Annotated in this window: 50 protein-coding genes and 2 pseudogenes; 20 read left to right on the top strand and 32 right to left on the bottom strand. The window is 40.2% G+C overall.

Translation table 11 applies throughout. The features are described from left to right. Positions 1-348 precede the first annotated feature (348 nt). On the top strand, positions 349-1,464 hold the full coding sequence (locus tag A9Y75_RS03650) for a radical SAM protein (RefSeq protein WP_083389482.1): 1,116 nt from the start codon (positions 349-351) through the stop codon (positions 1,462-1,464). A gap of 70 nt (positions 1,465-1,534) precedes the next feature. On the opposite strand, the gene hpnI is transcribed toward A9Y75_RS03650, so the two are convergent. Beyond that, positions 1,535-2,674 (bottom strand): bacteriohopanetetrol glucosamine biosynthesis glycosyltransferase HpnI, encoded by a 1,140-nt coding sequence (gene hpnI, locus A9Y75_RS03655; protein ID WP_236721319.1) that lies wholly within the window; start codon positions 2,672-2,674, stop codon positions 1,535-1,537. Between the two features lie 21 nt (positions 2,675-2,695). Here hpnI and A9Y75_RS03660 point away from each other — a divergent pair, with 21 nt between their 5' ends. After that, positions 2,696-4,324 carry a cyclic peptide export ABC transporter gene (locus A9Y75_RS03660; RefSeq protein WP_071188201.1) on the top strand — a complete coding sequence of 543 codons (1,629 nt, stop codon included), beginning with the start codon at positions 2,696-2,698 and terminating at the stop codon, positions 4,322-4,324. Between the two features lie 248 nt (positions 4,325-4,572). Further along, on the top strand, positions 4,573-4,944 hold the full coding sequence (locus A9Y75_RS03665) for a DUF2237 domain-containing protein (RefSeq protein ID WP_071188811.1): 372 nt from the start codon (positions 4,573-4,575) through the stop codon (positions 4,942-4,944). Positions 4,945-4,949: 5 nt separating this feature from the next. On the opposite strand, the gene hpnK is transcribed toward A9Y75_RS03665, so the two are convergent. The 7 genes from hpnK to A9Y75_RS26105 form a co-directional block, all read right to left on the bottom strand. After that, complete coding sequence (gene hpnK, locus A9Y75_RS03670) at positions 4,950-5,855, bottom strand: hopanoid biosynthesis-associated protein HpnK (RefSeq protein WP_071188202.1); 906 nt, start codon at positions 5,853-5,855, stop codon at positions 4,950-4,952. A gap of 180 nt (positions 5,856-6,035) precedes the next feature. After that, the gene (gene hpnJ, locus A9Y75_RS03675) at positions 6,036-7,496 is read right to left on the bottom strand and encodes a hopanoid biosynthesis associated radical SAM protein HpnJ (RefSeq protein WP_071188203.1); all 1,461 of its coding nucleotides are present in this window, start codon (positions 7,494-7,496) and stop codon (positions 6,036-6,038) included. A 117-nt stretch (positions 7,497-7,613) separates the two neighbouring features. Further along, the gene (locus tag A9Y75_RS03680; RefSeq protein WP_071188204.1) at positions 7,614-8,177 is read right to left on the bottom strand and encodes a Uma2 family endonuclease; all 564 of its coding nucleotides are present in this window, start codon (positions 8,175-8,177) and stop codon (positions 7,614-7,616) included. Between the two features lie 1,126 nt (positions 8,178-9,303). Beyond that, complete coding sequence (locus A9Y75_RS03685) at positions 9,304-9,642, bottom strand: type II toxin-antitoxin system PemK/MazF family toxin (protein ID WP_071188205.1); 339 nt, start codon at positions 9,640-9,642, stop codon at positions 9,304-9,306. Next, positions 9,629-9,853 carry a CopG family transcriptional regulator gene (locus A9Y75_RS03690; RefSeq protein WP_071188206.1) on the bottom strand — a complete coding sequence of 75 codons (225 nt, stop codon included), beginning with the start codon at positions 9,851-9,853 and terminating at the stop codon, positions 9,629-9,631. The genes A9Y75_RS03685 and A9Y75_RS03690 overlap by 14 nt, the downstream gene beginning before the upstream one ends. Before the next feature lie 385 nt (positions 9,854-10,238). Next, on the bottom strand, positions 10,239-11,951 hold the full coding sequence (locus A9Y75_RS03695; protein WP_071188207.1) for a diflavin flavoprotein: 1,713 nt from the start codon (positions 11,949-11,951) through the stop codon (positions 10,239-10,241). 144 nt (positions 11,952-12,095) lie between these two features. After that, entirely contained in the window at positions 12,096-12,857 is a 762-nt protein-coding gene (locus tag A9Y75_RS26105; RefSeq protein WP_083389483.1) for an endonuclease domain-containing protein, read from the bottom strand. 277 nt (positions 12,858-13,134) lie between these two features. Here A9Y75_RS26105 and A9Y75_RS03705 point away from each other — a divergent pair, with 277 nt between their 5' ends. After that, positions 13,135-13,626: a hypothetical protein gene (locus A9Y75_RS03705; protein WP_071188208.1), complete on the top strand. Its 492-nt coding sequence runs from the start codon at positions 13,135-13,137 to the stop codon at positions 13,624-13,626. Between the two features lie 441 nt (positions 13,627-14,067). Here A9Y75_RS03705 and A9Y75_RS03710 read toward each other — a convergent pair whose 3' ends face one another. Then, positions 14,068-15,816 carry a diflavin flavoprotein gene (locus A9Y75_RS03710; RefSeq protein WP_071188209.1) on the bottom strand — a complete coding sequence of 583 codons (1,749 nt, stop codon included), beginning with the start codon at positions 15,814-15,816 and terminating at the stop codon, positions 14,068-14,070. 110 nt (positions 15,817-15,926) lie between these two features. On the opposite strand from A9Y75_RS03710, the gene A9Y75_RS03715 reads away from it, so the two are divergent. Further along, positions 15,927-16,742: a pantothenate kinase gene (locus tag A9Y75_RS03715; protein ID WP_083389484.1), complete on the top strand. Its 816-nt coding sequence runs from the start codon at positions 15,927-15,929 to the stop codon at positions 16,740-16,742. 236 nt (positions 16,743-16,978) lie between these two features. Here the strand turns inward: A9Y75_RS03715 and A9Y75_RS03720 are convergent, their stop codons facing one another. Continuing rightward, positions 16,979-17,794 carry an alpha/beta hydrolase gene (locus A9Y75_RS03720; RefSeq protein WP_071188210.1) on the bottom strand — a complete coding sequence of 272 codons (816 nt, stop codon included), beginning with the start codon at positions 17,792-17,794 and terminating at the stop codon, positions 16,979-16,981. Between the two features lie 68 nt (positions 17,795-17,862). Then, the gene (locus tag A9Y75_RS03725) at positions 17,863-18,357 is read right to left on the bottom strand and encodes an NUDIX hydrolase (RefSeq protein ID WP_071188211.1); all 495 of its coding nucleotides are present in this window, start codon (positions 18,355-18,357) and stop codon (positions 17,863-17,865) included. A 619-nt stretch (positions 18,358-18,976) separates the two neighbouring features. On the opposite strand from A9Y75_RS03725, the gene A9Y75_RS28205 reads away from it, so the two are divergent. Continuing rightward, positions 18,977-19,141, top strand: a complete 165-nt coding sequence (locus A9Y75_RS28205; protein WP_016860072.1) for a hypothetical protein — start codon at positions 18,977-18,979, stop codon at positions 19,139-19,141. Between the two features lie 121 nt (positions 19,142-19,262). On the opposite strand, the gene argH is transcribed toward A9Y75_RS28205, so the two are convergent. The 9 genes and pseudogenes from argH to trmD form a co-directional block, all read right to left on the bottom strand. Next, positions 19,263-20,657 (bottom strand): argininosuccinate lyase, encoded by a 1,395-nt coding sequence (gene argH / locus A9Y75_RS03730; RefSeq protein WP_071188212.1) that lies wholly within the window; start codon positions 20,655-20,657, stop codon positions 19,263-19,265. Between the two features lie 77 nt (positions 20,658-20,734). After that, positions 20,735-20,941, bottom strand: coding sequence for a hypothetical protein (locus A9Y75_RS03735; RefSeq protein WP_071188213.1), 207 nt, complete (start codon positions 20,939-20,941; stop codon positions 20,735-20,737). A gap of 101 nt (positions 20,942-21,042) precedes the next feature. After that, positions 21,043-21,831: a nickel pincer cofactor biosynthesis protein LarB gene (larB, locus tag A9Y75_RS03740; RefSeq protein ID WP_071188214.1), complete on the bottom strand. Its 789-nt coding sequence runs from the start codon at positions 21,829-21,831 to the stop codon at positions 21,043-21,045. A 132-nt stretch (positions 21,832-21,963) separates the two neighbouring features. Beyond that, complete coding sequence (locus A9Y75_RS03745) at positions 21,964-23,748, bottom strand: ABC transporter substrate-binding protein (protein WP_071188215.1); 1,785 nt, start codon at positions 23,746-23,748, stop codon at positions 21,964-21,966. 25 nt (positions 23,749-23,773) lie between these two features. Further along, positions 23,774-24,367, bottom strand: a complete 594-nt coding sequence (locus tag A9Y75_RS03750) for a PIN domain-containing protein (protein WP_071188814.1) — start codon at positions 24,365-24,367, stop codon at positions 23,774-23,776. Positions 24,368-24,380: 13 nt separating this feature from the next. After that, positions 24,381-24,872, bottom strand: a complete 492-nt coding sequence (locus A9Y75_RS03755) for a type I restriction enzyme HsdR N-terminal domain-containing protein (protein WP_071188216.1) — start codon at positions 24,870-24,872, stop codon at positions 24,381-24,383. 30 nt (positions 24,873-24,902) lie between these two features. Continuing rightward, a complete protein-coding gene (gene ispF / locus A9Y75_RS03760) occupies positions 24,903-25,391 on the bottom strand; it encodes a 2-C-methyl-D-erythritol 2,4-cyclodiphosphate synthase (protein ID WP_071188217.1) in 489 nt (162 codons plus the stop codon). Between the two features lie 315 nt (positions 25,392-25,706). Next, positions 25,707-25,892: pseudogene (locus A9Y75_RS28960) on the bottom strand (DUF269 domain-containing protein); the annotation flags it as partial. Positions 25,893-26,051: 159 nt separating this feature from the next. After that, a pseudogene (gene trmD / locus A9Y75_RS03765) lies at positions 26,052-26,747 on the bottom strand (tRNA (guanosine(37)-N1)-methyltransferase TrmD); the annotation flags it as partial. Between the two features lie 591 nt (positions 26,748-27,338). Here trmD and A9Y75_RS03770 point away from each other — a divergent pair. The 3 genes from A9Y75_RS03770 to A9Y75_RS03780 all read left to right on the top strand — a co-directional run bounded on the left by A9Y75_RS03770 (position 27,339) and on the right by A9Y75_RS03780 (position 31,509). Continuing rightward, positions 27,339-28,202: a cyanophycinase gene (locus A9Y75_RS03770; RefSeq protein WP_016950702.1), complete on the top strand. Its 864-nt coding sequence runs from the start codon at positions 27,339-27,341 to the stop codon at positions 28,200-28,202. 172 nt (positions 28,203-28,374) lie between these two features. Next, positions 28,375-31,077: a cyanophycin synthetase gene (gene cphA / locus A9Y75_RS03775; protein ID WP_071188218.1), complete on the top strand. Its 2,703-nt coding sequence runs from the start codon at positions 28,375-28,377 to the stop codon at positions 31,075-31,077. An 84-nt stretch (positions 31,078-31,161) separates the two neighbouring features. Then, positions 31,162-31,509, top strand: coding sequence for a hypothetical protein (locus A9Y75_RS03780; protein WP_071188219.1), 348 nt, complete (start codon positions 31,162-31,164; stop codon positions 31,507-31,509). Here A9Y75_RS03780 and A9Y75_RS03785 read toward each other — a convergent pair. Beyond that, positions 31,490-32,131 carry a VWA domain-containing protein gene (locus A9Y75_RS03785; RefSeq protein ID WP_071188220.1) on the bottom strand — a complete coding sequence of 214 codons (642 nt, stop codon included), beginning with the start codon at positions 32,129-32,131 and terminating at the stop codon, positions 31,490-31,492. The two genes, A9Y75_RS03780 and A9Y75_RS03785, sit on opposite strands and share 20 nt — an antisense overlap. Positions 32,132-32,221: 90 nt before the next feature. On the opposite strand from A9Y75_RS03785, the gene A9Y75_RS28210 reads away from it, so the two are divergent. Next, on the top strand, positions 32,222-32,425 hold the full coding sequence (locus A9Y75_RS28210; protein ID WP_269086274.1) for a glycine zipper domain-containing protein: 204 nt from the start codon (positions 32,222-32,224) through the stop codon (positions 32,423-32,425). Positions 32,426-32,686: 261 nt separating this feature from the next. Here A9Y75_RS28210 and A9Y75_RS28215 read toward each other — a convergent pair whose 3' ends face one another. The 4 genes from A9Y75_RS28215 to A9Y75_RS03800 form a co-directional block, all read right to left on the bottom strand. Beyond that, positions 32,687-32,830 (bottom strand): hypothetical protein, encoded by a 144-nt coding sequence (locus A9Y75_RS28215; protein ID WP_177176094.1) that lies wholly within the window; start codon positions 32,828-32,830, stop codon positions 32,687-32,689. A 116-nt stretch (positions 32,831-32,946) separates the two neighbouring features. Continuing rightward, complete coding sequence (gene tatA, locus A9Y75_RS03790) at positions 32,947-33,111, bottom strand: twin-arginine translocase TatA/TatE family subunit (RefSeq protein WP_071188221.1); 165 nt, start codon at positions 33,109-33,111, stop codon at positions 32,947-32,949. Between the two features lie 39 nt (positions 33,112-33,150). Beyond that, positions 33,151-34,542 carry a serine/threonine-protein kinase gene (locus tag A9Y75_RS03795; protein WP_071188222.1) on the bottom strand — a complete coding sequence of 464 codons (1,392 nt, stop codon included), beginning with the start codon at positions 34,540-34,542 and terminating at the stop codon, positions 33,151-33,153. Between the two features lie 102 nt (positions 34,543-34,644). Further along, a complete protein-coding gene (locus A9Y75_RS03800; RefSeq protein ID WP_071188223.1) occupies positions 34,645-36,042 on the bottom strand; it encodes a serine/threonine-protein kinase in 1,398 nt (465 codons plus the stop codon). 177 nt (positions 36,043-36,219) lie between these two features. Here A9Y75_RS03800 and cbiT point away from each other — a divergent pair, with 177 nt between their 5' ends. The 3 genes from cbiT to A9Y75_RS26115 all read left to right on the top strand — a co-directional run bounded on the left by cbiT (position 36,220) and on the right by A9Y75_RS26115 (position 38,622). Beyond that, a complete protein-coding gene (cbiT, locus tag A9Y75_RS03805) occupies positions 36,220-36,822 on the top strand; it encodes a precorrin-6Y C5,15-methyltransferase subunit CbiT (protein WP_071188224.1) in 603 nt (200 codons plus the stop codon). Positions 36,823-37,195: 373 nt separating this feature from the next. Next, on the top strand, positions 37,196-38,071 hold the full coding sequence (locus A9Y75_RS03810) for a phosphatidate cytidylyltransferase (RefSeq protein WP_071188225.1): 876 nt from the start codon (positions 37,196-37,198) through the stop codon (positions 38,069-38,071). A gap of 20 nt (positions 38,072-38,091) precedes the next feature. Further along, the gene (locus tag A9Y75_RS26115) at positions 38,092-38,622 is read left to right on the top strand and encodes a hypothetical protein (protein WP_177176095.1); all 531 of its coding nucleotides are present in this window, start codon (positions 38,092-38,094) and stop codon (positions 38,620-38,622) included. On the opposite strand, the gene A9Y75_RS03820 is transcribed toward A9Y75_RS26115, so the two are convergent. Continuing rightward, a complete protein-coding gene (locus tag A9Y75_RS03820) occupies positions 38,587-39,300 on the bottom strand; it encodes a DUF2993 domain-containing protein (protein WP_071188226.1) in 714 nt (237 codons plus the stop codon). The two genes, A9Y75_RS26115 and A9Y75_RS03820, sit on opposite strands and share 36 nt — an antisense overlap. A gap of 103 nt (positions 39,301-39,403) precedes the next feature. On the opposite strand from A9Y75_RS03820, the gene A9Y75_RS03825 reads away from it, so the two are divergent. Further along, positions 39,404-40,192 carry a pseudouridine synthase gene (locus A9Y75_RS03825; protein ID WP_236721320.1) on the top strand — a complete coding sequence of 263 codons (789 nt, stop codon included), beginning with the start codon at positions 39,404-39,406 and terminating at the stop codon, positions 40,190-40,192. Positions 40,193-40,225: 33 nt separating this feature from the next. Next, the gene (locus tag A9Y75_RS03830; protein ID WP_071188228.1) at positions 40,226-41,038 is read left to right on the top strand and encodes a RodZ domain-containing protein; all 813 of its coding nucleotides are present in this window, start codon (positions 40,226-40,228) and stop codon (positions 41,036-41,038) included. A gap of 202 nt (positions 41,039-41,240) precedes the next feature. Here A9Y75_RS03830 and malQ read toward each other — a convergent pair whose 3' ends face one another. After that, a complete protein-coding gene (gene malQ, locus A9Y75_RS03835) occupies positions 41,241-42,749 on the bottom strand; it encodes a 4-alpha-glucanotransferase (RefSeq protein WP_071188229.1) in 1,509 nt (502 codons plus the stop codon). 319 nt (positions 42,750-43,068) lie between these two features. Here malQ and A9Y75_RS03840 point away from each other — a divergent pair, with 319 nt between their 5' ends. Beyond that, the gene (locus A9Y75_RS03840; protein ID WP_071188230.1) at positions 43,069-43,500 is read left to right on the top strand and encodes an NUDIX hydrolase; all 432 of its coding nucleotides are present in this window, start codon (positions 43,069-43,071) and stop codon (positions 43,498-43,500) included. An 87-nt stretch (positions 43,501-43,587) separates the two neighbouring features. Here A9Y75_RS03840 and A9Y75_RS03845 read toward each other — a convergent pair whose 3' ends face one another. Both A9Y75_RS03845 and A9Y75_RS03850 read right to left on the bottom strand, forming a co-directional pair. After that, positions 43,588-43,977 carry a hypothetical protein gene (locus A9Y75_RS03845; RefSeq protein ID WP_071188231.1) on the bottom strand — a complete coding sequence of 130 codons (390 nt, stop codon included), beginning with the start codon at positions 43,975-43,977 and terminating at the stop codon, positions 43,588-43,590. After that, entirely contained in the window at positions 43,974-44,672 is a 699-nt protein-coding gene (locus A9Y75_RS03850; protein ID WP_236721321.1) for a DUF433 domain-containing protein, read from the bottom strand. Before A9Y75_RS03850 ends, A9Y75_RS03845 begins: the two co-directional genes overlap by 4 nt. Before the next feature lie 160 nt (positions 44,673-44,832). Between A9Y75_RS03850 and A9Y75_RS30330 the strand changes: the two genes are divergently transcribed. Next, positions 44,833-46,080: a Rid family detoxifying hydrolase gene (locus A9Y75_RS30330; RefSeq protein ID WP_071188233.1), complete on the top strand. Its 1,248-nt coding sequence runs from the start codon at positions 44,833-44,835 to the stop codon at positions 46,078-46,080. A 137-nt stretch (positions 46,081-46,217) separates the two neighbouring features. Here the strand turns inward: A9Y75_RS30330 and A9Y75_RS03860 are convergent, their stop codons facing one another. Both A9Y75_RS03860 and A9Y75_RS03865 read right to left on the bottom strand, forming a co-directional pair. Next, positions 46,218-46,835, bottom strand: coding sequence for a (2Fe-2S) ferredoxin domain-containing protein (locus tag A9Y75_RS03860; RefSeq protein ID WP_071188234.1), 618 nt, complete (start codon positions 46,833-46,835; stop codon positions 46,218-46,220). A gap of 40 nt (positions 46,836-46,875) precedes the next feature. After that, positions 46,876-47,133: an Asr1405/Asl0597 family protein gene (locus tag A9Y75_RS03865; RefSeq protein ID WP_026104096.1), complete on the bottom strand. Its 258-nt coding sequence runs from the start codon at positions 47,131-47,133 to the stop codon at positions 46,876-46,878. 389 nt (positions 47,134-47,522) lie between these two features. Between A9Y75_RS03865 and A9Y75_RS03870 the strand changes: the two genes are divergently transcribed. Both A9Y75_RS03870 and carB read left to right on the top strand, forming a co-directional pair. After that, positions 47,523-48,077 (top strand): Dps family protein, encoded by a 555-nt coding sequence (locus tag A9Y75_RS03870; protein WP_071188235.1) that lies wholly within the window; start codon positions 47,523-47,525, stop codon positions 48,075-48,077. 975 nt (positions 48,078-49,052) lie between these two features. Next, complete coding sequence (carB, locus tag A9Y75_RS03880) at positions 49,053-52,322, top strand: carbamoyl-phosphate synthase large subunit (protein WP_071188237.1); 3,270 nt, start codon at positions 49,053-49,055, stop codon at positions 52,320-52,322. On the opposite strand, the gene A9Y75_RS28220 is transcribed toward carB, so the two are convergent. After that, on the bottom strand, positions 52,312-52,473 hold the full coding sequence (locus A9Y75_RS28220) for a hypothetical protein (protein ID WP_177176096.1): 162 nt from the start codon (positions 52,471-52,473) through the stop codon (positions 52,312-52,314). The two genes, carB and A9Y75_RS28220, sit on opposite strands and share 11 nt — an antisense overlap. 481 nt (positions 52,474-52,954) lie before the next feature. Between A9Y75_RS28220 and A9Y75_RS03890 the strand changes: the two genes are divergently transcribed. Continuing rightward, a complete protein-coding gene (locus tag A9Y75_RS03890; protein WP_071188239.1) occupies positions 52,955-53,911 on the top strand; it encodes an RNA polymerase sigma factor, RpoD/SigA family in 957 nt (318 codons plus the stop codon). Positions 53,912-53,986: the final 75 nt, after the last annotated feature.

Here is a 53,986-nt window from a genome sequence, read left to right on the forward strand (position 1 = left end):
CTAAGTAGCCTCTACTCAGCTAAATCGGCTAACCCCTTAAATTGCAAAAGATAAAAGTAACTCATTCCGGCTGCGGGGTGGGTTACTTTTTTATGGTAAGGGCATTTAAACTCTTGATAGCAGCTGCTGGTTAGGACATGAAGAGATGATAAAACTTAGACACATAGGACTTACGTAAAATGTGACTAAAAACCTGATTCCTGTGTAGCGGTAATTCATGTAGCTTGCTTCCCGAAGGGTATTACCGCTACTTTGGTTCTGTTTTGCGTAAGTCCTCACACAAACAGACTTTCAACTCTGTCACCTGCTATAACGATAAATTATAAAATCAGTAGAAAGAAAAATTGTATGTCAAAAAATAGCCAGGTTTTAGGAACAAAAAGGCGCTCATTTTGGGAACTTGCTCGACAAGGAGTGCTAGATGGAGGGCCTTCGACTTGTCAATTTGCTATTACCAGTGTATGTAACGCTCGTTGTGGGTTCTGTAGCTTTGCTGTAGATAAGATGCCAATGGATGAGCGGCATTCTGTAACATTGGAACAGGCAAAACAAGCAGCGGAAATTCTCTACCGGAACGGGGTATATTTTCTCATATATGTGGGTGGTGAGCCAATGGCACATCCAGATTTAAATGAGATGATTGCTCATGCTTCTAGCATTGGGATGGCAACGATGTTGGTGACAAATGGCTCACTGCTGACACCAAAACGAATTGATGAATTAGCCGATGCTGGATTGATGAGTGTGATTATTTCTATTGATGCGGCTGAAGCCCAGAAACATGAGCAAAACCGGGGACTTAGAGGAGTATGCGATCGCATTCAAGAAGCCAATACCCATTTCCAACGTCGCAATATCAGCAGTACAGCCTCTGTCACCATGAGTAGATTGATAGAAGATTACAATCAACTACCACCATTTTTGAAGTCTTTAGGATTTGACAGTGTAACTTTCTCCTATCCTCTAACCACCCTTGGCTCATCCTATCTTGGTTATGCCGAATCTGACTTAGTAAACTACACTGCTGAGGAATTAAATCAACGTTTTGAAACTGTCAAAGCCCTGAAACGCGACTTTGCGGTTGTCAATCCTACCGCATCCATTGAAGATATGCAGCGTCATTTACGGGGAGAACCAGAGCAATTTGGGTGTCTGGGTGGCTGGAAATTGTTTTATCTAGACTGGCATCTTAACCTTTATCGTTGCCACAACTGGGAGAAACCCATGTGTCATATCACAGAGTTTGATGGTTCCCAACGGGTGCGTGATGGTTGTACGGCTTGTATGATTGATTGCTACCGGGACTCTAGCGTCATGCAACATATTGGTGTGGCTGTTAGTGATGGAGTGCAAGCAGCAGCCAAGGGAAATCTTAAAGCTGCTTGGAAACATTGGTTTAATCGCCAAAATCTTGTTTCCCTGCAAGCTGTTTGGGAACAATCTACTTGGTTACGTCGGTTGTAAAAGCCTTGACGATGAAAATCGTGGTTCATATTCTAGCTCTGTAGGGGCGAGTTTTCCTTGCCCTTTGTGGCTAGATAGAAATTACCACCAACTTACCCTCGTGAGTCAACTTCATTCGCTGTCCGCGCCATTCAATGGTGTTACCAAAAAAGCCATAGCACCAGATAAAGAAATGCAGTAAATCGCGTAAAGGGATGAGCCATAAAAACTTTTTGGCCACTGGATCATGCAAAACTTTGACTCCGACAACCCAACCCATAACTAACCGCATTCCCCAAGTAATAACTAACGCAGTCCAGCCGAGTATAGAACCACCGCTAGTTATCAACAACAATAGACTAAAAACTGTTCCGTAGGTAAAGACGAGTCCTAAATAACCCCAAGGACGAGAAACACGGATACACCTAGCCCAGCGGATTTGGCGTTTGATGGTATCGCTCAGGCTGCTAGTACCTAAAACATGATCAACTATATAATTAGATAATATGACTTTATAACCGGCTTGGGCTGGGAGGTAGCCAAGTTGAAAATCGTCAGCAAGATAATCTGCGATCGCTTTAAAGCCACCAATTTTTTCCAGCACTTGTTTACGAATCACTATCGTAGAACCGAGAGCAAATTTTATTCCTTCTAATTGATTGCTGACTAAAACGCCTGTATGAAAGTCTGTAGCAGTACCGATTCCGTCTAATGTGGCTACCCATCCCTGGGCTAAGGAACGATATAAGCAAGTGACAACACCAACACCTTGATCAGTTAGCGGTTGGATAATCTTTTGTAAATAATCTCTGTCAACGCGAATATCACTATCAGCGATCACTAATATGTCATGTTTAGCTGTGGTAAAAGCATGGGCTAAGTTACTTACTTTCAAGTTTGTGCCAATAATTTCATCCTTGACCACTAAACTAATATCTACATGGGGAAATTGCTGTATTAGTCTTTCTACAATTTCTATACTGGGGTCGATGAAATCCCTTACCCCGAAGACAATCTGGTATTCTGGGTAATACTGCTGACAAAATGAGGCTAGATTGGTGTAAGTCTCTTCATCTATTCCACAAAGTGGTTTGAGAATGGTTAGAGGTGGATGAAATTCGGGATTGACGGGATAGGGATAACGCCGAAATGCGATCGCCGCATAAATTCCGTAACAGTAGAATAAGACTGCTGATAAACAGAAGGAGGCAGTAAGTACAATAACTGACAACTTATAACTGACAATTGGCACATGAATGTAATTTACTTTCTTCTACGTTCTTCTTGGGTGATGGTAGCGATCGCCATCTTGACCGGTTTTTTGAGTGGTGCTAGTAGTGCTGGACTAATTGCTCTTATTAGCAGGGGCGCAAATCAAGGAGATACTTCACCTTTAATATCCATCGCTTGGGGATTTTTGGCTTTAGTAATTATCGCTCTGATTACCAGCATCATTACACAAGTAATGCTAATTCACCTCTCTCAAAATGCCATTTTACAATTAAGAATGCGCTTGAGTAGGCAAATACTTGCTTCTGAGTTAAATCATCTGGAACAAATCGGAAATCCTCGACTTTTAGCAACTTTAACAGAAGATGTCCAAGCTGTTGCCAATGCTGTATATATCGTACCTTTTTTGTGCATTGATTTAGCAACTGTTTTGGGTTGTTTGGTTTATATAACTTGGCTATCTGGGTTAGTATTATTAATGCTAGTTATTTTAATGGTAGTAGGTATAGGTAGCTGCCAATGGTTGTTAAATAGAGGATCGCAATTATTAGCCCTTGCCCGCGAAGATCAAGATTTACTATTTAAGCATTTAGCAACTATTACAGATGGCATCAAAGAACTTAAACTTAACTATCAACGTCGTCAAGTTTTTTTAACAAAAAATTTACAATCAACTGCCAGCCAATTTCGCCGTCATAATATTGATGGACTGACTTTATTTGCGGCAACTACTAGTTGGGGTAAGCTGCTGTTTTTTTTCGCAATGGGTTTTTTATTATTTGCCTTACCTAAATTATTGCCTATCAGTCCTCAAACCCTTTCCAGTTATATTTTAACTTTCACTTATTTGATGTTGCCGATGGATAATATTGTTAGTAATCTTCCCCAAATTAGCAAAGCCAATATAGCCTTACAAAAAATAGAATCTCTAGGTTTATCTCTAGGTAATCGGGCAGAAATTTCAACATTACCACCCCCTATTAAATATTTCTGGCAAAGTTTACAATTTAATGGTATCACCCACACTTATTACAGAGAACAAGAAGATAACAACTTTATTCTTGGTTCCATTGATTTGACAATATATCCTCAAGAAATAATATTCATTGTTGGTGGAAACGGTAGCGGTAAATCTACCCTGGCTAAATTAATTACTGGATTATACATTCCTGAAAACGGAGAAATTGTCTTTGATGGAGAATTAATTAATGATCAAAATCGTGAATGGTATCGCCAACATTTTGCTGTTGTCTTCTCCGATTTCTATTTATTTGAAGAACTTTTGAGTTTAGAAAATAGCGCTCTAGATTTTGAAGCGAGAGAATATATTAAAAAATTACAATTAAAGCATAAAGTAAAAATAGAAAATGGGCAACTTTCAACCACAGCACTTTCTCAAGGACAGCGAAAGAGATTAGCTTTGCTAACAGCTTATTTAGAAGATAGACCAATTTATTTATTTGATGAATGGGCAGCAGACCAAGATCCCATATTTAAAGAAATATTCTATACTCAGTTATTACCAGAATTGCGAAAAAAAGGTAAAACAATTTTAGTAATTAGCCATGATGATCGCTATTTTCATCTAGCAGACCGCATCATTAAACTAGACTACGGTAAAATTGAATATAATAAGAAATATTGCCTTTAAAATTTACAGTTAAGTAGGTGGGCGTTAAAAATTGTCGTTGGGGCAAGGGAACAGGGAACAGGAAGAGAGCTTTGGGCGATTTTACTTTTCTTCACATACCTTTAAATTTTTCTGTTAACCTGACTTGAAAATAAGACCCCACCCCTATAACCCCTCCCCGCAAGCGATGAGGGGAATAAGAGGTTTTTCATGTGTCCTGGTGTACGCAGTTCATGATGGCTACTTATAGGATGAAATTAGGATTAAATATGGCAGACGCGAAAAACGTATTAGGAACAAACTTAGAAATTTGCTGCACTTCTCCCATGACAGGGTATTACCGCGACGGGTTTTGTACAACAGGTGGCCAAGATGTGGGAATGCACGTGGTTTGCGCTCAAGTAACAGCAGAGTTTTTAGAATTTACCAAATCTCTAGGAAACGACTTGAGTACCCCTGTTCCTGAATATAATTTTCCCGGTTTGAAACCTGGTGATTGTTGGTGTTTGTGTGCAGCGCGTTGGCAAGAAGCTCTTGAGGCTGGGGTTGCACCTCCAGTTATCCTCTCAGCTACCCATGCTAGGGCTGTGGAGGTGTGTAATTTGGAAGATTTGCAAAAACACGCCGTCACTAAGAAATGAAGCTTTTAGTTGTGTTTGAGTGCAGATGACGCAACTACTGAATTCAACTTCAGATAATTCATCAACTCAAACCCATTCACCGCCAACGTCTCACGGACACGCCCACTCAATAACGCTGCAAGTTCGATTTCACCTCCTGGAGTATTCACAGGTTCTCCAGCGTTAATTATTGCGGGGTGAGAATAAATTTCTATGAAATCGGCTTGAATTTGCGGTATCAAACCTAGTAAATATTCTTCTGTAACATTGCTAGTTTGTAACAAGCCATAAACTCGTTCAGCAAATTCAATATTATGAGCTTTTAATAAATTCTCACCGTAACGGCGCAATTGTCCAAACACTACAGACCAAACTATTTTAATTAGTAAATTACTTTGATCAAGTTTAATACTTTTTGCCAATTCTTCAGATGGTAAACGAATGAATTTAATATGAAATTCATTGGCTAAATCAACTAAAATTCCCAAAATTACAGGATGAACATGAAGGTGTAAATGTCCGTCTACATGAGAAAGTTGTAAACCTGAATCGCGGAATTTTTCTAATTGGGCGCGGATTTCTTGACGAAGTTCCTCACGGGTAGCTTGGTTAAATTGGTAACTTAATCCAGCTTGGGTGGGATTATCAGAAAAGTTACCATCTGCATCTACTAAATGGGGAATTTGCGAAGGTGGTAAAACTGATTTACCGCAAACTAACACAAGGTGTAAACCGACTGCTAAATCAGGGTAATTTTTTGCCAGTGCGATCGCATCTTCGGACGCATCACCACTTACCATTAAACTAGTACTAGTCAGCACGCCTTGGCTATGCGCTTGGATAATTGCTTGATTTACACCTGGAGAAAAGCCGAAATCATCACCATTAATAATGGCGAAACGACGATGTTTTTGTGCTTTTTCTTCAACCATTAATTAATATCTTTAGTTGTTAATTTAATCTTGGATATAGAGAAGTTTTCTGAAAGGTTGTTTGAAGGTAAAAGAACCCCACCCCCAACCCCCTCCCCGCAAGCGAGGAGGGGGCTATGATCTACCTGTTTCGATAAACTTTACAACTTTTCAAAGCTTCTCTGAAACGCCTCCACACTATTACACAACAGCCGTCTGATTTGCTTTAGCGTTAGCGACAGACTGGGTGCGACGTTCTTTCAAGTAAGAGAAAAACTCCCCACCTTCTCGCAAACGACGTACTAACATCTGTCTATCAGTCAACATTTCCCGGACAATGGGAATAATTGCTTTGGGACGGAAGTAGAATTTGCGATACATTTGCTCAACAGCATCTTCAATTTCTGCACTGGAAAGAGTAGGATATTGCAAAGTTGAGGTTTGAATACCGGAAGTTGCTACTAATGATTCGTTCGCAAACCAACCGTTAGCCCTAGCTTGTTCATAAAGTTCTGTACCGGGATAAGGTGCAGCTATAGAAACTTGAATTGTATGGGGACTAAGTTCACAAGCAAAACGAATTGTTTCTTCTACAGTTTCTCTGGTTTCAATCGGTAAACCAATAATAAAAGTACCGTGGACGGTGATACCGAGTTTGTGGCAATTTTTCATAAATTCCCGCGCCACTTCTAGCTTGATACCTTTTTTGATGCGGTTGAGAGTTTCTTGATTTCCTGATTCAAAACCCACAAGCAACAAGCGTAAACCGTTATCCCGTAAAGTTTTTAAAGTCTCGTAATCTAAATTAGCGCGGGCGTTGCAACTCCAAGTCAGGTTTAGCCGCTTCATGTGTTCGCTAATTGCGATCGCTCGATGCTTATCAATAGTAAATGTGTCATCATCAAACATATACTCCCGCACCTTGTCCCCAAACAAGGCTTTGGCTTCTTCCATTTCCCTTCCCACCGCTTCTGGAGTTTTATGACGGTAAAGGTGTCCACCAATAGTTTGCGGCCATAAACAAAAAGTGCATTTGGCTGGACAACCGCGCCCGGTGTAAAAAGAAATATAAGGATGCAGCAAATAGCCAATGAAATATTTGCTAATGTCTAAATCACGAGCATAAACTGGCAGTACACTGGGCATAGCATCCCAGTCATGAATCAAAGCCCGCTCTTCATTATGGCGAATCTGGGAATTTTGATCACGGTAGCTTAAACCCGTGATTTCTGACAAAGATTTACCTTCTGCGACTTCTTTACAGGTATAGTCAAACTCATTCCGACATACAAAGTCGATAACTGGATTTTCCCGCAGTGTCTCTTCTGGTAATACCGCAACGTGCGCCCCCACAAAACCAATCTGCACATTTGGGTTTTGGGCTTTAATAGCTTCAGCACACTTGACATCATTCACGAGGGAGGGGGTGCTGGTGTGCATAATTACCAATTCATAATCTTTGGCAATTTTCAGCACATCTTCCACGCTTTGACTATGTGGTGGTGCATCTACTAGCCTGCTACCTGGAACCAGGGCTGCGGGTTGGGCTAACCATGTGGGATACCAAAAGGAAGTAATTTCTCGTTTAGCCTGGTATCGTGAACCAGCACCACCGTCAAAGCCATCAAAGGAAGGTGGACTCAGGAATAGGGTTTTTTTCATATATACAATTTTTTAGTCAGGAACTGTATTTATATTTTTACAAGTCCTGCACAGCAAGCTTTTTTAATTGGTATATTTTAAATTTATACTAAATAAGGCTAAAAATTTTCATGTCGTTTAAAGCTGTAATTCAAATCCTGGTAAAACGTCTTCTCCAGAAAGTAGTGCGGGAAGTTGAACGATTTCTACAGGTTTTCCGAGTCGGTAAATTTCTACTTGTTTGTCTTGGGGGTTAATTAACCAACCCAAACGCAAACCATTATCTATATACTCCTGCATCTTTTCTTGCAGGGTTTTCAATCTGTCTGATTTTGATCTCAGTTCAATAATAAAATCTGGTGTAAGTGGGGGAAATTTTTCCCGTTCTTCTTCCGTTAATGCTTCCCAGCGTTCTACTTTTATCCAAGCAACATCAGGAGAACGTTTTGCACCATTGGGAAGTCGGAATATTGTTGAGGAACTAAATACTATTCCTAGTTGAGTTTGGTGATTCCAAAGACCTACTTTAATAATTAAATCAGCTTCACTACGGCCGCTTTCTCCTCCAACTGGTGGCACAATAATTAATTCTCCTTGTGCATTTAGTTCTAAGCTGACATCTTTATTCGCCATACAGAGTTGATAGAACTGTTCATCTGTAAGGCGAAGAATGGGATCTAGGTTTAAGGTAACTGTATTCATTAACACTAAGCTAGTACATTTGTTCTAATAAAATGATATTTTCAAAAATAGAAAATTTTTCTTAGTAAAATTAAAAATTTACTGAAGTGTTAGGTTATAATAACTAATGAAATGCTTATAAACAGCAAATTCATCATCCAAGGTTGATGGATGATGTCAAAATTGAATATCAAATTACATAAGACAAAGGAAGATATTTATGAACCCTGTTTTTGTCTTGCTTTGCTTGGCTTTAATAGCTACTAGTTTTGTAAGCCTAGCTGTTACAGCCAAATCCGTACAATCTGTTGTTACTCAGTTAAAACTGAAGTAAATCCAAAATACACAGTCCCACAATAATGTGATGTTTCTTGCACAAACATCTATATTATGTTATTTCCTGTATCAAACTTAACCTTACTACGGGTGGATTGCTCTTATCAGCATTCTGCCCTTTTTTATTGACATATTTAATATAACACACACTTGCCGTCGTCAAGTAAAATAATTCTACAATGAAAATAGACCTATTGCTCGTTCCTAGTCTCTGACTAGGAATGCAGTTGATGAGGCTCTGCCTCAACTGGTATTTAATTAAATTGTAGAATTTAGATAAGGCTGACTAGGAATGCAGTTGATGAGGCTCTGCCTCAACTACCACCACAAAATCGGGTAAAATGGCTTTGTATTCTGGGATTGGAGGCAAAGCCTCCTGGTAGGCATTCCCAGCCGGAGTCTGGGAACGAGCAAAAGTAGACGCTGTTTGTATTGTAGAATCTTAACAGGCATTCCCAGCCGGAGTCTGGCAACGAGGGATAGATATGAATCTTTGAACAACGGTTTAAAATAACGGACTAATGATTTTATTTATGCAAGGCTAGAAATTGTAGCATAAAAATAAAATTTATCAGATATCTTTTTTATTTTCCTGCATACTGTATTTGCATCACCTTTGTCTAAACTCCAAAAATGTGATGCTTGGGGGGAGGGAAGCGATCGCTATAATTACGAAAAAACTCTCAAACTCTGATTACTCCGTGTCCTCTGCGGTTCGTTTTTCGATTATTTGTGCGATCGCAATAAGTTTTTCGATAAAATGAGCTTTTTAAAGTAACAGTATTCATCGTTCATCTCACAAAATCGTACTTTACTCTAAAGAGAGATGTAATTTGAGCGCAGCATTCACTAATTCTATTAATTCTGTATTCAAACTACCCATAGCATCTCCTAAAATTCGCTGTTTAGAAATTGTGCGTACTTGCTGGGCTTGAACTTTAGAAGGTTTAGATAAACCACTATCTTCTGGATTTAGCAAAACCTCGAAGGGATAAACACGGCTAACGTTGGAAGTAATAGGTAAAATTGTGACTACACTAGCAGCATTATTATTAGCATCATTACTGACTATTAGAACCGGACGGCGTTTATCCATTTCAGAACCTACGGCTGGATTCAGATTAGCAAAGTAAATTTCACCACGTTTCATCTGTCAAGCCTTCACCTGCGGTTAATTCCCAATCTTCGTCAATTTCTGTTGATGCTTCTCTATATGCTTGTTCTAAGTCTTGATATCGCAGTAAATCTAGTGCTAACTCAATTACTTGAGAACGAGATTTACACCCTTTGGTAATTTTGTAATTCTCAACAAACTGTACTAATGGGGATGGTAAGGAAATTGAGATTTTTTCCGTTTGCATGGTATTGCCATCTGGTAATCTTATTTTTCTTACTTTAAAGTAGCATAAATAGTATTCTCATCAGGAACATCAAGAGATTTGTAGATATTTTTCCTCGTTCCTAGTCTCTGACTAGGAATGCAGTTGATGAGGCTCTGCCTCAACTACCACTACAAAATCGGGTAAAATGGCTTGTATTCTGGGATTGGAGGCAGAGCCTCCTGGTAGGCATTCCCAGCCGGAGTCTGGGAACGAGGGATATATTTTTTATTTTCTTAAATATCGCATTTACATCACCTTTGTCTAAACTCCGAAAATGTGGTGCTTGGGGGGAGGAAAGCGATCGCTATAATTTTTCTAGGACTTACCCCTCATCGCTTGCGGGGAGGGGCTAGGGGTGGGGTTCTTAATAATAACTCGCCGATTTGCGATGATGTACCGCTGTCACACCATCTTGATTTAACACTTTCCCATCATTAACAGTCGCATAAACCAACCAATGATCGCCGGCTTCCATACGACTTTGGACAGAACATTCCAGGTAAGCTAAAGCACCAGAAAGAATTACACCGCCATTACTAGCTTCTTCCGTCGCTAAACCCGCAAATCTATCTTGTCCGGGGGCGTAAATCTTCATAAATTGCTTGCGTATTTCCTTTCCTTCAGCCAAAATATTGACAACAAATTGACTACCAGTGTATGTCATAATTTCCATCGCCCGTTCTTTAGCTACCGCAATGGTTAAACCAGGAGGGTTAAAGCTGGCTTGTGTTACCCAAGATGCTAACATCCCGGTTTTCACTTCTCCTTGAGTAGCAGTGACTACACACAGAGAACCAACTATTCTACCAACTGCTTGTTCTACATTAGTAGCGGGTTGTTTAGCCACAACTGCTCTTTTCGCAGCGCGTTTTAGTGCTTGGGCGAAATCGGTTCCGGCTTCTTCGCAGGTTTGTAAAGTGACTTCATTGGGTTTGAACTTAACGCGAATGGTGTCAAAACCAAATCTGTAACCTGCGTCTTTGAGTTTTCCTTCAATTAAATCAACCGCTTCTCCACTCCAACCAAAGGAACCGAAAACACCAGCTAATTTATTATTTGTAGCGGTAGAAAGAACAATTCCTAAAGCTGTTTGGACTGGTGTCGGTGCGTGGCCGCCTAATGTGGGAGAACCAATTACGAAACCGGCGCATTTTTCCACTGCGGCTTTGATTTCTTCGGGTTCGGTAAATTCGCAGTTAATAGATTCGACACTCACACCTGCTTTGGTTATACCACGTGCGATCGCTTGAGCTACAGTTGCAGTATTTCCATAAGCGGAAGCATAAATCAAAGCCACCGTCATATCAGCGTTGGTTTGCTGTTGAGTCCATTCTCGATAAGAGTGGGTTAATTCTTGTAAGGCATATCTTACCAAGGGTCCGTGACCAGTGGCGTATAATCTAATTGGTAAATCTGCCAATTTATCCAAAGCAGTTTCTACTTGTCTGGCGTGGGGAGCCATGAGACAATCGAAATAATAGCGCCTATCTTCGTTAAAGACTTCCCAACCTTCATCAAATACTTGGTCGCCACAAATATGCGCTCCAAATAACTTATCAGAAAATAATATTTCTGTTTGGGGATCATAGGTGCAAAGTTCATCTGCATAACGGGGATTAGGTGTAGGAATAAATTGCAGATGATGACCTTTACCTAAATCTAAAGTTTCTTCTCCCCGCATTACCAAAATTGATAAATCCTGATTTTCCAATGCTGCTTTTAAATTTATCGCCCCTGGATTTGAACAAACAAAAGTAATTTGCGGGGCAATTTCTAGTAAAGCTTTTAATGTTGCAGCCCGGTTAGGATTGATATGACCAAGAATTACATAATCAATGGTTTTGATATCAATTCTTTGTTGTAAAGCTTGGAGATAAATTTCGGTGAAAGTTTCCCCCGGTGGGTCAATTAAAGCAATTTTATCACCTTGAATTAAAAAAGAATTCGCTGTTGTGCCTTTAGCTAAAGCGTATTCAATTTCAAATCGTAACCTAGTCCAACTGCGCGATCGCAATATTGTTGTATCTGTACCAATGGGGAGAATTTGCACATCACGGGGCTTAGTATTTTCTGACATGGTTTTATTTCCTTTATTTAAAAGAATTTCGTTGTATTTGTATATACTACAAACGGCTTGAAATAAGACCCCTCTCCAAACCTCTCCCCGTTTACGGGGAGAGGCTTAGAACTTCTTGTCCCCCTCCTCGCTTGCGGGGAGGGGTTAGGGGTGGGGTTTTATTGCCACTAAAATTTCCTCCAAAACATCCTCTATCTTTAACAAAACATCTTCATTTTTAAACCTCACTACTCGCAAACCCAAAGACTCTAAAAACTCTTGCCGAATCGCATCTTCTACTTGAGTGTAATTGTGAACTTCTCCATCTACTTCAATTACTAATTTGACTTCTTGGCAATAAAAATCAACTATAAATCTATCAATAACCTGCTGACGACGAAACTTAAAACCCAGCAGTTGCTTATTTTTTAATCTTTGCCAGAGTTGCTTTTCTGACAATGTGGGTTCTGTGATTTTTTTGTCTTTTTCACTGGCAAGCGAGGAGGGGGGACTGGAATTAAGATAAGATTCTGTGATTTTTTTGTCTTTTTCACTGGCAAGCGAGGAGGGGGGACTGGAATTAAGATAAGATTCTGTGATTTTTTTGTCTTTTTCACTGGCAAGCGAGGAGGGGGGACTGGAATTAAGATAAGATTCTGTGATTTTTTTGTCTTTTTCACTGGCAAGCGAGGAGGGGGGACTGGAATTAAGATAAGATTCTGTGATTTTTTTGTCTTTTTCACTGGCAAGCGAGGAGGGGGGACTGGAATTAAGATAAGATTCTGTGATTTTTTTGTCTTTTTCACTGGCAAGCGAGGAGGGGGGACTGGAATTAAGATAAGATTCTGTGATTTTTTTGTCTTCTTCACTCGCAAGGGAGGAAGGAGGACTGGAATTAGCCTTGGGTGTGATGTGATGTTTTTGCATTAATTTATATTGCTATTTGGGTATATTGACGGTTATGATTTGGGAGCATATGGATTCAATACTTATACTTAGCTAAAAAAATCATGATTAGCAGCAAGTTTCAAAAAATGGGGGGGTAGTTGCTTCCCTGGCAAGCATTCTAGCCTTTTCTAGCTCCGCACAGGCACTCACTTTCTCCAGCCCCACTGCTACGTATAATATCCCAGACAATAATGCAACTGGTGTAACAGCATCAATTGTTATCTCTGGTCAAGGAAATATCACGAATTTTAATTCTGTGACTATTTATGGGTTGAGGGATAATTGGTATGGAGATTTGAGGGCTTTTCTTTCTAATGACTCAACTACAGTCCAGCTATTTCGTTCTGACGTTGTTAGTGCTGATGGCCCATCATCACCATTTACTGACATAGGTCGTCAATTGAATGGCGACTACACCTTCGCCACTACTGGTGCTAATTGGTATACAGCAAGTAGTCCTGTGCCATCGAACATCACTTATCAAAGTTGGCAGCCGTTGAGTGCTTTTAATGGTAGTTCTCTCAACGGGACTTGGACATTAAATGTTCAGGACAGATGGTATGACCCAATTAGAAGTCCAGGCTCATTCACAGGATTTTCCATTAATGCTACACCCGAAGCTACTCCTGTCCCCTTTGAGTTTAGTCATCAGGCTAGTTTGGTGCTTTTAGGTGGTGCTTGGTTGGTGCGTAGAGGATTGAAGAAGAAGTCTGCTGATAAGATGTTGGCAAAGTCGCTTAATTCTTAATTCCTGCATTGGGGAACTAGTCCTCTATCTATCCCCTCCACGAAACAGCGCAATCTCTCTATACCCTCCTCGCTTGCAGGGAGGGATGGATATTTTTCAATCAAGGGGGAGGGAATCTCTCTATACCCTCCTCGCTTGCGGGGAGGGAGATTTTGCTTTAGCAAAATCGGGGTGGGGTTCTTCTCGATTGATTGGTTAACCTCATGGGTATTGATGCATTGGTGTTATTTAGGCTTTAATCGTTTTCCCACGGCGATAACACCCCACCCCCTAGCCCCCTCCCCGCAAGCGAGGAGGGGGGACAGGATATTTCAACCTCTATCCCCGCAAGGGAGGAGGGGGGACAAGAGATGAGTATTCAGAAATCAGTTCTTTATTACGAGGAGGGGGGACAAGATTTATTTGACGGGAGCAAGGGAGGGGGGGACAAGAAAGATTGATTTAATAGTGGTTTCCGACTTTGCGGTGGTGAACTGCTGTGAGTGATTCGGGTTTTGATACTCTGCCGGCGTAAACTGTGCTGAATACTGCCCAATGGTCGCCACAGTCCATTCTGCTAATTACTTCACATTCCATGTAAGCTAGAGCATCACCCAAAATAGGCGCACCGTTTTGAGCGGGTTGGGTTCTCACTCCTTCAAAACGATCTGCACCGGGAGCGAATCGTTTTAAGAAGTGTTTCATCAATGGTTGATAGTTGTCTTCTTCTAATACATTGAGAACGAAGCGATCGCCTACTTGCATAAGTGATTCAATTGCCCGATCTTTGGCTACAGCGATGGAAAATCCCAAGGGTTTAAAACTGGCTTGACTTACCCAAGAAGCTAACATGGCGCTGGATACGTCGCCTTTTTTGGCTGTGATGATATATAAACCACCGCTAATTCTCCCCAATGCTTTATCTAAGTCAGCACCGAGGGATTTCATGGCTTTGATGCTTTTGTCGCGTGTAACCCACTGTCCTAAGTCGGTTCCTGCTTCTTCGCATTTTTTGAAGGTGTTTTCTGTCGGTGTTTCCCGAATTTCAATCACAGGGAAAGCAACATTTAAACCCGCAGCCCGGAATTGATTTAATAGTGGGTAAGTTGGTTCATCATCTCCACCACCAGTTTCAAAAATACCAATTGCCTGTTTTTCTTTTGCAGAACCTAAAACGGTGCTAAGTGCAGCTTGAATTGTCGGGTTTTCAGTCGCTGGAGACATTCCCACAACTATACCTGTACAGCGTCCTACAAGCTCTCGCAACTCTTGTAAATCAACCGTTCCACCCAAATCGATCATTTCCACAGCTACGCCGGTTTTAGCGATACCATTGGCGATTGATTGCGCCAAGCGATCGCTATACCCATACTCGGAAACGTAAAATATCCCCACTGGTGTTTCGGCTTTGGTTTGTCCTTGGCTCCAACTGCGATAACGTCCCGTTAATTCCTCGACGTTGTGGTAGAGTAATGGTCCGTGACCTGTAGCAATCATCTTGATAGTTTTCAATTCTGCCATCCGCTTCATAGCAGAAAGCACCGAACGAGCATTTGGTCCCATCAAGCAATCGTAGTAATATTGAAAATCTTCTTCAATTGCGGCTAAGTCATCATCAAAGGTGCTTTCTGTGCAGTAATGCAAGCCAAAAGCATCGCAGGTGAAGAGAGTTTGGGTTTTGTGGTCAAAACTGAAAATAGTGTCAGGCCAGTGTAAATTAGGCGCAATGACGAATTCAAATTCGTGACCATTACCTAAATCCAAGCGATCGCCATTTTTGACAATTCGGCGTTTAAAGGGTCGATGTACCAAGTCTTCTAAAAACTGAATTGCTACCTTAGAACCAACTACGGTAATATCAGGAGCCATATGCAGCAAATCTTTCACCAAGCCGCTGTGGTCTGGTTCTGTATGACTGATAATTAAATAATTTATCTCTTCAGGATTGATTAAACCCGTGAGTGTATCAAAATATAGCTGACGAAATTTTTCGTGAGACGTATCAACTAGGGCAGTTTGCTCACCACGGATGAGAAATGAGTTATATGTTGTACCGTTCTGCAAACCAAACTCAATATCAAAGCGATCTCGATCCCAGTCCAAAGACCGAATCGCTGTCGTATCTTCAGCAATCTCTACAGTCTGTATGGTGAGACGTTTTTCCGGGACTGGATTTCCCTGTCCTTCATGTTTATCGGTGAGCAATACCATAACTCCCCTCCTTGACAAAATGAGTATTTATTCCTCTGGCTTTATTGTGACACGGGTTGAATGTTAGTTTTTCTTAAAAAACCTATGGCTGACTTAAGAAACTTAAAACTGTGAAACAGAATACTCCCCAACCACGCACAGATAATCCTTGGCTAGGATTAATGATTGGTAATTCCCGCTTGCATTGGGCGTTATTTATTGATAATACCCTCAACTCAGCTTGGGATACAGACCATCTATCAGAATCTGATATGCAACAGTTAGCTCAAACAAATACTCTTCCTCACTCACCATCTTCTTCTCGTCCTATCTTCCTCTCTCCCAACTTCCCCATCACTCTCGTTTTAGCTTCCGTAGTTGCTAGTCAAACAAAACTTTGGCAAACTTACCCAAATGTGCGCTTAATTACCTTAAATAAAATCCCCATCCAGGGTATGTATCCCACACTAGGAATTGACCGCGCCCTGGCTTTATATGGTGCCGGAAAAACATGGGGATTTCCCATTTTAGTAATTGATGCCGGCACAGCACTGACTTTTACTGGTGCGGATCATCAGCAGTGTTTAGTAGGTGGGGCAATTTTACCCGGACTAAGTTTACAGTTTACCAGTTTGGGACAAAATACTGGACAATTACCATTATTAAAAACTGCTTCAATGATAAATTTACCTCCACGTTTTGCCATGAATACACCCCAAGCAATTCAAAGTGGTGTAATTTACACATTATTAGCGGGAATCAAAGATTTTATTTTGTCTTGGTTATCGTTATTTCCTGAAAGTAAAATTGTAATTACTGGAGGTAATAGCGGTTTATTAAAAGAATATCTAGCAATGCAATTTCCAGACATAGGAGAAAATTTGATTTTAGAAAGAAATTTGATATTTTGGGGAATGCGAGAAATAGTTATGGTGCATCATGAATAAGAATATGAATTTTTATTTTAAGTTCTATTTTGAGCAGACAGAATAGATGAAAAATCAGTTCTAATGAACATAGAACTTTACAAAGAGTTTTGATGAAGTTATTGTTGTGACAACCAACTTAAAACATATATCCCGGTTTGAAAGCGAAGGAATATTTATCGCAGATTGGCAACAAACTTTAGATAATGTTGTTTAATTTTAAATTTACTTTAACAAGTCCCGATATAAATTAGCCATTAGCAATTTTCCTGAACAAAATCCCGAATATATTCAGCCACAACCCCAGCACAAGATTGTGGTAAATTATTTTCCCCATGAGCAATTATTTTCAACTCAACTTTGGGAATCAGTCGCCCATAAGTATTACTTTTTTCTAAAGCATTTGCAGTATCTTGACCACCTTGTAAAATTAAACAAGGTACTTCAAGGGAATACAAACGATTGTGTAATAATTCCGCTTCAATTTCTGGCTGCTGTCGGTTAAATAGTAGGTGACAAGCCGTAGAATATTGCAATAATTTTTGTCTGAGTTGTAAATCTTTGCTAATTTTCTTCTCCCACCCGATTAATTTAAATAAGGGAGTTAGTAAGCGTAAAAATTTAACTACCAGTGGAGAACAATTAAATAATCGCTGCTGTTTTTGCCAACACTTTTCTTGTCCTTTTATCCCTACACCCTCTGGTGATAACAGTACTAAACCATGTATTTTTTCTGGATACTTTAAAGCATAGCTGGCTGCAATCCAACCACCAAGGGAATCCCCGACTAAATAGACTTTTTCTAGTCTTAAAGCTTGGAGTAACTCAGAAATACAATCTACTTGTAAATCTATCGAATGATGGATATGAGGATTTTCTGATTCACCAAAACCCAATAAATCTGGTGTCAAGCAATGGATATCCTGAGCAAGTAAATCCATAACTGATACCCATTGGCCACTATCATTCCAAGCACCATGCAGAAAAACTACTGGAGTCCCCTTACCAACCTCAAGCCAAAACAATAGTCCTTGAGAGAGTTTTATTCGAGAATTCCGAAATAGGGTATCCATATAAAAACTTACAGCAGCATAAAGTTAAGATTATAGATTTAATCTTAAATCCAAAATCCAAAATCTTATCATGCCAATGTTGTTAAGCCATTGAGATAGTCTTGTAACTGCCGAGAGTGATCATGAGACATCTGTGGTTTAGGTAGAGAAGTAGAAGGGAAAGCTTGAATTTCCAGAACTTCTAAAGTATCCTTAACCTCCATCATTCCTTGTACTTCAGCTTCAACCACAACACAAATTGAATGAATTCGAGGATCTCGATCTGGTGCGGAGTAAACTCCAACTAAACGCCGAATTTTCACTAATTCTAGTCCAGTTTCTTCCATTAACTCCCGCTTGACTGCATTGGGAATATCTTCTCCCCAGTCCACCATACCACCAGGCAAAGACCAGCAACCATCATCGCTTCGTCGAATTAGTACAATTCGACCATCAGGTAAAATCGGGATAATACTAGTACCAGTAATGGGATGGCGAAAGATAATACCCAGTACTGTTTGTCCAACGTGCCATAAGCTACGTGTGGAATTGATCAATAGAGTAAAAAAAGCAAAAATTTTCAATCTTCAAATGTTTATGTTGTAGTCTATAATTCCCTAGCACTTACATCAACTCAAATAATAAAATATTGTTCGAGTTTTGTTTTATACAAAAATGTCTAGTGTTAGGGTTGTTATTCTCACGATTATACGTAGAATAAATCGATTTTAACATCTGCTTTCAGTAACTGCATTAGCTGAAATAATGTAGTGGAGTTTTAAACATCCATCTTGATAGTTTTGTCTTAGCATGAGCATAGAGCCAACGCCTGATTATAAACCCTAATAAATACGAGATTGGTAAAATAAATTCCGGACAATTTGCTTAATAACATGAATTGATGAATTGTATTTTCTGATTAAATTCTTAACCACTTATCTAAAAAAAGTGTTTATATAGGATCAATTTTTTGTTTAAATCCAAAAAACACGTATAATCTCAGAGATAGATTATTTACTTACAAGATTTTAACTTTGGGTAAATGATTCTAATTTTTACTTGACATCACCTATTTTAATACGATAGGATGGTATGCTGTTTCTAATGTATTGATTTTTTGCACTAGGCTAAAAGTATATCAATAATATCGGTAGCTGATATTGCCTAGATGCCGATTTTTTGTTGTTTATTCATGAGGTGAATATGGCCAAGCGCCGTAACCCCAAAAAAGAAAAGGCGCTACGGAACCAGGCATATGCCAGAAAGTTTCGTAAACGGACTACGACAGGAAGAATGCAAAGAAGGTTCCAACAAAGACCTCCTAAGAGTGAAGAAGATGAAGGAGCAGCAGCAGTTGATGCTGAGTAATTTGCCTATTTATATCTCTACTCTTTGAGTCTTTGCACTTTTAGGGTGTACATTTGTACACCCTAATTTAAACACCCTAATTTCAAAAATCTGAATTTAATCCTGATTTCCCAGTTCTGAGTTACAAATACTCATGACTCACTTGAGTACGGGCAGTGATCAGGGCTTGTCGAACTTGAACAAAGCCAGTACCCCCGTAACTGTTGCGGGCAGAAACTACTTGACGGGGAGATATTGCTTCATAAATATCAGCGGCAAATACTGGATGCAATTGTTGCCATTCTTCTAACTGCAAATCTTTGAGCAGTTTACCAGCGGCCATGCTGGTTTTTACGACTTTGCCGACAAGGTTGTAAGCTTCCCGGAAAGGTACACCCCGCGCCGCTAGATAATCTGCCACATCAGTAGCATTGGAAAAGTCTTCTGTTACTGCTTCTGCCAAGCGCTGAGTGCGAAATTCTAACCCTTCCCGTAATAAAATAGTCATTGCTTCTAGACAGGCTTTAACCGTGTTAACGCTGTCAAAAATACCTTCTTTATCTTCTTGTAAGTCTTTGTTATAGGCCAGGGGTAGCCCCTTCATAATCACCAACATGGCCTGGAGATGACCAAAGACACGCCCTGTTTTACCGCGCACTAATTCTGGTACGTCGGGGTTTTTCTTTTGGGGCATGATGCTGGAACCTGTGGCACAGCTATCTTTGAGGGTGATAAAGCGAAATTCTTCCGATGACCAGAGGATGACTTCTTCGGAAAGTCGGCTGAGGTGAACCATGATTAGACTTGCTGCACAGAGGAATTCGATCGCAAAATCGCGATCGCTCACTCCATCCAAGCTGTTAGCATAAACACTATCAAACTTTAATAGTTCCGCTGTGTAATGGCGGTCAATAGGAAAAGTAGTTCCCGCTAAAGCACCACACCCCAAAGGTGAGATATTCACTCGGCTATAAACATCTTCCAAGCGTTCCCAGTCCCGTTGCGCCATTTGAAAATATGCCAAGAGATGGTGAGCTAAACTCAGCGGTTGGGCGCGTTGTAGGTGAGTATAGCCAGGAATCAGGGTTTCAACGTGCTGTTCAGCTATATCGAGTAAAACAGTTTGAAATTCCCGTAAATATTGGCGAATTTGTTGAATTTGATCGCGGAGGTAAAGCCTCGTATCAGTGCCTACTTGGTCGTTGCGAGAGCGGGCTGTATGTAGCTTTTTACCCACATCACCCACAATTTCCGTCAGTCGCTTTTCAACAGCAAAATGTACATCTTCGGCATCGATACCAGGCTGAAATTTTCTTTGGCGGTATTCTTGGCGGACTTGTTCTAAGCCTGTAACTAGTTGCTCTCCTTCTTCTGGGGAAATAATCCCCGTGTGAGCCAGCATTTTGGCATGAGCTTGGGAACCAGTGATGTCATATTCGATTAATTCGATATCAAAACTGATACTGGCATTAAAACGCGCGATAGCTGGATGCAGTGCGGATTCAAATCGCTGGCTCCAAGTTTGTTTTTCGGTCATAAATCTGAAGAAAGAGGAAAAAACAATTTTAGATTTCGGATTGATGATAAATCCAAAATCTAAAATCTCAAATCAATTTAACCGTAACTAGTTAAACTCTTAAGCATATAGCCAATAACCAAACCAGTCAATAAAGCCCAAATTTGTCCGGTTTGGACAAATTGGCTCCAATTTCGTTGGATCTGACCCATAAGATCGGCATCCCGAACTTGTTGAGCTAGGAAAGTGATGTCTACAGGCAAATGCCAAATTAGCTGAGATATGGAATCACTCAAGTAGGTCATATTTACTTTGGGCTGAGTATTTCAGTTAACAGTAGCAGATGACATCTAAAGTTTAAGCGATCATACTCATTATTGACTCCGAATAGTTTAATGTCGTAACCTTAAGATGTTTGTGATGCCAAGCGTAATTTCTCTGAAGTTCGCAAAATTTGTCCTGCTAGAACTGCTGCACCAAAGCCATTATCAATATTGACTACACCTATACCAGCCGCACAAGAGTTGAGCATTGTTAATAGAGGCGCTAAACCGGAAAAACTCGCACCATAACCAATGCTAGTGGGAACAGCAATCACGGGACAATCTGCTAAACCTGCCACTACACTAGGTAAAGCGCCTTCCATACCTGCTACAACTATTAATACTGATGCTGAATCAATCAGGTGACGGTTATTGAGTAAGCGGTGAATCCCCGCTACACCAACATCCCAAAGACGCTGGACAAGAAAACCGGAAAGTTCAGCTGTGACTGCGGCTTCTTCGGCTACTGGTAAATCAGCAGTACCAGCCGAAAGAATCGCAATTTTGCCAGGAAATCTAGGTTCAATGACAGAGGGAGTTATGGCACAAATTCGCGCCAACTCAAAGTATTGCAGTTCCCGCACCTTTTTTTGTAGTGCGGCATAAACATCAGGGTAAATGCGGGTGGCCATGACTACAGAACCACGCTGACGCATGACTTCCATAATTTGAGCAATTTGATCAGGTGTTTTACCAGGGCCCCAAATCACTTCTGGGAAACCAGTTCTTAGCTGACGATGGTGATCGATTTTGGCAAAGTCACCTACAGATTCATAGGTTAAGTCTTTGAGTGAGTTTAATGCCATTTCTGGGCTTACTTTACCATTGGCGACGGCTTCTAAGAGCGATCGCAAAGCTTCAGGTTGAGTCATTACAATTTTGGATTTTGGGTTTTGGGTTTTGGATTTTGGATTTTGGATTGATTTTTTGGTGATTGGTGATTGGTAAAATTCTCACTTGCTTTTGCCTATTTTCTCTTCAACCTCTTAACTGTCACCTGTCACCTATTGAGTAATTTTAATTTCATGAATGTTCCAGAATGGACTACCAAGAGCAGAATATTGTATACCTTCAAAGCGATTTCTGATAGCTGTCATAGAATAGGAATTCACCAAGTAAATAAATGGTAAATTCTCCTGGGTTATTCGTTGACTTTCGGCATAAATTTCTTTTACCTTTGCTTCATCAAACTCTTGTGCGCCTTGAATATAAAGTGCATGGATCTTCGCTTCCCAAGGTGAAACTTGCCAACCTTGTATCGGCTTTTGTCCTGGTTGTGGTTTCTGATTAAACATATGTAATCCACCTTCAGGAGACCAAACATTAGCTCCATCATTTGGTTCTAAACCTCCAGTCAAACCTAGCAAAGATGCTTCCCAGTCTAAAGTATTAGAAAGTTTATCTAGAAAAGTATTCCATGCCAAAGGTGTAAAATCAACTTGGATACCAATTTTACTCAAGTCTTGTTTAATTTGCGAACCCATTGCTTCCCTAATTTTGTTACCTGCATTAGTAAGCAAAGCAAACCTCACACGGTTTCCTTGAGCATCTTCCAGTTGATTTTGAGCATTGTATTTAAAGCCGGCTTTGAGTAATAATTTCTTCGCTTTTTCTAGATTAAAATTGTAAACTTTTAGTCCTTTTTCCGCCGAAAAATGATAGGGACTTTGGACAGAAATTGGAGAATTTTGTGTTTGACCCAAACCACGAAATGTATTATTAATCATGGTTTGTCTATCAATGGAGTATGCTACTGCTTGCCTAAATTCTACACTATTAAACCAACGTGATTTGATGGGATCAATAAGTGGCTTACCTGCTCTTTCACCTTTATTCAAATTAAAAACTACAAAACTTGTACTAGTAGATGGTCCACCATTTTCAATTTTGAAATTACCTTGTTTTTCCTGAACTTTCAGTAAAGAAAAGTAATCAGGTGTCACCCCTACAGCATCTAATCCACCAGAACGAAATTGCAGTAATGAAGTATCTGTTGATTCAACAATTTGCCAAATAATGCGTTGAATATAAGGTTGGGGATTACCTTGAGCATCTTTACGCCAATAATAGGGGTTACGACGAAAAATTACACGTTGACTGGTATCATAGCGTTCTAGTTTATAAGGTCCATTGACAATAATTTGCTCAGGTGGTGTTTCCACACCCCATTTTGTCAGAAACGTTGGTTTCCCATCTTGGTCTTTCTTTTGTACTGATTCTCGCAAAGCATGGGAGGGTAGAATAGCAGCACTAGCATTTTGTAGAAATGGTCTAAAAGGTTCTGGGACACGAAATTCGACCCTTCTATCATCAACTTTTTTAATAGTAGGTAATTTGCGATCTTTGCCGATTCTTAAAATATCTCTAATATCTGTTGGTATGGCTTCATTCAAATAAATATCGTTGTATGTAAATACCACATCATCAACGGTGAGGGGTTGTCCGTCAGACCATTTTAAACCTTCCCGTAGAGTGAAAACAATCTTTAATTTATCGTCAGAAACCTGCCAGGATTCTGCCAAGTTTGGCTCAAGTTTACCCGTGAGCGGATTTTGGCTAATTAAACCTTCGTAAGTGTAACCAAATATATTGGGAGATTCAGAATTTAGTGCATAGTTGAAAGTCTTTGGATCACTGAGAATACTTGTTACTAATTGGGGAACTTGAGCAGCGTCACTTTTCAGTTTAGTTGGGTTGCAAGCAGTAATTGATATTGCTGTAAAAGAAAGCAGAGTCATGAGTACCCAAAAGCGTTTTGTGTGATTGACAAGGTTTTTAATAAATGCCATAATCTATTAACCTAAAATCATTAAATTATGATGATTGAGACTCTAACCAACCTAGCAAATTTTTAGTATTACTAAAGTATTGTATACCCGCACTATTTAAAATTTGTTGCACATTCTGTTTACCAAAGTCCTTAGTGTTACCACTTATGAAGACTTTTCGCTCGTTGGGATGCTGAGTTGCATGATCAAGAATACTTTGTAAAATCAAGTTATCCATTAGATCATTCTTTATTAACAACGTTTCTGTTTCCAAGAAAACTTGTGAGCAAATTTGCTGAATTATATGATTCTGGAAATTTATGGTTTCAGCATTTTCCAGCAGTAAATCAATGGTTGATGATAAACGATTCTGTACATCATTTAATAATAAGGGATTTTCAATATATGCTTTTTCTAAGCTAATAAGAAATGATTTGGCATGAACTGAAGTTTTATCACGCATTGCTTCATTGATTTGTTTTTCAATTTCTGCTTGAAATTTTAATTTATTTTGCTTATCTATTCTGTATGTGTTAATAGCTTCTACATAACAAATAGCAGGTATGGCTATACGTATTAATGAAGGAGGATTACGCAGTAATTTTTCTGCGTCTAAGTCTCTTCCTTTAGCAACTGTCATTAAAAAATTAGTTTCAATGTAAAGTATCAACACCTAAGTTTTCCTGAATATAAGTATGTCCACCTTCTAATAATGGCAATAAACCAATTTTTATTAATTCATGATATCCTGGTGGTGTCTCTGAATGCCAATGATAAGATAAGTCTCTTAGCCAAGATTTAACAAGTGTTTCTAGATAAAAATCAAAGATTCTTTTTTGGCTAAATTCTGAGTCGTATGTGCTGAGTATATCATTTGTTTTCAGAGATATTGAATCTTTGATATTTTGCTCTTCAGTCAATGAGAAAATATTAATTTCTTCCAAATCAACTAACATACCGAAAGGAATATTTTTTTTGATATTCTCTAGGTATGTTGTTAATTGAAACATAGCATTTTTCTTTAAACTAGGTTCGAGTTTTTTGGATTTTATTTCAACTAATAAAACAATGTCTTCATTCTTGTTTGTAAACAAAATATCAGGTCTATATTTTTGAGGGCTATCAGAAAAATTGATAAGTTCCATATCATTAGTTTCCCTAACTAAGCATTACAACTAATCACCAGCCACCAACAAAACCACAGCATATGCACAAATACCTTCTTCTCTCCCAGTTGGTCCTAATTTTTCATTAGTGGTAGCTTTAACACCAATTTGATTTGGTTCTACTTCTAAAACTGCTGCTAATTTATCTCGCATTTTAGAAATATGGGGTTTTAATTTCGGACGTTCAGCCACAACGACAGAATCAATATTTCCTATTTTCCAACCTTGGTCACGAATGAGTTGATGGACTTGAGTTAATAATACTAAACTATCAGCCCCAGCCCATTGGGGATCTGTTGGGGGGAAATAATGACCAATATCGCCCAAAGATAAAGCGCCTAGCATCGCGTCCATAATGGCATGAGTTAGCACATCAGCATCACTGTGTCCTAACAAACCTAGTTCATGAGGAATGTGAATACCGCCTAAAATTAAATTGCGATCGCTCACCAATCTGTGAATATCGTATCCGTTACCAATTCTGATGTTCATAGTCATTAGTCATTAGTCATTGGTCATTGGTCATTGGAAATAGTCCCTTGCTACCATAAGAATATGGATTTATTGAACCGCGTTCACGAAGTGTATCGTAGGGATAGGCGCGTTCACGAAGTGTGCCGTAGGCATAGGACGCGAAGGAAGAGGGAAGAAGGAAGTAGGAAGTAGGATAATTCGTAAGGATTCAGGATACAGAATGTTTGATATAGCAGGGAAATCTTAACAGAATAGAAAAATATTCTTCTTTCTTCTCCTGACTCCTGTACGAGCGTATTGCAATACGCCCCTACTGACTCCTGAATTCTTCCCAATTTGTTAAATATTTCCTACTTCGGGGAAACGTTTGGCTAAGTCAATTCCTTTTTTGACGAATGATTCTCCTTCTTCTTCCAGTTTTTCTAGGGAATCAAAGCCGTAGCGATGGGCATCGCGTAAGGTTTTTACAGCTAATAATAAACGACCTGAAAAGACTAATGCCCAACCAAATCCTTCATGACCTAACCCCATCTCCCCATCTCCCCATCTCCCCATCTCCCCATCTCCCCATCTCCCCATCTCCCCATCTCCCCATCTCCCCATCTCCCCATCTCCCCATCTCCCCATCTCCCCATCTCCCCATCTCCCCATCTCCCCATCTCCCCATCTCCCCATCTCCCCATCTCCCTGTTCCCTTTCTTCTTGCCATTTTGAAAGCAAATCGGGACGACGGGAAGCAGTGCGTTGAATTTGTTGTTGGAAACGCCACTTAGCAATTTCCGCATGATTACCACTCAATAACACATCTGGAACTTTCCAGCCGCGAAAATCTGCTGGACGAGTATATTGGGGAAAATCCAATAACCCTTCTTCAAAACTTTCGGCTTTGAGAGATTCTACCTTCCCCACAGTTCCCGGTAGCAGACGGACTACCCCATTAATTAAAGCCATAGAAGGAATTTCTCCACCAGTGAGAATAAAATCGCCCAAAGACACCTCACGAGTGATTAAATTTAGTACCCGGTCATCCACCCCTTCATAATGACCACAAATTACAACTAATTGGTCGTAATTGGTCGCTAATTCGCGCAGCAAGGGCTGATTGATCGTTTGGCCTTGGGGACTCATCAAAATCACCTCTCGGCGCGGTAGAATCGGCAGTGACTCCACAGCCGCAAAAATCGGTTCAGGCTTCATCAGCATCCCTACACCGCCGCCATAAGGTTCATCATCTACCTTCCGATGCTTATCAGTGGTAAAATCCCTAGGATTAACCAGATGCACTTGGGCAATCTGTTTGGCTAGGGCTTTACCCAAAAGACCGGAACTCAGAACCGAGTGAAAACAGTCAGGAAAAAGCGTAACTATATCAAAACGCACAGTAATTCGTATTCAAGGACACTAATCTTAGATTGGAACATTTAACGTAAATTGCTAAATTATCCGTGTTTGGGCTGGTAATTGGTAACAAGTGAGCGGTGATCAGTATAATTTTCACCTGTTCACAGATCAATATTCCCTGTTCCCTTCAAGCCGATGAGAGGTAAAACTGGAGTTAAACTTCATCAATAGTATCTAAAAGTACCAGAAGTGTTGGTTTTTTGGTGGGATCAAAAGTTTTTCTAATTACTTAATTTATGTTTAAATATTGTCACAACTAAATTTAAATTAATAATCCCACCAAAGTTAACAACTTCCAGGATGCATCGAGCCAGCCTCAGAATGAAGAGTGTCAAGACCTACTTGCCCCAATCCAGAGGGGAAACCTAACCCCAAGCAATAAGAAAGCCAGTCTGAAGCAAGTGGATAAGTGAAAAACAAGGCGGTGGCGATGAGGAACAGCAACGGGCATGATTCGGCTGAGGTATCGTGTGCGTCAATGCAGTGTCCTCTCGAAGAATCAAAAGGCGAAAATCAACAAGCTACTAAACCTTGTTCAATTCACCTGAAGTTGTTGACAGGAGAAACACAATGCAGCAATTAAAAGCTAAATCGCTGGAAATGAGGACACCCCAAGCAACAAAAACCGCCGTTCTGGTTATCGGAGGCGCAGAAGACAAAGTTCACGGACGCGACATCCTCAGAACTTTTTTTGGTCGTGCTGGCGCTAACAAGGCGTATATTACAATTATTCCATCAGCCTCCCGCGAACCCGCTATCATCGGTGGTCGGTATATTCGCATCTTTGAAGAAATGGGTGCTGAAAAGGTGGAAATTTTAGACATTCGTGAACGGGAACAATGCGAAAATCCCCAGATTAAAGCAGCCCTCGAAGCCTGTACGGGAGTCTTCTTAACAGGAGGAGACCAATTGCGGCTCTGTGGAGTTCTGTCAGACACACCAGCAATGGAAATTATCCGACAACGGGTCAGAGCAGGACAACTAACCCTTGCAGGAACTAGTGCAGGGGCAGCTGTAATGGGACATCACATGATTGCAGGTGGGGGAAGTGGTGAAACACCGAATCGTTCCCTAGTGGATATGGCCACCGGTTTAGGATTTATTCCTGAAGTGATAGTAGATCAACACTTTCACAACCGCAATCGCATGGGAAGATTAGTAAGTGCGATCGCTGCCCATCCTGATCGCCTAGGCATTGGCATTGACGAAGATACCTGTGCTGTATTTGAACGTGACGGTTGGCTCCAAGTCGTGGGCAAAGGCAGTGTTACCATTGTTGATCCCACAGAACTCACCCATACCAACGAACCCCATGTCAGTGCCAATGAACCGTTAACAGTACATAATTTGCGGTTACATATCCTCAGTTACGGAGATCGATTCCATCTATACCAACGTACTGTATTACCCGCTGTGCATCGGATCTCCAGCTGACGGGATAGAGTATCTGAGGTTACACTGTGTTGACCGCACCTTTATTTGTTGCGGCAAAAAGAATTAGATGAATACTATCTAAAAAGAAAAAACTGTTCATGACAAACAGTTTAGCGGTCAATTCCAGTAAGAAACTAGAATTTTGGTTCCGAATCTCCATCTACCTATTCCCATGAGAATCCTCAAGATCCAGACCTTACGCGGCCCAAACTACTGGAGCATTCGACGCCACAAGCTGATCGTCATGCGCCTCGATCTAGAAAACCTTGCCGAGAAGCCCTCGAATGAAATACCTGGCTTTTATGAAGGATTAGTTGAGGCGCTGCCAAGTCTGGAAGGTCACTATTGTTCGCCAGGCTGTCGAGGTGGTTTTTTGATGCGCGTACGAGAAGGCACAATGATGGGCCATATCGTGGAACACGTAGCTCTAGAACTCCAAGAACTAGCTGGAATGCACGTAGGTTTTGGTCGCACCCGCGAAACTGCCACACCTGGAATTTTTCAGGTGGTAATTGAGTACCTGAATGAAGAAGCTGGACGCTATGCGGGACGTGCCGCAGTTCGGCTGTGCCAAAGTATTGTTGATCGAGGTCGCTATCCGAAGGCAGAACTAGAACAAGATATCCAAGACCTGAAAGACTTTTTGCGTGATGCGTCTTTAGGACCTTCTACAGAAGCCATTATCAAAGAAGCAGAAAAACGCGGCATTCCTTGGATGCCCTTAGCTGCACGCTTTCTGATTCAGTTAGGCTACGGCGTTCACCAAAAGCGGATGCAGGCCACAATGACCGATAACACAAGCATTCTGGGAGTAGAACTAGCTTGTGATAAAGAAGCCACTAAGCGCATCCTCGCTGCTAATGGTGTGCCAGTACCCAGAGGTACGGTCATCAACTTCTTGGATGATTTGGAAGAATCAATTGAGCAGGTTGGCGGTTATCCCATCGTTATTAAACCCCTAGATGGTAATCATGGGCGCGGCATCACCATTGATATCAGAACTTGGGATGAAGCTGAAGCAGCCTACGAAGCAGCTAGACAGGTTTCTCGTTCTATCATTGTCGAGCGTTATTATGTTGGGCGCGACCATCGGGTACTAGTGGTAGATGGCAAAGTAGTTGCAGTCGCTGAACGAGTACCAGCCCATGTCGTTGGTAATGGTAGATCCACTATTGCTGAACTGATTGAAGAAACCAACCTTGACCCTAATCGCGGCGAAGGTCATGATAACGTTCTCACCAAAATTGAACTAGACCGCACCAGCTACCAGCTGCTAGAAAGACAAGGCTACAATCTCAACAGCGTGCCGCCCAAGGGAACAATTTGTTCTTTACGGGCAACGGCAAATTTGAGTACAGGTGGTAGTGCTGTAGACCGCACCGACGAAATTCACCCTGAAAATCGCTGGCTGGCACAACGGGTAGTCAGAATTATCGGTTTAGATATTGCCGGACTTGATATTGTCACCTCCGATATTAGCCGTCCTCTCAGAGAATTGGATGGCGTAATTGTAGAAGTTAACGCCGCCCCTGGTTTCCGAATGCACGTTGCCCCCAGTCAAGGCATCCCCCGCAACGTTGCTGGTGCAGTGATGAATATGCTGTTCCCGAATGAACAATCTAGCCGTATTCCCATCCTCAGTATCACAGGCACTAATGGCAAAACTACTACTACTCGCCTGTTAGCACATATTTATAAGCAAACTGGCAAGGTAGTAGGTTATACGACTACAGATGGAACATATATCGGAGATTACTTAGTAGAGGCAGGAGACAATACAGGCCCCCAAAGCGCCCATGTCATTCTCCAAGACCCAACTGTGGAGGTCGCTGTATTAGAATCAGCCCGTGGTGGTATTCTTCGCTGTGGATTGGGCTTTGAATCTGCCAATGTCGGTGTCGTTCTGAATGTAGCCGCAGATCATTTAGGTATCGGCGATATAGACACTATTGATCAATTAGCTAATCTCAAAAGTGTAGTTGCCGAAGCTGTATACCCTGATGGCTATGCGGTACTTAATGCCGATGATAACCGCGTTGCCGCTATGTCAGAAAAGACTAAAGCGAATATTGCTTACTTCACCATGAACCCAAGTTCGGAACTGGTGCGAAAGCATATAGAAAAAGGAGGAGTGGCAGCAGTATATGAAAATGGCTATCTGTCAATTGTCAAAGGTGATTGGACACACCGCATAGAAAAAGCAGAAAATATACCCTTGACAATGGGTGGAAAAGCGCCATTTATGATTGCCAATGCTTTAGCAGCAAGTTTGGCAGCCTTCGTGCAGAACGTCACAATTGAGCAAATCCGTGCTGGCTTAAAGACTTTCCGCGCTTCAGTTAGTCAAACGCCTGGACGGATGAATCTGTTTAATTTGGGTAAATACCACGCTTTGGTAGATTATGCCCATAATCCCGCTAGTTACGAAGCTTTGGGATCATTTGTTCGCAATTGGACAACTGGTCAGAGAATTGGTGTAATTGGTGGCCCTGGCGATCGCCGTGACGAAGATTTTGTTACTCTGGGTAAATTAGCCGCAGATATCTTTGACTACATTATTATTAAAGAGGATGATGACACTAGAGGTCGTCTACGTGGTTCAGCATCTGATTTGATTACTCAAGGCATTACTCAAGCCAAGCCTAATTGCCGCTTTGAATCAATCCTCGATGAAACCCAAGCAATTAATAAAGCCTTAGATATGGCTCCTGATGGCAGTCTGGTGGTAATTTTGCCAGAAAGCGTTAATCGGGCAATTAAGTTAATTAAGGTGCGGGGTGTTCAGGAAGAAATACAGCCACAAAGTTCAACTACTAATATCAATGATTCCCAAAATGGGGTAGCACCTTCTTCCGTGGTTAATACCCTACTCTAATTACCAGTAGAGACGCAAATCAACTCGTCTCTACTTGTGATTGTTTTTTTCGTGTTTTAAGTTCGTCTCGTCGTCGGAATTTTTTTGATTTATCAAAAAGCTATTAAACAAAATAGTCAACTCCTCGCTAAAGTGGCTCCTAAAATCATTGAAACTGAAGCAGAATATCAATCGGTATTACCAGAAGTTGAAAGGCTTTTATTTAATAAAAATAGAACCACAGAGGAAGATGCTTTATATAATTTATTAGTGATGTTGGTAGAAAAATATGAAACCGAAAATCACCCTTTAGAACCTGCAAAACCTTTTCAAGTTTTACAACATTTGATGGAAGCAAGGGGAATTAATGAATCAGATTTATTGGATGTTTTAGGTCTTAAAGAAGGTTATCAAGAAAGATCAACTGTTGTTATTAAAGTTCTTTTTGGATAAGGTTAATGATATTTTCAACCTTGTTGGCGAGTTCAAATAAAAGAATATCACAGGGATTTCCATTTATATCAACATTATTTTTTGTATTATTATCTAGCCTTTCAAAATATTCTTCATCAATTTCTTTTCCAACGCCAATAATTATAATTTTAATAATAGAATCATTTTTTAATTTAGCACAGGTTTCTTGAATTAGCTTTTCAAAAGCATCAGTATCATCAAACTGACCATCCGTATAGATGATAAAGATAGCTTTTTGTGTTTTAGAAGTGTTATAATTCTCGAACCACTCATTCAGGCAATCCTTTAAAGTAGGTGTAATGAAAGTTGTTGAATCAGGATTATTTTCGATAAAAATATTTTCCACATGAGTTACGTCTGTAACTCTAAACTTCTCATCTTTTACTCTATTTCTACTAAATAACGATATACGGATCGAGTTAGAAATTTTTACACCATTAACTTCATAGTTAAGAATGCTATCCACGTGAGACATAACCTGCTCTTTTAGGCTGTCCCAACGCCTCATGCGTCCTTCTGTATCGCGTTTAGTCATAGAGCCGCTTTGATCTATTAAGATAAAAACATCCCTGTTACAAATTGCATCAGGTTGATAAGACATAGGTTGCTCCTCTAAAGATAGTTCGTGTAAAATCTCAAAAATATATTTAGAAGACCTCTAACTGGAATCGGTACATTTACTGGTGGAGTTATTGGTTTTTTTGGTGCTGGAGAGGGGTCAGAAATCGGCGCAGCTGTGGGTCTTGCTGCGGCTGGTCCGCTAGGTGCGGTTGCTGGCGCGCTAACTGGTGCTGCGGCTGGTGCTTTCGCAGGACATCTGCTTGGTAAAATGATGGATAAAAATTTAGTCGGTTCTTATTGTTGTCCAGAGTGCGGTCATAGATTTACCCTTTAGTAAAAGGATCTTTGTAAATAATTAAGTTACAAATCTTGTATCTTTATCATCTTGGATATCCAAGTATAAACCCTGGCTATCTTAGAAGAAGTGCGATAAATCTCAAAATTCAGAGATTTGTATTGGTTTAATAAGGGTGTGGTAGAGTATCCTCATCAATACATTGAGGGGCTTTAAGGCAATTGGGTGTAGAGTAACGTCATTTTAAAGAATTTACTTTTTCTTTACGCCCTACACCCTAGTTTCGGTAATTCACTTACATCAATTGTTACTGATTCTGAAAATTGCTAGTTTATAATTAATCTCAATACAGAATTTGAGCGATCGCCAAATTACAATTGTGGTTTTACTGTCAACTTCATGGACAAAAATTAGAACACAAGTTGATAAAATTTGTTCCGTCATCAATACAACTAAATTGAGTGATTATCAATAAATTTCTATCATCTAGCTCAATTTAGCTATTGATAAATATCTTCACAATTTTATCCTGTAAATCCTCAAATCCTGGACATCCTGATTCAGACATCCTCTGAATTATCTTCATCAGGTTTTTTCATTCCCTCTTGGAAATTCTTGAGGCTTTTTCCCAAAACTCCCCCCAACTCAGGAATTTTCTTCGGTCCAAAAATCAAAATAGCAACTATAGCAATAATCACTATTTCCGGCCATCCTAGTCCAAACATCTAACTTTCCTCTTGAGCTACTGTAATTAACTATAGAATTTATTCTGTTCTGATTGGCATATCTAACCATTCACTTAATTCATGTGCAAGCCAATCAAGTTCTGGTTCAGATATTAAATCATTTTCATTGCCGATTGTAAATTTTTTCCTTTTTCCAGCCCAAATTATAATTTGAGCTTGAATTTGTAATGAGGTTAACCCAGAATTTCTATGAGCATATTTTCTGATTCTTTGCAATAGACAAATATCTTCTTTTAGGGCTGGTTTAGAAAATTTTATTTTTGTTCCCCATAGTTCATGAATTAAGGAAATTTGATGTTGATTAATTTGCAATCGCATCCTGCCAAATAAGATAAATAGGAGTTTATATAACAATGATAATATTAATATAAAAAATATTATTTCTATCATTTTAAAAAATGGAGAAATTGTTATTAATTCTTGGCTAACTAGCGCTATACCTTGACTTATAGAAACTAAGAATACAGTACTAAAAATTGCATTAAATGAAGGTATTCTAAAGCCAATAGGCGGAATAACAATTTCTATTAATTCCTTATTTTTGGTTAGTTTAATTTTACTATCAGTTGGTTTTTTGAAAGTTAAAGCAGCATTTTTTGACAACTGGGGTTTATCTAAAGCTGTGATTGCTTCATTTACAGAACGCAACCGATTTCCTAAACTAGGTTCAGTCATTAACTTTAACCAGTTAGTAAAATTCTCACTCAAATTAGCAACTTCCTCAAATTGAATCCGAAAATCCTTTTCTGGTAAATCAGCAGGATGAGAACCAGTCACTAAATAAATTAATGTTGCCCCTAAACTATAAAGATCAGAAGCGGGAACAGTTCTACCTCCAAATTGTTCCTGTGGCATATAACCATAAGTCCCCACAATAGTTCTTGTTCCTGTCCTTTCTGTTGCTAAAACTGTTTGCACTGAGCCAAAATCTATCAGATAAACTTGACCGACTGTATTACCTGTTCTGTCTCCCAATAAAATATTACTAGGCTTAAGATCACGGTGAATTACAGGTGGATTCAGACTATGTAAATAAATGAGAATCTGGAGTACAGATTTAGCAATTTGTTTAACTTCTGATTCTGTGAATTTTCTACCACTTTCTAAATATTGCTCTAAGGTTTTGGCAGGAATATAAGTTTGGATGAGAGCAAAACCTTTAAATGTAGTTGAATTAATTTCAAAATAGTCTAAATAGCGGGGTATACAAGGATGAGATAAAGATTTTAAGGTTTCAGCTTCTCGTTCAAATAACTTCAGATCATCCCATTGAAAATCACTACTAAAAGAAAGCAACTTAACAATTACTAATTCTTCACTTTTTAAGTCCTTTGCTAACAGCGTGCTTCGTCCGGCTTTTTTGCCTAACTGCTTTTGAACTTCATAACGATTTGCTAAGATATTGCCCATAAATTTATGAGTTTACACCCTGGTTATTGTGCTAAATCAATCATGGCTTAGATAAGGGGCTATCGCCAAGTAGGTTAGTTAACAAATTTGGAATGCATTAGTCTAACTGGTGATTTCTATACCTAGCCAATCACTTAATTCATTAGCTAACCATTCTAATTCTGCTTCAGATTGAATAGTCACATTATTAACACCCAACTCAAATTTTTCCACTCCTGCCCAAATTACCAATTTTGCAGGTACTTGAGTTTTATCACCATCTGAGTCTTTAGTAAAATATTTCGGCGTGTAAATCAATTTGTTAATACTTTCTCTAAAAGCTGAACGACGACGGGGGATTTTCCATTTCCCCAACTGATGATTAAGAGAAATTTGTTGGTAATCTATACTAATTTTTAAACTACCAAATAAGCCATACAAGATACCGTAGATCATCGAAAAACCTACGCCCCAAAAAGGTAGAGAGAACAAAGCAAAAGGTATATTTCCAGGAAAAGGTGCAGAAGAAAGAGCGCCAATAGTCCAAATTAAGATAAATGAATTCCAAAATGTGGCAAAAAAACCTATAAATATCATCGACGATTGAAAGCCGACAGGAGGAATTATAATTTCTAAAGAATCTTCATTTTTGGTGAGTCGAATTTTACTCCCTGCTGGTTTACCAACAGTTAAAGCTTTGATTTCAGTATATTCTGGCTGTTCTAATGCTGTAAGTGCTTCAGTTGCAGTAGAAAACCGCTTTTCTAAACTTGGTTCTGTGATTCGCTGCAACCAGTTAGCGAAACTGGTACTAATATTAGCAACTTGTTCAAATTGGATGCGAAAATTCTTTTGGGGTAAATCTGCTGGGTTAGTACCCGTCACCAAATAAATCAGAGTTGCGCCTAAACTATAAAGGTCAGAAGCTCTCACAGTACGCCCCCCAAATTGCTCCTGAGGCATATAGCCATAGGTTCCTACTACGGTTCTAGTTCCACCCTCAGCGGCTAAAACAGTTTGGACTGAGCCAAAATCTACTAAATACACTTGACCGACACTATGACCAGATCGCTCTCCTAACAAAATATTGCTAGGCTTAATATCACGGTGGATAACTGGTGGATTTAATTGATGTAAATATATGAGAATCTCTAAAACTGATGAAGCAATTTCTTTGACTTCAATTTCTGTAAATGTCCTACCAGCTTGTAAATATTGTTCTAGGGTTTGGGCTGGGATATAAGTTTGGATGAGGGCAAATCCTTTATATGTAGGGGAATTCACCTCAAAATAATCTAAGTAGCGAGGAATACAGGGATGTGATAAAGATTTTAAGGTTTCGGCTTCCCGCTCAAAAAGCTTGAGATCATCCCATTCAAAATCACTACTAAAAGCCAGTAACTTGACAATTACCAAGTCACCAGTTACCAAGTCACGCGCTAATAAAGTTCGTCGTCCTGACTTTTTGCCTAACTGCTGTTGAACTTCGTAGCGATTTGCCAATATTTCCCTATTGATCATGATTACTTATAGGGCTATGTAGTTAAACTTTCTGTAGTTTATTACTGAATCCAAGAAGTTTGGTCAGTATCTTTATTCAACGATACCACATCTAAATTGTAGACAGCCTGTAGCCAGGATGCTTACCAAAACTAGGTTTTCCATTTTAAATTTTTAACTTTTAATGTTTAATTGCTTATGCCTTCCCAACTTTGGCCTTATATTACTCCCGGTATTCCTGATGAATTATTTGAAAATTTACCAGGTATTCCCCTCAGTCCGCGAGAATTAAGATTGTTGTTAATTTCCCAACTGCGACTACAACCAGATTCAGTGTTGTGGGATATTGGTGCGGGTACAGGTACAATTCCTGTAGAAGTGGGGTTGCTTTGTCCACAGGGACGGGTAATTGCTGTGGAAAGAGATGAGGAAGTGGCTAATTTAATTAAACGCAACTGCGATCGCTTTGATGTCAAAAATGTGGAAGTAATAGAAGGTAGCGCCCCAGAGTGTTTGCACGATATTAAAGTTCCCCCTCACCGCATCTGTATTGAAGGAGGACGCACTATTCAGGAAATTTTACAAGTGGTATGGCGTTATTTGCCCCCATCCGGCCGAGTTGTAGCTACTGCTGCTAATCTAGAAAGTCTGTATGCTATTTCCCAAAGCTTTTCTCAGTTAAGAGCTAGAAATATCGAAGTTGTGCAGTCAGCAGTTAACCGTTTAGAGACACGCGGTATTTCTCAAACCTTTGTAGCGGCTGATCCCATTTTTATTCTCAGTGGTGAGAAACTAGATTAAAAAATTGAAAATTGAAAATTGAAAATTGAAAATTGAAAATTATACTTTGGACGTATGTAGACAAGGAACAGATGCCTAAAAGTCAGAATTTATCCGATCTTCCTTGCCTTTGGGCTTTTTTGCGCTGCTTCTCTTAAATTTGAGTCGGTAGTTTTTGGTTGAGGATTGCAGCCAAAATCTTCAATAAAGTGTTAAACCTTCAAATTGAATCCTATTGACTGTAAGTAGAGTAACGTAAATAATTAAAGGTTTTTAGTCAGGTCTTTAGACCTGAAATTCGGGCTAAAGCCCTAACTACAGAGCCAATTTCAGAATTTGTTACCTTACTTAACATAGTTCTATTTATTTTCGCATTTTTTATTTTTTATTGCTTATGCCTTGGCCTCGAATTATTAGTGGAGTTATTGCGATCGCTATGGCGCTGTCATCAACCTTGTTAGGAGGTTGGTACTTTACAATAGCGATCGCTATTGTTGTCTATTTAGGTCAACAGGAATATTTTAATTTGGTGCGAGCCAGAGGTATCGCTCCGGCGGCAAAAACTACCATGTTTGTTAGTCAAGTTTTATTAGTCATTTGTACTCTTGATAGTAGTTTAGCTGATGCGGTGATGCCCATAGCTGGCACACTTATTTGTTTTTATCTGCTGTTTCAACCCCAATTAGCGACAATTGCAGATATTTCCGCCTCGATTATGGGGCTATTTTATGTAGGTTACTTGCCAAGTTACTGGGTGCGGTTGCGGGATATCGATAGCGCAACTATCAGCAATCTCCCCTTAGGCGGATACTGGCCTACCAACTGGAATGATGTATTAGCACAGGGAAATTTTGCCTCTTTACCACAGGGTTTAACGGCTACAGTCCTAACTTTCTTGTGTATTTGGGCAGCAGATATCGGCGCTTACATTATTGGTAAGTTTTTCGGTAAAACCCCCTTGTCTGACATCAGCCCTAAGAAAACAGTAGAAGGCGCAGTTTTTGGCATTACCGCCAGTGTAACAGTGGGTATCGGCGGAGCCTACGTTCTGGATTTACCGCACTCCTTGCTGACAGGTTCTGCACTGGGTTTACTCATCGGTATTGCTAGTCTCTTGGGTGATTTAACCGAATCTCTGCTTAAACGTGATGCGGGAGTCAAAGATTCAGGAAAATTGATCCCCGGACATGGAGGGATTTTAGACCGTACTGATAGTTATATTTTTACGGCTCCCTTGGTTTATTATTTCGTCACACTACTGTTACCGTAAATCAGTGAACAGTAAAAAAATTGACCGAAGAAGACGCGGAGATGGGGAGATGGGGAGATGGGGAGATGGGGAGATGGGGAGATGGGGAGATGGGGAGATGGGGAGATGGGGAGATGGGGAGATGGGGAGATGGGGAGATGGGGAGATGGGGAGATGGGGAGATGGGGAGATGGGGAGATGGGGAGATGGGGAGATGGGGAGATGGGGAGATGGGGAGATGGGGAGATGGGGAGATGGGGAGATGGGGAGATGGGGAGATGGGGAGATGGGGAGATGGGGAGATGGGGAGATGGGGAGATGGGGAGATGGGGAGATGGGGAGATGGGGAGATGGGGAGATGGGGAGATGGGGAGATGGGGAGATGGGGAGATGGGGAGATGGGGAGATGGGGAGATGGGGAGATGGGGAGATGGGGAGATGGCAGTCAACTCTTTCCCCATGTCCCCGCGTCCCCGCGTCCCTGCGTCCCCGCGTCCCTCTTTCCCCGCGTCCCCATGTCCCCGTGTCTTCTTCAATTAAGGGTTGACGTTAATTCGCCCACGACATACTAGTTGGCTGGGAACCACAGTTACTTCTTGAATATCAACATCTGAACCCAGGTAAAAATTGTATCCAGAATTACTTTCTAAGAGTATTTCTTGATTATGCTCGATTTTTATCTCTGTTAATTGTAATTCTTGCCCGTTGAGTAGCTCTAGACCCACACACATCTCCAACAACATGGGTTTAGTCTCAACTTCTAAAAGACCAGTTATTATTAAGCGCTGATTGTCAAGGGTGATTTTCTGCCAAGAAATAGGCTTGGATTTTTGGCACTGTTCTGGTAATAGTTTAACCAGTAGATCATTTAAAGTCGTCGATAATAATTCAGATGAGAGAGAGTCATTAAGATCTTCTTGCGCTACAGTCAGTTCAGCTACTACTGGTACTATTTCTAATAGTCGCAGCGGCTGTCCTTTTAGTACTGAGCCAATGTTTATCTGTATATTTTCTGCAACAAGTTGAATATGCGTAACATGAATACCTTGATAAATTGCATCAGCAGCGAAAATAGAAACCGAAGGGATGTTCCCAGAAAGAATTTGGCGATCGCTTGCGCTAATTTCTACCTCTAGCTGCGATACTTGACTCAATTGGGTTTTGAGCCATAGCTTAATCGCTGTTGTTAAAACTTGTGAGATGATGCGGATTTTTTTGCCATTTGTTACCGAGGAACTAGGATTTCTCATTTAACAACTCTATCGGGTATTTTTGCTCAAAAATTGAGAAAACTTAAACAATTCTTAAATGTAACACTTATGGCTATTAACAACAAAATGCAAATATTAGAGTTTGAGTATTAAAGGAAGAAGTAATCGTCACATGGAGGCACGGGTACAAAAAATTATTGCTCAATGGGGTATAGCCTCACGTCGTGAAGCTGAAGAGATGATCAAGCAGTCACGAGTGCATATCAATGGAATCTTGGCACATTTAGGACAAAAAGTCGATCCCCATGTAGATATTATTGCCATTGATGGTAAACTTGTCTCCCAAAAGCAGCGTCCAGCTTTAATTTATCTATTGCTTCATAAACCAGCTGGAGTGGTTTCCACTTGCTATGACCCCCAGGGAAGACCTACCGTCCTGGATTTATTACCAAAAGAATTACGAGATGGTTTAGGGATTCACCCTGTGGGTCGTTTAGATGCAGAATCTACAGGAGCATTAATTCTCACCAATGATGGAGACTTGACATTTGGCCTCACACATCCTAGTCATAGTATCTCTAAAACCTATCGTGTTTTAGTCAGAGGACATCCCCCAGAAGCAGTGTTGGAGAGGTGGAGACAAGGTGTAGTCCTAGAAGGAAGAAAAACACGACCTGCCCAGATACGTTTTATAGAACGTCTTCCTGATCAAAGCGATCTAGAAATTATTTTACAGGAGGGAAGAAACCGCCAGATTCGCCGCATAGCTCAACATTTAGGATATCCAGTCATCCAATTACAACGTACTGCTATAGGTTCAATTCAATTACAAAAGCCAAGAGCGCCATCTCTGGAAGCAGGTAACTACCGTTATCTCACACCAGAGGAGATTATTTTTTTAAAACAGCAGTTAAAGCACATACCTATTTAAAGATTCGACAGAGTTAAGGAGTGTAGAAAAATTATGAAATGGCTAAGAAGGAAGGAAGAAAAGCTTATTAAACCGTCTATGGAGGAAAAACAAGCCGAAAAATTACGACAATTAGGCGCTCAACTTGCCTTATTGCGTCAAGAAAAGGGTTTATCTCTAGACGAATTGGTACTATTGACTAAAATTCCTCGGCGACTATTGCAGTCCATTGAAATAGGTAATCTAACCGATTTACCAGAACCCATTTATGTTCAAGGTTTAATTAGGCAATTTGCTGATGCATTAGGCATTAAGGGCGCGGAATTTGCTAGTACTTTTCCCATTGGTTCCCAAACAGTAAATTTACAAATCACTTGGAAACCTAAAGCCATGAATCAATTGCGTCCTGTTCATCTTTACTTACTTTACATTGTCCTGATTATCTGTTCAGTGAAGGGTCTGTCTCAGTTATTAAATAATCAAGCTCTGCAAGCAAAAAATAACCAACTAGAGATCAACTCCCAAGCGGAATCAGGTTTAACTTCAGAACAGATCCAATCAAAAGAGTTACAGCAAATTCAACCTGTTAGCGATACTTTCAGTTCTAGTCCAGATATTCAAACAGTAGAAATTGGTGTCACATTGAAGTCCTCATCTTGGATTCGTGTCATCGCTGATGGTAAAACCGAGTTTGAGGGAGTTCTACCGGAAGGATCTCACCGCAATTGGAAAGCTACTCAGCAACTTACAGTTAAAACTGATAATGCTGGTGGTGTACTCATGAGTGTCAATCATCAAGAAGCTAGGGAAATGGGTAAACCTGGAAAAACCGGAGAAGTCAGGATTGCTGCTAAAGTCAAGTCCTGAAGAGTCTTGAGCAAAAAGGAAGGAGAGAAAAAAGAGGAACAATCTATAATTAGCGCATAAATTCGTTTCTCGCCCCTACCTTAAGGTAGGGATTTATCTCCTCTGCGAGAAAATCCCTTTGCCTTTTAATGCACTAATGGGTATGGCGTTTTGATTGTTAAAAGTTGATGAATCTTGATACTCCCTGTTCAGAACCCATTGATCAGGAATTACTGGGAGCGCGTCCGTAAAGTTTGGTAAGATTTTTCAAGCGATCGCACAATTCCCCACTCAAAACCCCACCTTGATAGCGCCAATCCCAATTACCCTCAGCCGTACTCGGATAATTCATTCGCGCTTGATTTCCCAATCCTAAAACATCCTGTAAAGGAATAATCGCTTGATTGGCAATGGAACTCAAAGCTAATCTAATCAAATCCCAGTGTATGCCGTCAGGACTGATAGAACCCAAATAAAGCAACAAATTTTGCTTTTCGTAATCATTCGCACTATTAAACCAGCCTACAGTGGTGTCATTGTCGTGAGTGCCAGTATAAACTACAGCATTACGTGGATAATTAAAGGGTAAAAACGGATTACCAGGATCAGAACCAAAAGCAAATTGCAACACCTTCATACCGGGAAATTCAAATTGATCCCGCAGGGCTTCCACTGGTGGCGTAATAATCCCCAAATCTTCCGCCAAAATTGGTAATTTACCCAATTTCTGTTTAATAACTTCAAAAAAAGCTACCCCTGGTGCTTCAATCCATTCACCATTAATAGCTGTTTCTTCCCCTTGGGGTACAGCCCAATAAGCCTCAAATCCTCGGAAGTGATCAATGCGAATTATATCTACATAATCCAGCATTGCTTCAAAGCGTTGTACCCACCACTTAAAGTCTTGTTTTTGCAACTCTTCCCATTTATAGACCGGGTTGCCCCACAATTGACCAGTAGCGCTAAAGTAATCGGGTGGGACACCTGCCATTAAAGCCGCTTTGCCGGTTTCTTCATCTAGAGCAAAAATCCCTGGATTTGCCCACACATCAGCGCTATCATGAGCTACATAAATGGGAATATCACCAATAATATCTATGCCATTCTCGTTAGCATAACTTTTGAGTTCTGACCACTGACGGAAAAACTCGTATTGGATAAACTTGTAATAAAAAATTTCCTGTTCTAGCTTTTGTGTGATCTGGGCTAATGCTGCGGGTTCACGTTTCGCTAGTTCTGGTTCCCAAGTATTCCAGCTTTCCCCATTGTTGGCATCTTTGAGCGCCATAAACAAGGCGTAATTATCTAGCCAATAGCCTTTGGTGCGACAAAAATCAGTAAATGCTTTCTTTTGGATAGCTGTTGCGTGATTTTTAAAATTATTGCAAGCTTTGATGAGCAAATTTACCTTAATGGGTATAACTTGCTCAAAATTTACCTTATCTGCCGGAAAATTTGGTAAATTAGTAAAATCATTTTCAGCTAATAACCCTTCATCTACCAGCTTTTCTGGACTAATTAAAAAGTAATTTCCCGCCATTGCTGAGTAGCACATATAAGGAGAATTACCATAACCAGTCGGTCCAAGTGGTAAAACTTGCCAATATTGCTGGTAACTATTTTTGAGAAAATCAATAAACCGATAAGCTTCTAAACCTAAATCCCCAATACCAAAACGACTGGGGAAAGAACTAGGATGCAGCAAAATACCGCTGGATCTGGGAAAAGGCATAATTAACCTAAAATATAACAGGATGCGATTCCATGTCTAGGAAACGCTACAGGAACGAATTTATCATGCTATGTCGTAGGGAGATGGGGTTAAGTTACAGAATTGATACAAAATCTAAAATCTATCTAAGAGGATGTTTGAAAAGTTTTGGGCGAATATAATTCGCTACTACACAAACGAAGTCCACCTGCGTGGACTAACCAAAAAACAGGTGTTTCAAACCCACGGAGGTGGGTTTTGTCTGTGTAGCCGCGACTTCTAGTCGCCAGGGTTAGTATGGATTGAGACTTTTCAAACACCCTCTAAAATCTAAAATTGTATGACTTACAGAAATCCTGCACCAACCGTTGATATTATTATCGAATTAATTGATAGACCGCATCGACCGATTATATTAATTGAGCGCCATAATGAGCCTTTGGGTTGGGCGTTACCCGGTGGTTTCGTTGATTATGGGGAAGCTGTGGAAGTGGCTGCACGACGGGAAGCAAAAGAAGAAATAGGGCTACAGGTGGAGTTGGTAGAGCAGTTTTTGGTATATTCTGACCCCAGTCGTGATCCCCGTCAGCATACAATTAGTATTGTGTTTTTGGCTACAGCAACGGGTGAGCCTTTAGCGGGTGATGATGCTAAGGGTGTGGGAATTTTTGAGCCTTGGTGTGTTCCTGGAAATTTGTGTTTTGATCATGACCGGATTTTGCGCGATTATTGGCAATATCGGCATTATGGGATTCGTCCGAGGTTGGGGTAAAGGATTTTGGATTGTTCCTAATTAAGACTCAAATGGGATAGATTCATCAAAAATCTTTAATTCTGCCAATAATTCCTGACTGTCTTTCTACAGATTAATTTTGCCATCACGATAGATTTTGGCGATAAATGGAGCAGGATGTTTGCGGACAAATTCTTGCATTGGAACTATTGCTTTCAGAAAGATTTCGCTCATATCTTTCCCTGATAGGTTTTGTGAAGCTAACACAAACATTTTTATTTGAGCGCGTGCTACAGCAATTCTTTCTATTTGATTTTTGCTGATTCGGTCATCTTTAGTTAAAACAACCCAGCCTTTTTCACCTACTTGTGGCAACCAATCTACATCTAAAGCACCTTTATCAAAGTGATCATCATGAATTTCTACAATAATACCTGCTGTGCGAAGTGTTTCTGCAATAGATTTTTTACCTAAGCATCTATCTATGAAAAACGTAATTGATTGGGATTGGCTCATGCAGCAGCAGGTAACTCACAACGAATAGCTTCTTGAATTATTGCAGGATCACAGTCGTAATCATCTGCCAGATCCTCGATTGAATCACCAGCTTTCAATCTTTCTGCCAAAATACTCGTAGTAATTCCTGTATCAGCAATCACAAGACGACCAAAAGCAATGCGGGGATCAATAACAACAATACGAGGGTTATCTTCTTCGTGAGAACGAGTGAACGGATAAAATTTGATTGCTAAACCAGTATCATCAGGTTCAATGCGTTCAAGATGAGCATTTAAAGCTTCTTTCATGTCTGTTTGTCCAGCTTTAGATGCGTTAATTAGAGAACCGTATCTTTCAATAAATAAGTCAACACCATCAGTTCGGAATTTTTCACGCGCTAAGGGGTGTGGTACTTGAAACTGCTCATCAATGTAATCGAGAGCTTTTCTGACGTTATCTAGTTGAATTTTATGATGTTTCCGAATTGCTCTGAGAATATGAATTTCTACTAAATTAGTAAATGAAAGCAATTTTGGTTTTAATTCTTGAGTGAGAATAAGTGGTTTAAAAAAATTCAACCCGTTTGCAGTAGGATAATTTCTACCTTTTACCCAAGAGCTAATTGTTCCTGCTGGGATACGGAGATACTTAGCAGCATCTCTAATGGAGTAGGAAGGAATATCTCTCGGATCAGTTTTTCCATAAAGTTCCATTATTTTATGTACCTGCCAGAGATGTTGATCTTTAATTATTGACTATATTGATTTCATTAGCCATTTTATTTATTTCATCTTCACGAAATTTTGCGATGAAGCTTGTACTTTAATGTCCAGCATTGTTTTATACTGTTTACATAGTATTTAATGGTGCTTTATGGACGCTGAGGAACTTTTGGAGAAATACGCGGCTGGGGAACGGAAGTTTCATTCTGTAAATCTGAGAGGGGTAGACCTAAAAGGTGCAAATCTTAGTGGAATAGACTTCTATAATGCAGATTTAACAGGGGTAGATTTAAATGATGCAAATTTGAGTAAAGCAAATCTTAACAACACAAATCTCACTAGGGCATCTTTAATAAATGCTAATTTGAGTGAGTTGGTGAACGGTTCTAGTTTAAACTTGACTTGGAGTGATTTAAGTAGTGCCAATTTGGGGAAAGCAAACCTACATAATGCTAATTTCAGTAATGCTAATTTGGATAATGCTAACTTGAGAGATGCTAATCTACAATCTACTAATTTCACTGAAGCTTCTTTGATAGATGCAAACTTGGCTAGAACTAACCTCACTTCTGCTAATTTTACTAATGCTAACTTGACAGATTGTGATTTGAGTCAAACAAACTTAAATAATGTGATACTCAAAAATACGAATTTCCAACGAGCAAAAATTAGAGGTGTTAATCTACCAAATAAAGATTTATCAGCTATGAATTTGGGTGAGGCTGATCTAGGTGCAGCCAATCTCAATGGTGTAAACTTCCGAAAAGCTTGTTTACAAGGAACAAATTTAGAAAGGGCAGATTTGCAAAAAACAGATTTAATGAATGCAAATCTGAATGGCGCAAATCTCAAAAAAGCAGATTTAACCGGCGCGAATATTTACGGCGCAACCTTTAAAAATGCAGACCTCACAGGTGCGATAATGCCAGATGGAGAAGTTTACACGACATCTACTGATTTAGAATTCGGTAAACAACCAGCACCATTAGAAAAAGTGATATCTATGACTCGTAAAGTAATCCGTACCGATAAAGCACCAGCACCAGTGGGACCATATAATCAAGCTATCGTCGCATCTGGACAAATGTTGTTTGTAGCTGGACAAATTGCCATTGATCCTCGACTCGGTGATGTTGTTTACACAGAAGATGTAGTTAAGCAAACTGAACAGGTAATGGCTAATCTTGAAGCCATTCTGACAGCAGCTGGTGCTACTTTCCAAGATGTCGTTAAAACTGGTGTATTTTTAGCTGATATGAATGATTTTGCCGCAGTGAATGCGGTTTATGCAAAATATTTTTCCGAAGATACAGCCCCAGCGCGTGCTTGTGTTGAAGTGTCACGTTTACCTAAAAATGTGCTAGTAGAAATTGACTGCATCGCAGTCATTAGTGGTTAAAGCATTTACAGCGGTTTTCATGTATTTGTACCACACGCTAATTTTTCTATTCCTTTCTTCCTTTGCGCCTCTGCGCCTCTGCGTGAGACCAAAAAAATGTGGTTCATTTACCCGAAAATCGCAGTAATATCTATTCGCTAAACTCTAGCAAACCGAGGTACAGCAACATTTTCTGACTGTTCCTGAATTTCAGCACCAAAATGCTTATCTATCAACGCCGGCACTTGTGCAGCTTGAATTTTACTATAACGAGTTTTATCTGGCATCACTAAATTTGGTCCTGCTTTACAGTTTTTCATGCAGCCGGTACCTTTAATAATTACATTATCTTCTAAACCATTATTTCTCAACTCAGATTCCAAAGCCTGACACAAAGCCTTACCACCGCGCTTCATGCAATCTGACTTTTGACAAACTAAAATCGTTTGTGTCTTACCTGGTTTTGGCTGATTCTGATTCTGTAATGCAGGTTGTTTACTCATCTCCTCACGCGCAGCCATGACACGTTCTGCTTTCAGTGTCAGCTTATCCTTTTTTGCGTCGTGCTGTTTTGTCCCCACAACTTGCAGCCAAGTTCCTTTAGGTAAACGCAAATCAAAAGTACTCCGTAAATGCTTGGCTAATTTCACATAACATTCACCTTCAGAAGTCCACAATAATAAGCCTTTAAGCTTATATCCGTCTTTGATCACAAAATCTAAAAACCGACCTTCCAGGCAAAATTCTGTTACTTCTGGCTGAGTATATATAGGCATTTTTTTGACCTCCGGTGAATGAAGAAAAGTTATTAGCCAATTAAAACTGTTGGTGACGAATACGCCAGCAATGTTCAAGAGTGCAAATCAGTTCTTGACGAGAAGCCGTGAATTGTCGAATCACGCTCCAAAGTTGAATAGCTGCTGTGGTACTGGCTATTTCTACTTGTAATGGCTGGTTAATTGCACAACCACAAGTAATATCCAACTCACGCAGACGTTGATATACTTGCCAACGATCTGCCCAATTCACCTCAACAACCTGCATTATTCCTGTTTCTGAGCTAAAAAATTTCAAGCGAATTGCCCTCAAAGTGCAACAAACTTGCAGTAAACGCAACAAGTGAACTCCCTGTTTGTAGGAGTTTGTGGAATTTAATTCTTCTCAAGTTATAACACACTAGTGAAAATTATTTGCATTAATTTTGCAAAAATATCTCACTTCTATGATGAAGAGATATTCCTCATGACATATGCATATTTAGTGGTATAAGTCAATAATGGTATTAGGTGCATACACCTAAATCAAATCGATTGTGAGCAGTTGACAAGAAGAAAAATTAATACTCACAGCCTTGAGAATGCCAAAATCTGCAAGATTTAATAGGCTTGCCGACATTTTTTTAAGTGTTAATATATAAAGACTTAACAGTTGAAAAATATAACTGTTTAAAAGCGAGGAGAACAATGTCTGATACTCAAATTTTGTTACAAGATTTCGGTCAAGTATATGACAATCCTGTATTACTGGATCGGAGTGTTACAACTCCAGTAGTTGAAGGATTCAATGTTGTATTAGCTAGTTTTCAAGCACTCTACCTACAATATCAAAAACACCATTTTGTAGTTGAAGGTGCAGAATTTTACTCGCTGCATGAATTTTTTAATACCAGCTACAAAGAAGTACAAGACCACATCCATGAAATTGGTGAACGGTTAAATGGTCTAGGTGGTGTACCTGCTGCCAGTTTTAGCAAATTAGCTGAATTATGCTGCTTTGAGCCTGAAACTGATGGCGCGTATGCAGCCCGGAAGATGCTAGAAAATGACCTGGTAGCAGAACAAGCAATAATTAGCGTCATTCGCCGTCAAGCTTCTCAGGCTGAGAGTTTAGGCGATCGTGGTACACGCTACCTTTACGAAAAAATCCTGTTAAAAACTGAAGAAAGAGCTTATCATTTGGCTCACTTCTTAGCTAAAGATAGTTTAACTTTAGGTTTTGTCCAACCTGCTCAAAACTAAAATTTACATCATCTCGATGATTATTACTTAGCATGAAGTCTAAATTAGCTTCTCAGACGATTAGGTGATGATCAATAGACATCTCCAAAAAAGATTGTAGTAGAGACGTTCCATGGAACGTCTCTACAAGGGTTTCAATTTATGCACATTTTTTCGGAGATGTCTATTTATGGCAGAGAGGGAAATATAGACCTTTCTGCCATTTTGATTGAATATCTGTATAAAAAAATGAGATTATTTTTAGGTTAAGTTCTTTTTAAGAAAAGAACTAATTAATAAATATTGTTATTTGCATTATCAAAATTATTTTGTGGCTACAAATGCATATAAATAATAGGAGTAAATTTATTCTGGAGTTATTGAAAATTTATCTTATTAATACTTCCCTAGTATTAAGATTACTTATTTTCTTCCTTCTTCCTTTTCAGGTATGATCAGGGGTTTAGAGCTTAAGTACACAGGTTTATTTCTGGTAAGTAGAAAGGCACAAAAAAACCGTAGACGCGCAGCGGCTTCTCGAAGAGTACTATGTAACGAAAAGTAAGGTTGCCCAAAAACCTCTTTCCTTCTGCCTCCTGCCTTGTCATAACGACAATTTTTAACGCCAACCTGACTTGAAAATAAGACCCCACCCCTAACCCCTCCCCGCTGTTTCGTGGAGGGGAATAAGAAGTTTTTTTTCATGTGTTCTGGTGTACGCAGTTCATGACGGCTACTTAGAAGTGACTTATATTACCCAAAGTGTAAGTCAACCAACCATTAAAAATGCCTGAAAAGCTTGTGGAATATGCTTTTTTTAAGTTTTAAGTTTTAATTGTTAATTTTTTTTAATTCTGCCCTGCGGTACTAGTCATGAGGTACTACATTACCTCTGGGACATAAAAACCTGGAAACCTTGATAATAAATGGCATGATGAGGGTTAAAGACCCTTAAAATAGTCAAGATTTGTATTCTTGTCATCTAAGGTAAAAACTATGCCCCGTCGTGAAGACCTCCGAAAAATTCTCCTGTTAGGTTCTGGACCAATTGTAATTGGCCAAGCCTGTGAATTTGATTATTCTGGAACTCAAGCCTGTAAAGCATTGCGAGAAGAAGGCTATGAAGTGGTGTTGGTTAATTCCAACCCTGCAACCATTATGACTGACCCGGAAACAGCCAATCGCACTTATATTGAACCGCTGACACCGGAAATAGTCGAAAAAGTTATTGCTAAAGAACGTCCAGATGCCCTATTACCAACGATGGGAGGACAAACAGCCCTCAACCTGGCTGTAGCTTTGGCGAAAAATGGCGTTTTGGATAAATACAACGTTGAGTTAATTGGTGCGAAATTACCAGCGATTGAAAAAGCCGAAGACCGAAAACTGTTTAACGAAGCGATGGCTAAGATTGGGGTAGCAGTCTGTCCCAGTGGTACAGCCTCGACTTTAGAAGAATCAAAAGCGATTGCTCGCCAAATCGGTACATATCCCCTAATCATCCGTCCAGCCTTTACAATGGGGGGTACGGGTGGCGGTATCGCCTACAACAAAGAAGAATTTGAAGAAATGGCACAAGTAGGTATTGATGCCAGTCCCGTGTCTCAAATTCTCATTGACCAATCTCTACTTGGCTGGAAAGAATATGAACTAGAAGTCATGCGTGACTTAGCAGATAACGTAGTGATTATCTGTTCTATCGAAAACATTGACCCTATGGGTATTCACACTGGGGATTCAATTACCGTCGCCCCCGCCCAAACCCTCACCGATAAAGAATATCAACGCTTGCGGGATATGGCAATTAAAATCATCCGCGAGATTGGCGTAGAAACTGGCGGTTCTAATATCCAGTTTGCCGTTAATCCCGTTGATGGGGATGTGGTTGTCATTGAAATGAACCCTCGTGTATCTCGCAGTTCTGCATTGTCTTCTAAAGCTACCGGCTTCCCCATTGCCAAAATAGCCGCTAAGTTAGCTGTGGGCTATACCTTGGATGAACTGCAAAACGATATCACCAAAAAAACTCCCGCTTCCTTTGAACCAACTATTGATTATGTGGTGACAAAAGTCCCACGTTTTGCTTTTGAAAAGTTTCCCGGTTCAGATCCTGTGCTGACTACACAAATGAAATCTGTTGGGGAAGCGATGGCTATTGGTCGAACATTTAATGAATCTTTCCAAAAAGCCTTACGTTCTCTAGAAACAGGACGCGCTGGTTGGGGTTGTGACAAAGCCGAAAAATTACCTAGTGGAGAACAAATTCGCGCCCAGTTACGGACACCTAACCCAGATAGAATTTTCTCTGTGCGTCATGCGATGCAACTAGGGATGACTAATGAGGAAATTTATGAACTAACGGCTATTGACCCTTGGTTTCTAGATAAATTGCAACAACTGCTAGAAGTAGAAAAATTTCTGAAACGTACTCCCTTAAAGCAGTTGACTAAGGAGAAGATGTATGCAATTAAAAGAGATGGGTTTAGCGATCGCCAAATTGCCTACGCTACCAAAACTCATGAAGATGAAGTTCGGGCATATCGCAAACAGCTAGGGGTGATTCCTGTTTACAAAACGGTGGATACCTGCGCGGCTGAGTTTGAAGCCTTAACTCCATATTACTATTCTACCTACGAAGAAGAAACGGAAGTTTTACCCACCGAAAAACCCAAGGTGATAATTTTGGGTGGTGGACCAAACCGAATTGGACAAGGAATTGAATTTGACTATTGTTGTTGTCACGCTGCCTATGCTTTACATGGTGCGGGCTATGAGACAATTATGGTCAATTCTAACCCAGAGACAGTTTCGACAGATTACGATACCAGCGATCGCTTGTATTTTGAACCCTTAACCAAAGAAGACGTTCTCAACATCATCGATACGGAAAACCCGGTGGGGATAATTGTGCAGTTTGGCGGACAAACACCACTAAAATTAGCGGTTCCCTTGCAGGATTATCTACACAAGTTAGAAAATTCCCAATCCCCAGTTCCGCAAATTTGGGGTACATCTCCTGATTCTATCGACATGGCAGAAAACCGCGAACGGTTTGAAAAAATTCTTCAAAAATTAAATATTGCCCAACCACCTAATGGTATTGCTAGAAGTTACGAAGATGCGTTGATTGTTGCTAAACGAATTGGTTATCCTGTCGTCGTGCGTCCTAGCTATGTGTTGGGGGGAAGGGCGATGGAAATCGTCTATTCTGACGCGGATTTAGAACGTTACATGACTTTTGCGGTGTTGGTGGAACCAGAACACCCGATTTTGATTGATAAGTTCTTAGAAAATGCCATTGAAGTTGATGTAGATGCGATCGCTGACCATACTGGCAGAGTCGTAATTGGTGGCATCATGGAACACATCGAACAAGCGGGGATTCACTCAGGCGATTCCGCTTGTTCCTTACCTTCTATTTCTCTCTCTCCAGCAGTGCTAAATCAAATTCGCACTTGGACGGTTCAACTAGCACAGGAGTTATCTGTTGTCGGCTTAATGAATATTCAGTTTGCTGTAGTTGGTGCAAATGGTTATTCTCCCCAAGTTTACATTTTGGAAGCTAACCCCAGGGCATCCCGTACAGTTCCTTTTGTTTCTAAAGCCACGGGTGTACAACTGGCAAAACTGGCATCCTTAATTATGTCGGGTAAAACCTTAGAGGAGTTGAACTTTACCCAAGAAGTCATTCCCTCTCATATTGCGGTGAAAGAAGCCGTATTGCCTTTTAATAAATTCCCTGGTACAGATACCATTTTGGGACCAGAAATGCGCTCAACTGGTGAAGTGATGGGCATCGATAGCGACTTTGGCCGTGCCTTTGCTAAGGCTGAATTGGCTGCTGGTGAACGTCTACCTCTCAAAGGTACTGTATTTGTGTCCATGAGCGATCGCGACAAATCCGCTGCGGTAGATGTGGTTAGAGAGTTTATGACTTTAGGCTTTACCGTTATGGCTACCCAAGGGACACGCCAAATCCTTCAAGAACAAGGGTTAGAGATTCAGTCAGTACTCAAACTCCATGAAGGTCGTCCCAATGTCCTCGATGCTATCAAAAACCAAAAAATCCAACTGATCATCAATACGCCTTCTGGGGAAGAAGCCCATACTGATGCGAGATTAATTCGCCGCACAGCTTTAGCTTACAAAATTCCGATCATTACCACAATCGCCGGGGCAAAAGCCACAGTCGCAGCTATCCGTTCTCTGCAAAATACCACTTTGGATGTAAAGGTCATTCAAGAATACTGCCCCATTAGTCAGTAGATAGGGTGATGAGATGATGGGATGATGGGGAGGTGGGGTGATGGGGTGATGGGGGGACGCGGGGACGCGGAGACACGGAGACGCGGAGACGCGGAGAAAATGAAGAATAACTTAAATCCCCAATCTCCAATACCCAATCTCCAATACCCAATTCCTCATCCCCAAAACATTAAGCAATTATTATGGGAGAACTATTATAGTTATCATTGAGATATTTTAACAAATATGAGAAAGCTATTTCCTGGGGTAGGAAATCGTTGTAAGTGCCTTCATATATATACTATTGGGTAAAATCACCGTAATAGCCGACTTTAAACAGCCACGAAATTACAGGTTTCTCGGTAGTCAAACTCTTCTCATAAATGTTACAATTGTTAATAATCCAAATAAAACCAAAAATGTTCTACTTGTTACCTTATATCTAACTCTAGGTACTTGTGATTACGAGGAAGTAACTGTAACGTCTAGCAGTTAATAGCCTCTTTTGACCAAATATTGAGTAGCCGAGTTTATCGAGCGTGTAAGTCGCAAACCTTAGTATGGTTTCCCAGCTTGACTGGATAGCACCCTAAGAAGGCATTTATAAATCAATGACCCTACTAGCAAACCCGTCATCACCAAAGAGTAGCGCCATGAAGACCGCTCAGACAGCCACAGACCTTGTGCGGACTTATCTGCGTGAGATTGGCCGTGTGCCACTTCTCACCCACGAAGAAGAGATTTGTTATGGTAAACAGGTGCAACGATCTACCAGCTTAAATGAAGTGAGAGAAAATCTTGCTCTTCAGTTAGATCGTGAACCGACGTTAGAAGAATGGGCTCAAGCAACAAAACTAGAACCAGCAGAGTTAAACGAATTAATCGCTGATGGTGAAATCGCCAAGCGCAAGATGGTAGAAGCCAATTTGCGGCTGGTTGTGTCTGTTGCCAAAAAGTACATTAAGCGCAATGTTGATTTGCTAGACTTGATTCAAGAAGGCAGCATTGGTATGCAACGTGGGGTAGAAAAATTTGACCCTACTAAAGGTTATAGATTTTCTACTTATGCCTATTGGTGGATACGTCAAGCCATAACTCGTGCGATCGCTGAAAAAGCACGCACTATTCGCTTGCCTATTCATATTACTGAAAAATTAAATAAAATTAAAAAAGCTCAACGCCAATTGTCACAAAAACTGGGACGTGCGCCCACAGCTACAGAATTGGCTCAAGAATTAGAACTGACACCTAAACAGGTGCGAGAGTGTCTAGAAAAAGCTCGTCTACCTTTATCTCTAGATTTGCGTCTAGGAGATAATTACGACACCGAACTCGGTGAAATGTTAGAAGATACAGGCGCATCTCCAGAAGATTTTGTGATGCAATCTTCCTTATCTTATGACTTAGAGCGTTTAATGGCAGAACTCACACCACAACAGAAGGAAGTGATTAAGCTGCGCTTTGGGTTAACCGACGGACAAGCCTTGACTCTCGCCAAAATAGGTGAACTTCTCAATATCAGCAGAGAAAGAGTTCGGCAAATTGAGCGCGAAGCCTTAACAAAACTTCGCAAATCTAAAACTAATATCAATGAGTATCTTGCTAGTTAGGGGACTGGGGAGATGGGGAGATGGGGGGACGCGGGGACGAAGAGATGGGGAGATGGGGAGATGGGGAGATGGGGA

Source organism: Trichormus sp. NMC-1, from assembly GCF_001858025.1.
Lineage (GTDB): Bacteria > Cyanobacteriota > Cyanobacteriia > Cyanobacteriales > Nostocaceae > Anabaena.

Bases quoted from the DNA above. Each gene is read 5' to 3' on its own strand.
- A9Y75_RS03650 (WP_083389482.1), top strand. From the start codon at position 349: ATGTCAAAAAATAGCCAGGTTTTAGGAACAAAAAGGCGCTCATTTTGG.
- A9Y75_RS03660 (WP_071188201.1), top strand. From the start codon at position 2,696: ATGAATGTAATTTACTTTCTTCTACGTTCTTCTTGGGTGATGGTAGCG.
- A9Y75_RS03665 (WP_071188811.1), top strand. From the start codon at position 4,573: ATGGCAGACGCGAAAAACGTATTAGGAACAAACTTAGAAATTTGCTGC.
- hpnK (WP_071188202.1), bottom strand. From the start codon at position 5,855: ATGGTTGAAGAAAAAGCACAAAAACATCGTCGTTTCGCCATTATTAAT.
- hpnJ (WP_071188203.1), bottom strand. From the start codon at position 7,496: ATGAAAAAAACCCTATTCCTGAGTCCACCTTCCTTTGATGGCTTTGAC.
- A9Y75_RS03680 (WP_071188204.1), bottom strand. From the start codon at position 8,177: ATGAATACAGTTACCTTAAACCTAGATCCCATTCTTCGCCTTACAGAT.
- A9Y75_RS03685 (WP_071188205.1), bottom strand. From the start codon at position 9,642: ATGAAACGTGGTGAAATTTACTTTGCTAATCTGAATCCAGCCGTAGGT.
- A9Y75_RS03690 (WP_071188206.1), bottom strand. From the start codon at position 9,853: ATGCAAACGGAAAAAATCTCAATTTCCTTACCATCCCCATTAGTACAG.
- A9Y75_RS03695 (WP_071188207.1), bottom strand. From the start codon at position 11,951: ATGTCAGAAAATACTAAGCCCCGTGATGTGCAAATTCTCCCCATTGGT.
- A9Y75_RS26105 (WP_083389483.1), bottom strand. From the start codon at position 12,857: ATGCAAAAACATCACATCACACCCAAGGCTAATTCCAGTCCTCCTTCC.
- A9Y75_RS03710 (WP_071188209.1), bottom strand. From the start codon at position 15,816: ATGGTATTGCTCACCGATAAACATGAAGGACAGGGAAATCCAGTCCCG.
- A9Y75_RS03720 (WP_071188210.1), bottom strand. From the start codon at position 17,794: ATGGATACCCTATTTCGGAATTCTCGAATAAAACTCTCTCAAGGACTA.
- A9Y75_RS28205 (WP_016860072.1), top strand. From the start codon at position 18,977: ATGGCCAAGCGCCGTAACCCCAAAAAAGAAAAGGCGCTACGGAACCAG.
- argH (WP_071188212.1), bottom strand. From the start codon at position 20,657: ATGACCGAAAAACAAACTTGGAGCCAGCGATTTGAATCCGCACTGCAT.
- A9Y75_RS03735 (WP_071188213.1), bottom strand. From the start codon at position 20,941: ATGACCTACTTGAGTGATTCCATATCTCAGCTAATTTGGCATTTGCCT.
- larB (WP_071188214.1), bottom strand. From the start codon at position 21,831: ATGACTCAACCTGAAGCTTTGCGATCGCTCTTAGAAGCCGTCGCCAAT.
- A9Y75_RS03745 (WP_071188215.1), bottom strand. From the start codon at position 23,748: ATGGCATTTATTAAAAACCTTGTCAATCACACAAAACGCTTTTGGGTA.
- A9Y75_RS03750 (WP_071188814.1), bottom strand. From the start codon at position 24,367: ATGACAGTTGCTAAAGGAAGAGACTTAGACGCAGAAAAATTACTGCGT.
- A9Y75_RS03755 (WP_071188216.1), bottom strand. From the start codon at position 24,872: ATGGAACTTATCAATTTTTCTGATAGCCCTCAAAAATATAGACCTGAT.
- ispF (WP_071188217.1), bottom strand. From the start codon at position 25,391: ATGACTATGAACATCAGAATTGGTAACGGATACGATATTCACAGATTG.
- A9Y75_RS03770 (WP_016950702.1), top strand. From the start codon at position 27,339: ATGCAGCAATTAAAAGCTAAATCGCTGGAAATGAGGACACCCCAAGCA.
- cphA (WP_071188218.1), top strand. From the start codon at position 28,375: ATGAGAATCCTCAAGATCCAGACCTTACGCGGCCCAAACTACTGGAGC.
- A9Y75_RS03785 (WP_071188220.1), bottom strand. From the start codon at position 32,131: ATGTCTTATCAACCTGATGCAATTTGTAACAGGGATGTTTTTATCTTA.
- A9Y75_RS28215 (WP_177176094.1), bottom strand. From the start codon at position 32,830: ATGACGGAACAAATTTTATCAACTTGTGTTCTAATTTTTGTCCATGAA.
- tatA (WP_071188221.1), bottom strand. From the start codon at position 33,111: ATGTTTGGACTAGGATGGCCGGAAATAGTGATTATTGCTATAGTTGCT.
- A9Y75_RS03795 (WP_071188222.1), bottom strand. From the start codon at position 34,542: ATGGGCAATATCTTAGCAAATCGTTATGAAGTTCAAAAGCAGTTAGGC.
- A9Y75_RS03800 (WP_071188223.1), bottom strand. From the start codon at position 36,042: ATGATCAATAGGGAAATATTGGCAAATCGCTACGAAGTTCAACAGCAG.
- cbiT (WP_071188224.1), top strand. From the start codon at position 36,220: ATGCCTTCCCAACTTTGGCCTTATATTACTCCCGGTATTCCTGATGAA.
- A9Y75_RS03810 (WP_071188225.1), top strand. From the start codon at position 37,196: ATGCCTTGGCCTCGAATTATTAGTGGAGTTATTGCGATCGCTATGGCG.
- A9Y75_RS03820 (WP_071188226.1), bottom strand. From the start codon at position 39,300: ATGAGAAATCCTAGTTCCTCGGTAACAAATGGCAAAAAAATCCGCATC.
- A9Y75_RS03830 (WP_071188228.1), top strand. From the start codon at position 40,226: ATGAAATGGCTAAGAAGGAAGGAAGAAAAGCTTATTAAACCGTCTATG.
- malQ (WP_071188229.1), bottom strand. From the start codon at position 42,749: ATGCCTTTTCCCAGATCCAGCGGTATTTTGCTGCATCCTAGTTCTTTC.
- A9Y75_RS03840 (WP_071188230.1), top strand. From the start codon at position 43,069: ATGACTTACAGAAATCCTGCACCAACCGTTGATATTATTATCGAATTA.
- A9Y75_RS03845 (WP_071188231.1), bottom strand. From the start codon at position 43,977: ATGAGCCAATCCCAATCAATTACGTTTTTCATAGATAGATGCTTAGGT.
- A9Y75_RS03850 (WP_236721321.1), bottom strand. From the start codon at position 44,672: ATGGAACTTTATGGAAAAACTGATCCGAGAGATATTCCTTCCTACTCC.
- A9Y75_RS30330 (WP_071188233.1), top strand. From the start codon at position 44,833: ATGGACGCTGAGGAACTTTTGGAGAAATACGCGGCTGGGGAACGGAAG.
- A9Y75_RS03860 (WP_071188234.1), bottom strand. From the start codon at position 46,835: ATGCCTATATATACTCAGCCAGAAGTAACAGAATTTTGCCTGGAAGGT.
- A9Y75_RS03870 (WP_071188235.1), top strand. From the start codon at position 47,523: ATGTCTGATACTCAAATTTTGTTACAAGATTTCGGTCAAGTATATGAC.
- carB (WP_071188237.1), top strand. From the start codon at position 49,053: ATGCCCCGTCGTGAAGACCTCCGAAAAATTCTCCTGTTAGGTTCTGGA.
- A9Y75_RS03890 (WP_071188239.1), top strand. From the start codon at position 52,955: ATGAAGACCGCTCAGACAGCCACAGACCTTGTGCGGACTTATCTGCGT.